The organism is Lysobacter sp. Soil_C_59, assembly GCF_057656415.1.
The window spans coordinates 54,346-110,242 of sequence record NZ_JBDGKK010000005.1; the positions used below are offsets into that span (position 1 = coordinate 54,346).

At 66.6% G+C, this 55,897-nt stretch carries 52 protein-coding genes and 1 pseudogene (2 of these 53 running past the window's edge); 29 read left to right on the top strand and 24 right to left on the bottom strand.

All coding sequences use genetic code 11. The annotated features are described in order from the left end of the window. The 10 genes from AC3A3Q_RS11520 to AC3A3Q_RS11565 form a co-directional block, all read right to left on the bottom strand. Positions 1-409: the 5' portion of a Fe2+-dependent dioxygenase gene (locus AC3A3Q_RS11520; protein ID WP_487586391.1), read on the bottom strand. Its footprint begins 278 nt before the window's first position; only the first 409 of its 687 coding nucleotides appear in the window; it begins with the start codon at positions 407-409; its stop codon lies beyond the left edge, outside the window. A gap of 74 nt (positions 410-483) precedes the next feature. Then, on the bottom strand, positions 484-2,838 hold the full coding sequence (locus AC3A3Q_RS11525; protein ID WP_487586392.1) for a TonB-dependent receptor: 2,355 nt from the start codon (positions 2,836-2,838) through the stop codon (positions 484-486). A gap of 200 nt (positions 2,839-3,038) precedes the next feature. Next, entirely contained in the window at positions 3,039-3,362 is a 324-nt protein-coding gene (locus tag AC3A3Q_RS11530) for a Rieske (2Fe-2S) protein (RefSeq protein WP_487586393.1), read from the bottom strand. Positions 3,363-3,365: 3 nt separating this feature from the next. Beyond that, positions 3,366-3,935: a GNAT family N-acetyltransferase gene (locus AC3A3Q_RS11535; protein ID WP_487586394.1), complete on the bottom strand. Its 570-nt coding sequence runs from the start codon at positions 3,933-3,935 to the stop codon at positions 3,366-3,368. Then, positions 3,932-5,167 (bottom strand): cysteine desulfurase, encoded by a 1,236-nt coding sequence (locus AC3A3Q_RS11540; RefSeq protein ID WP_487586395.1) that lies wholly within the window; start codon positions 5,165-5,167, stop codon positions 3,932-3,934. Before AC3A3Q_RS11540 ends, AC3A3Q_RS11535 begins: the two co-directional genes overlap by 4 nt. Next, positions 5,164-6,459 carry a Fe-S cluster assembly protein SufD gene (gene sufD, locus AC3A3Q_RS11545; RefSeq protein WP_487586396.1) on the bottom strand — a complete coding sequence of 432 codons (1,296 nt, stop codon included), beginning with the start codon at positions 6,457-6,459 and terminating at the stop codon, positions 5,164-5,166. Before sufD ends, AC3A3Q_RS11540 begins: the two co-directional genes overlap by 4 nt. Position 6,460: 1 nt before the next feature. Further along, positions 6,461-7,225 carry a Fe-S cluster assembly ATPase SufC gene (sufC, locus tag AC3A3Q_RS11550; RefSeq protein WP_487586397.1) on the bottom strand — a complete coding sequence of 255 codons (765 nt, stop codon included), beginning with the start codon at positions 7,223-7,225 and terminating at the stop codon, positions 6,461-6,463. Positions 7,226-7,258: 33 nt separating this feature from the next. Then, positions 7,259-8,707 (bottom strand): Fe-S cluster assembly protein SufB, encoded by a 1,449-nt coding sequence (gene sufB, locus AC3A3Q_RS11555; protein ID WP_487586398.1) that lies wholly within the window; start codon positions 8,705-8,707, stop codon positions 7,259-7,261. A 43-nt stretch (positions 8,708-8,750) separates the two neighbouring features. Next, on the bottom strand, positions 8,751-9,215 hold the full coding sequence (locus AC3A3Q_RS11560; RefSeq protein ID WP_487586399.1) for an SUF system Fe-S cluster assembly regulator: 465 nt from the start codon (positions 9,213-9,215) through the stop codon (positions 8,751-8,753). A 133-nt stretch (positions 9,216-9,348) separates the two neighbouring features. Beyond that, complete coding sequence (locus tag AC3A3Q_RS11565) at positions 9,349-9,897, bottom strand: cytochrome C (RefSeq protein WP_487586400.1); 549 nt, start codon at positions 9,895-9,897, stop codon at positions 9,349-9,351. A gap of 127 nt (positions 9,898-10,024) precedes the next feature. On the opposite strand from AC3A3Q_RS11565, the pseudogene AC3A3Q_RS11570 reads away from it, so the two are divergent. From AC3A3Q_RS11570 to AC3A3Q_RS11580, 3 genes and pseudogenes are all read left to right on the top strand, one after another. Continuing rightward, a pseudogene (locus AC3A3Q_RS11570) lies at positions 10,025-10,486 on the top strand (SET domain-containing protein); the annotation flags it as partial. A gap of 277 nt (positions 10,487-10,763) precedes the next feature. After that, the gene (locus AC3A3Q_RS11575) at positions 10,764-11,561 is read left to right on the top strand and encodes a 3-hydroxybutyrate dehydrogenase (RefSeq protein ID WP_487586401.1); all 798 of its coding nucleotides are present in this window, start codon (positions 10,764-10,766) and stop codon (positions 11,559-11,561) included. A 250-nt stretch (positions 11,562-11,811) separates the two neighbouring features. Then, positions 11,812-14,043 (top strand): DUF5916 domain-containing protein, encoded by a 2,232-nt coding sequence (locus tag AC3A3Q_RS11580; protein WP_487586402.1) that lies wholly within the window; start codon positions 11,812-11,814, stop codon positions 14,041-14,043. Between the two features lie 577 nt (positions 14,044-14,620). On the opposite strand, the gene AC3A3Q_RS11585 is transcribed toward AC3A3Q_RS11580, so the two are convergent. The 5 genes from AC3A3Q_RS11585 to fusA all read right to left on the bottom strand — a co-directional run bounded on the left by AC3A3Q_RS11585 (position 14,621) and on the right by fusA (position 19,934). Next, positions 14,621-15,061, bottom strand: a complete 441-nt coding sequence (locus AC3A3Q_RS11585) for a putative toxin-antitoxin system toxin component, PIN family (RefSeq protein ID WP_487586403.1) — start codon at positions 15,059-15,061, stop codon at positions 14,621-14,623. Positions 15,062-15,088: 27 nt separating this feature from the next. After that, positions 15,089-15,772: a hypothetical protein gene (locus AC3A3Q_RS11590; protein ID WP_487586404.1), complete on the bottom strand. Its 684-nt coding sequence runs from the start codon at positions 15,770-15,772 to the stop codon at positions 15,089-15,091. A 1-nt stretch (position 15,773) separates the two neighbouring features. After that, positions 15,774-16,364 (bottom strand): YceB family lipoprotein, encoded by a 591-nt coding sequence (locus AC3A3Q_RS11595; RefSeq protein WP_487586405.1) that lies wholly within the window; start codon positions 16,362-16,364, stop codon positions 15,774-15,776. Positions 16,365-16,439: 75 nt separating this feature from the next. Continuing rightward, positions 16,440-17,729: a DUF2272 domain-containing protein gene (locus tag AC3A3Q_RS11600; protein ID WP_487586406.1), complete on the bottom strand. Its 1,290-nt coding sequence runs from the start codon at positions 17,727-17,729 to the stop codon at positions 16,440-16,442. Positions 17,730-17,876: 147 nt separating this feature from the next. Then, positions 17,877-19,934: an elongation factor G gene (gene fusA, locus AC3A3Q_RS11605; protein ID WP_487586407.1), complete on the bottom strand. Its 2,058-nt coding sequence runs from the start codon at positions 19,932-19,934 to the stop codon at positions 17,877-17,879. A 358-nt stretch (positions 19,935-20,292) separates the two neighbouring features. Here fusA and AC3A3Q_RS11610 point away from each other — a divergent pair, with 358 nt between their 5' ends. The 3 genes from AC3A3Q_RS11610 (at position 20,293) to AC3A3Q_RS11620 (ending at position 21,712) form a co-directional block, all read left to right on the top strand. Next, positions 20,293-20,472, top strand: coding sequence for a hypothetical protein (locus AC3A3Q_RS11610; RefSeq protein WP_487586408.1), 180 nt, complete (start codon positions 20,293-20,295; stop codon positions 20,470-20,472). Positions 20,473-20,549: 77 nt separating this feature from the next. Further along, the gene (locus AC3A3Q_RS11615) at positions 20,550-20,984 is read left to right on the top strand and encodes an OsmC family protein (protein WP_200604339.1); all 435 of its coding nucleotides are present in this window, start codon (positions 20,550-20,552) and stop codon (positions 20,982-20,984) included. 8 nt (positions 20,985-20,992) lie between these two features. Beyond that, positions 20,993-21,712 (top strand): alpha/beta hydrolase, encoded by a 720-nt coding sequence (locus AC3A3Q_RS11620; RefSeq protein WP_487586409.1) that lies wholly within the window; start codon positions 20,993-20,995, stop codon positions 21,710-21,712. A 9-nt stretch (positions 21,713-21,721) separates the two neighbouring features. Here the strand turns inward: AC3A3Q_RS11620 and AC3A3Q_RS11625 are convergent, their stop codons facing one another. Further along, positions 21,722-22,618, bottom strand: coding sequence for a PhzF family phenazine biosynthesis protein (locus AC3A3Q_RS11625; RefSeq protein WP_487586410.1), 897 nt, complete (start codon positions 22,616-22,618; stop codon positions 21,722-21,724). 184 nt (positions 22,619-22,802) lie between these two features. Here AC3A3Q_RS11625 and AC3A3Q_RS11630 point away from each other — a divergent pair, with 184 nt between their 5' ends. The 4 genes from AC3A3Q_RS11630 (at position 22,803) to AC3A3Q_RS11645 (ending at position 29,090) form a co-directional block, all read left to right on the top strand. Continuing rightward, positions 22,803-25,400, top strand: a complete 2,598-nt coding sequence (locus AC3A3Q_RS11630; protein ID WP_487586411.1) for a bifunctional aspartate kinase/diaminopimelate decarboxylase — start codon at positions 22,803-22,805, stop codon at positions 25,398-25,400. Further along, entirely contained in the window at positions 25,397-26,785 is a 1,389-nt protein-coding gene (gene murL / locus AC3A3Q_RS11635) for a UDP-N-acetyl-alpha-D-muramoyl-L-alanyl-L-glutamate epimerase (RefSeq protein ID WP_487586412.1), read from the top strand. Before AC3A3Q_RS11630 ends, murL begins: the two co-directional genes overlap by 4 nt. Continuing rightward, positions 26,766-28,184: a UDP-N-acetylmuramoyl-L-alanine--D-glutamate ligase gene (gene murD / locus AC3A3Q_RS11640; RefSeq protein ID WP_487586413.1), complete on the top strand. Its 1,419-nt coding sequence runs from the start codon at positions 26,766-26,768 to the stop codon at positions 28,182-28,184. The genes murL and murD overlap by 20 nt, the downstream gene beginning before the upstream one ends. Before the next feature lie 117 nt (positions 28,185-28,301). Beyond that, entirely contained in the window at positions 28,302-29,090 is a 789-nt protein-coding gene (locus AC3A3Q_RS11645) for a dienelactone hydrolase family protein (RefSeq protein WP_487586414.1), read from the top strand. Between the two features lie 13 nt (positions 29,091-29,103). On the opposite strand, the gene AC3A3Q_RS11650 is transcribed toward AC3A3Q_RS11645, so the two are convergent. Beyond that, entirely contained in the window at positions 29,104-30,117 is a 1,014-nt protein-coding gene (locus tag AC3A3Q_RS11650; RefSeq protein WP_487586415.1) for a polyprenyl synthetase family protein, read from the bottom strand. A 220-nt stretch (positions 30,118-30,337) separates the two neighbouring features. Here AC3A3Q_RS11650 and AC3A3Q_RS11655 point away from each other — a divergent pair, with 220 nt between their 5' ends. The 8 genes from AC3A3Q_RS11655 (at position 30,338) to AC3A3Q_RS11690 (ending at position 37,393) form a co-directional block, all read left to right on the top strand. Beyond that, positions 30,338-30,715: a hypothetical protein gene (locus tag AC3A3Q_RS11655; RefSeq protein WP_487586416.1), complete on the top strand. Its 378-nt coding sequence runs from the start codon at positions 30,338-30,340 to the stop codon at positions 30,713-30,715. A gap of 69 nt (positions 30,716-30,784) precedes the next feature. Beyond that, a complete protein-coding gene (locus tag AC3A3Q_RS11660) occupies positions 30,785-31,114 on the top strand; it encodes a DUF5076 domain-containing protein (protein WP_487586417.1) in 330 nt (109 codons plus the stop codon). Positions 31,115-31,343: 229 nt separating this feature from the next. Next, the gene (gene ssb, locus AC3A3Q_RS11665) at positions 31,344-31,856 is read left to right on the top strand and encodes a single-stranded DNA-binding protein (RefSeq protein ID WP_200604348.1); all 513 of its coding nucleotides are present in this window, start codon (positions 31,344-31,346) and stop codon (positions 31,854-31,856) included. Positions 31,857-31,905: 49 nt separating this feature from the next. After that, positions 31,906-32,958 carry a dTDP-glucose 4,6-dehydratase gene (rfbB, locus tag AC3A3Q_RS11670; RefSeq protein WP_487586418.1) on the top strand — a complete coding sequence of 351 codons (1,053 nt, stop codon included), beginning with the start codon at positions 31,906-31,908 and terminating at the stop codon, positions 32,956-32,958. 10 nt (positions 32,959-32,968) lie between these two features. Beyond that, complete coding sequence (rfbA, locus tag AC3A3Q_RS11675; RefSeq protein ID WP_487586419.1) at positions 32,969-33,853, top strand: glucose-1-phosphate thymidylyltransferase RfbA; 885 nt, start codon at positions 32,969-32,971, stop codon at positions 33,851-33,853. After that, on the top strand, positions 33,850-34,407 hold the full coding sequence (gene rfbC / locus AC3A3Q_RS11680; RefSeq protein ID WP_487586420.1) for a dTDP-4-dehydrorhamnose 3,5-epimerase: 558 nt from the start codon (positions 33,850-33,852) through the stop codon (positions 34,405-34,407). The genes rfbA and rfbC overlap by 4 nt, the downstream gene beginning before the upstream one ends. Further along, a complete protein-coding gene (rfbD, locus tag AC3A3Q_RS11685) occupies positions 34,404-35,300 on the top strand; it encodes a dTDP-4-dehydrorhamnose reductase (protein ID WP_487586421.1) in 897 nt (298 codons plus the stop codon). The genes rfbC and rfbD overlap by 4 nt, the downstream gene beginning before the upstream one ends. Positions 35,301-35,398: 98 nt before the next feature. After that, a complete protein-coding gene (locus tag AC3A3Q_RS11690; RefSeq protein ID WP_487586422.1) occupies positions 35,399-37,393 on the top strand; it encodes an alpha/beta hydrolase family protein in 1,995 nt (664 codons plus the stop codon). 66 nt (positions 37,394-37,459) lie between these two features. On the opposite strand, the gene AC3A3Q_RS11695 is transcribed toward AC3A3Q_RS11690, so the two are convergent. Continuing rightward, the gene (locus tag AC3A3Q_RS11695; protein WP_487586423.1) at positions 37,460-39,247 is read right to left on the bottom strand and encodes a peptide MFS transporter; all 1,788 of its coding nucleotides are present in this window, start codon (positions 39,245-39,247) and stop codon (positions 37,460-37,462) included. A 139-nt stretch (positions 39,248-39,386) separates the two neighbouring features. On the opposite strand from AC3A3Q_RS11695, the gene AC3A3Q_RS11700 reads away from it, so the two are divergent. Together AC3A3Q_RS11700 and AC3A3Q_RS11705 are read left to right on the top strand one after the other, a co-directional pair. Further along, a complete protein-coding gene (locus tag AC3A3Q_RS11700) occupies positions 39,387-41,393 on the top strand; it encodes an OPT family oligopeptide transporter (protein ID WP_487586424.1) in 2,007 nt (668 codons plus the stop codon). Between the two features lie 138 nt (positions 41,394-41,531). Continuing rightward, a complete protein-coding gene (locus AC3A3Q_RS11705; protein ID WP_487586425.1) occupies positions 41,532-43,601 on the top strand; it encodes a S9 family peptidase in 2,070 nt (689 codons plus the stop codon). Between the two features lie 51 nt (positions 43,602-43,652). Here the strand turns inward: AC3A3Q_RS11705 and AC3A3Q_RS11710 are convergent, their stop codons facing one another. Beyond that, positions 43,653-44,720 (bottom strand): NAD(P)H-dependent flavin oxidoreductase, encoded by a 1,068-nt coding sequence (locus AC3A3Q_RS11710; protein ID WP_487586426.1) that lies wholly within the window; start codon positions 44,718-44,720, stop codon positions 43,653-43,655. A gap of 1,092 nt (positions 44,721-45,812) precedes the next feature. On the opposite strand from AC3A3Q_RS11710, the gene AC3A3Q_RS11715 reads away from it, so the two are divergent. From AC3A3Q_RS11715 to AC3A3Q_RS11755, 9 genes are all read left to right on the top strand, one after another. Beyond that, on the top strand, positions 45,813-45,998 hold the full coding sequence (locus AC3A3Q_RS11715) for a hypothetical protein (RefSeq protein ID WP_487586427.1): 186 nt from the start codon (positions 45,813-45,815) through the stop codon (positions 45,996-45,998). Positions 45,999-46,722: 724 nt separating this feature from the next. After that, the gene (locus AC3A3Q_RS11720) at positions 46,723-47,049 is read left to right on the top strand and encodes a nucleoside triphosphate pyrophosphohydrolase family protein (protein WP_487586428.1); all 327 of its coding nucleotides are present in this window, start codon (positions 46,723-46,725) and stop codon (positions 47,047-47,049) included. A gap of 194 nt (positions 47,050-47,243) precedes the next feature. Beyond that, on the top strand, positions 47,244-47,483 hold the full coding sequence (locus AC3A3Q_RS11725; RefSeq protein WP_487586570.1) for a DUF1272 domain-containing protein: 240 nt from the start codon (positions 47,244-47,246) through the stop codon (positions 47,481-47,483). A gap of 140 nt (positions 47,484-47,623) precedes the next feature. Beyond that, the gene (locus tag AC3A3Q_RS11730; protein ID WP_487586429.1) at positions 47,624-47,860 is read left to right on the top strand and encodes a hypothetical protein; all 237 of its coding nucleotides are present in this window, start codon (positions 47,624-47,626) and stop codon (positions 47,858-47,860) included. A gap of 26 nt (positions 47,861-47,886) precedes the next feature. Continuing rightward, on the top strand, positions 47,887-48,180 hold the full coding sequence (locus AC3A3Q_RS11735) for a cupin domain-containing protein (protein ID WP_487586430.1): 294 nt from the start codon (positions 47,887-47,889) through the stop codon (positions 48,178-48,180). A 144-nt stretch (positions 48,181-48,324) separates the two neighbouring features. Continuing rightward, on the top strand, positions 48,325-48,798 hold the full coding sequence (locus AC3A3Q_RS11740; RefSeq protein WP_487586431.1) for a DUF6985 domain-containing protein: 474 nt from the start codon (positions 48,325-48,327) through the stop codon (positions 48,796-48,798). Positions 48,799-48,936: 138 nt separating this feature from the next. Beyond that, complete coding sequence (locus tag AC3A3Q_RS11745) at positions 48,937-49,395, top strand: hypothetical protein (protein ID WP_487586432.1); 459 nt, start codon at positions 48,937-48,939, stop codon at positions 49,393-49,395. A gap of 11 nt (positions 49,396-49,406) precedes the next feature. Beyond that, on the top strand, positions 49,407-49,955 hold the full coding sequence (locus AC3A3Q_RS11750; RefSeq protein WP_487586433.1) for a cold shock domain-containing protein: 549 nt from the start codon (positions 49,407-49,409) through the stop codon (positions 49,953-49,955). A 160-nt stretch (positions 49,956-50,115) separates the two neighbouring features. Beyond that, on the top strand, positions 50,116-50,535 hold the full coding sequence (locus AC3A3Q_RS11755) for a hypothetical protein (protein WP_487586434.1): 420 nt from the start codon (positions 50,116-50,118) through the stop codon (positions 50,533-50,535). Between the two features lie 58 nt (positions 50,536-50,593). On the opposite strand, the gene AC3A3Q_RS11760 is transcribed toward AC3A3Q_RS11755, so the two are convergent. The 5 genes from AC3A3Q_RS11760 to AC3A3Q_RS11780 form a co-directional block, all read right to left on the bottom strand. After that, a complete protein-coding gene (locus AC3A3Q_RS11760) occupies positions 50,594-50,794 on the bottom strand; it encodes a YbdD/YjiX family protein (RefSeq protein WP_487586571.1) in 201 nt (66 codons plus the stop codon). Between the two features lie 7 nt (positions 50,795-50,801). Beyond that, on the bottom strand, positions 50,802-52,862 hold the full coding sequence (locus AC3A3Q_RS11765; protein WP_487586435.1) for a carbon starvation CstA family protein: 2,061 nt from the start codon (positions 52,860-52,862) through the stop codon (positions 50,802-50,804). Positions 52,863-52,975: 113 nt separating this feature from the next. Continuing rightward, positions 52,976-53,968: a magnesium/cobalt transporter CorA gene (corA, locus tag AC3A3Q_RS11770; RefSeq protein ID WP_487586436.1), complete on the bottom strand. Its 993-nt coding sequence runs from the start codon at positions 53,966-53,968 to the stop codon at positions 52,976-52,978. 61 nt (positions 53,969-54,029) lie between these two features. Continuing rightward, positions 54,030-55,244: a lipoprotein N-acyltransferase Lnb domain-containing protein gene (locus tag AC3A3Q_RS11775; protein ID WP_487586437.1), complete on the bottom strand. Its 1,215-nt coding sequence runs from the start codon at positions 55,242-55,244 to the stop codon at positions 54,030-54,032. After that, a protein-coding gene (locus tag AC3A3Q_RS11780; protein ID WP_487586438.1) for a CorC family transporter crosses the window boundary here: on the bottom strand, positions 55,219-55,897 show its 3' portion. 206 nt of this gene lie beyond the right edge of the window; only the last 679 of its 885 coding nucleotides appear in the window; its start codon lies beyond the right edge, outside the window; the stop codon is at positions 55,219-55,221. Before AC3A3Q_RS11780 ends, AC3A3Q_RS11775 begins: the two co-directional genes overlap by 26 nt.

Sequence of the window (55,897 nt, forward strand, 5' to 3'; positions counted from 1 at the left end):
CGATGATCAGTTCGCCGCCGTCGTAGTCTTCCGGTGCGCTGAGGAACAGCGTGGCCGACAGGTCCGTGCGGACCGGTTCGGCGCCGCCGCTGCTGCGGTCGTAGCGCACCGCGTTGTCGACGTGGAAGCCGAACGACTGGCCGCCGCTGTAGCGGTTGAACAACGGCGGGTAGATCCGCTGCGGCAGCGCCGCGGAGAAGAACGTCGAGTTGCGTGCCAGCGCTTCGAGCACCAGTGCGCCGAGTTCGCGCGCGACCGGATCGTTCTCGGGGAGCTGAGCGTTGTCCTTGGCCTGCGCAGACTGGTAGCCGGCGGTGATGCGGCCATCGGCCCAGCCGGCCTGCGCCAGGCGCGCGCGGCAATGCGCGACCTGCTCGGCGGTGAGGACTTGCGGGACTTGCAGCAGCATCGTCTCGTGCTCCTTCAATGCGACCGCCCGGCATGGGCCGGGCGGCGCGGGGACCGGTCAGGACTCAGTCCGGATTAGAACCTGTACGCGGCACTCAATACCACCGAGCGGGTATCGCCCGGCGTCGACCAGCCGTTGTTGCGGACGCGGGTGTAGTACTCCTTGTCGAACAGGTTGTTGGCGTTGAGCTGCAGGCTCAGGCGCTCGTTGATGTCGTAGCCGACCATCGCCCGGTGGGTGGTGTAGCCCTTGATGTCGCCGGCGTTGGCGCCGACGCCGGTGTAGTACTCGTAGCCGCTCTGGTAGGTGATGCCGTAACCGAAGGTCCACTGGCTGAGGTCGTAGGTGGTCCAAAGGCTGCCCGAACGCTCCGGCGTACCGCTGATCGGCCGGCCCTTGATCGGGTCGGGATTGGCCGCGGTGTTGCCGCAGGCGGTGCTCGGGTTGGCGATGCAGTTGTCGGACACGCCCTGCAGCACTTCGCTGTCGAGCCAGGTGACGTTGGCGAAGATCGACCAGTCATGGGTGATCTGGCCGGCGACGCCGAGGGTGACACCGTCCACGCGCGCTTCGCCGTCGAGCTGCTGCTCGCCGCTGGGGTTGAGCGGATTGCCCGGGTCGGCGACCTTGAACTCCTCGCGGTCGTTGCGGAACACCGACGCGGTCAACGCCAGGCGGTTGCCGATGTCCCACTTGGTGCCGATCTCGTAGTTGACCGCGGTTTCCGGGTCGACGTTGCAATTGGCGGTACCGGTGGTGCTGGTCAGCGTGCACGAGCCGTTGACGGAGGCCTTCGACGGCGTCTTGCTGTTGGAGTACGACACGTAGATGGTGCCGTTCTCGCGCGGCTTGTAGACCAGTCCGGCGCGGTAGGAGAACAGATCATCCTCGTTGGCGGCCACCGGCGCGCGGCCGAGGACCGCACCGATGTTGGTGTTGTCCGGACGCGGGTTGGCTGCCGTCGGCGCGGTGTAGGTCTTGATGTTCCAGATGGCGCTGTCGCCCTCGTTGTGCTCGTAGCGCGCGCCGAGGTTCAGCATCCACTGCTGGTTGAACTCGAGCGTGTCGAACACGTAGACGGCCTGGTTGTCCTGGGTGCCTTCGGTGCGGCCGACCAGGAACGGATTGATCGGGCCGGTCCACAGCGAGTCGGGGTTGGTCAGGCTCATGATCGGCGGCGTGACCGGCGTGCCGTCCGCAGTGCGCAGCAGGTTGACCGTGTCGAGGTCGAAGCTCTCGTGCGAGAACGAGACGCCGGCGACCAGCGAGTGCTGGACCGAACCGGTGGCGAAGCGCGAGGTCAGGTCGGTCTGGCTGATGGCGATGCCGTTGCGGGTGTCGCGCGAATGGCCGCGCGGACCGCTGGGCTGGTAGGTGTTGGGCGTGAGCGGGCGCGGGCAAGCCAGGCCGGTGGCGGCGTTGATGCCACCTTCCAGGCACCAGGTGCCCTGCGGCGCGTCAACGACGGAGAGCTGGTCGACCTGCTGGAAACGGGCCAGGCTGCGCAGCGTCATGCGGTCGCTGAAATCGTGTTCAAACACGCCGGTGAGCATGTCGACATCGATCTCCTGCTTGTCGATGTTGCGGTAGCCGTAGTAGTTGGACGGGTCGACACCCGGCAGCGGGCCGCCAAAGGCGCTGAAGTAGGGCACGCCGTACTGCGGGACGTTGTCGTCGCTCTGGTGGAAGTAACTGACGGTGAAGCGGGTATCGCTACCCAGGCCGAAGGCCAGCGACGGGGCGATGCCCCAACGTTCGAAGGTCTCGACATCGCGGCCCGGGGCGTCGTTCTGGTGGACCATCGCGTTGATGCGGAACGCGGTGCCGTTGTCGAAGTCAGTGTTGCTGTCGAGGGTGATGCGGCCGTAGCTGTCGGTACCCGCGCCACCCTGCAGCACGGTGAAATCACCCGCGCGCGCGGCCTTGCTGACCAGGTTGATGTTGCCGCCGACCGAACCGGCGCCGGAATACACCGAGTTGGAACCGTTGATCAGTTCGATCGCATCGAGGTTGAAGCTGTCGGTGCGGGTGTACTGGGCGCTGTCGCGGACGTTGTCGGTGGTGATGTCGCTGTTGGCGTTGAAGCCGCGCAGGATGATGCTGTCGCCATAACCGCCGCCGCCTTCGCCGGCACCGAAGGTGATGCCGGGCAGGGTGGACAGGACGTCGCGCAGGCCGATCAGGTTCTGCTGATCCATCACGTCCTTGGTGACCACCGTAATCGTCTGCGGCGTGTCGAGCAGCGGCTCGGTGTACTTCACCGACGAGGGCTTCTCGACGTACTGGCCATGCACTTCGATCTTGTCGAGGTCCTTTGCCTGCGGCTCGCCGGCCGGGTCAGCCAGCACGGGGGAGGAGACGACCAGGGCGGTGATGGCCATGGCGACTGCGCCGGCGAGCGGCGAAACGGCGAACTTCCTGTTGTACATGGGGGATCCTGAGAGTCGGAGTGCGGCGCGCTGCCGCTGCGATCGACAATGGTAATGAGAGCGATTCCCATTTGCAACGAAAACTGAACGCGGGATCGGCCAGACGGCCCGTCCGGGCAGGCAAACGTCGTCGTTGGCCCAGGGGCACGAGCCCCGGAGCCAGTCACGTCAGCCAGTCAAACAGGGGGTTGCAGCGATGCTCAGCCGCGATCGTCGCGGGTCCAGATCCCGCCGTCCTCGACCTTGACCGGGAACTTCGGCACCGGTTCGTAGGCCGGCGCGCACAGCGGGCGGCCATCGCGCACGTCGAACTTCGCGCCGTGCAGGACGCATTCGATCGTGGCTTCTTCGCCGTCGAAGGTGCCGGCGGACAGCTCGAAGTCCTCGTGCGAGCACTTGTCTTCGAGCGCGTAGTAATCGCCGTCGTAGTTGAGCACCAGGATCGGCGTGTCACCGTCCCAGGCCACGGTCGATTCGCCCGGAAGCAGTTGCGAGGTGGCGCAGACGAAGACCCAGTCGCTCATGCCCTACAGCGCCTTTTCGAGGATTTCGAAACGCAGGTCGTCGCGCTTGGGTTCGCCGAAGCGCGCGTCGCCGTACGGGAACGGCTTCTTGATGCCGGTGCGGTGGTAGCCGCGGCGCTCGTAGAAGGCGATGAGCTCCTCGCGCACGTCGATCACGGTCATGCGCATCGCGGCCATGCCCCAGTCCTCGCGGACCAGGCGCTCGGCCTCGTTGATGACGACCTTGCCGATGCCGCCGCCCTGCAGGGTCGGGTTGACCGAGAACATGCCGAAGTAGCCGGCACCGTGTTCGACCGCAACGTGGGCGCAGGCGAGCAGTTCGCGACGACCGTCGGCGGCAACGCGCTCGGCAATGAGGATCACGCTCTGCGGACGATCGATGCAGGCCTGGATGTCGTCGGCGCCGGTGCGGCGGCCGCCGAGCAGGTCGGCTTCGGTGGTCCAGCCCTGCTTGCTGGCGTCGCCGCGGTAGGCCGACTCGACCAGCGCGACCAGCGCGTCGATGTCGGCGTGGGTGGCGTGGCGGAACTCGATGGCGGGCGCGACGGGCGCGGAGGCGTGGTGAGCAGTCATGCGAGCAGTTTACGTACCTTGCGCAGCGCCGCAACGAAGGCCTCGATCTCGTCGTGGGTGTTGTAGAAGGCCAGCGAGGCGCGGCAGGTCGCGGCGACGCCGAAGTGGTGCATCAGCGGATGCGCGCAATGGTGGCCGGAGCGGATCGCCACGCCTTCCAGGTCGAGCAGGGTGGCCAGGTCGTGCGCGTGCGCGCCCTCGACCAGGAAGCTGATCACCGCCGCCTTCTCGCGGGCCTCGCCGAAGATGCGCACGCCCTCGACCTTCCCCAGCTCCTCGGTGGCGTGGGCCAGCAGGGCCTGCTCGCGCGCCTCGACGTTGTGCATGCCCAGCGACGACAGGTAGTCGACCGCCGCGCCCAGGCCGATGAAGCCGGCGATGTTCGGCGTGCCGGCCTCGAACTTGTGCGGCGGGTCGTTGAAGACCGTGCCTTCAAAGCGCACTTCCTTGATCATCTCGCCGCCGCCGATGAACGGTGGCATCGCCGCCAGGTGCTCACGACGCGCCCACAGCGCGCCGGTGCCGGTCGGGCCGGACATCTTGTGGCCGGTGATGGCGTAGAAGTCGCAGCCGACCGCGGCGATGTCGAGCACGCGATGCGGCGCCGCCTGGGAGCCGTCGACCACCGTGACGATTCCTCGCTTGCGGGCTTCGCGGCAGATCTCGCGCACCGGGTTGACGGTGCCGAGCACGTTGGACACGTGGGTCAGCGACAGCAGCTTCACTTCCGGCGTGAGCAGCGCGTACAGGCGCTCGAGGTCGAGCTCGCCGCGCTCATTGAGCTCGGCAACCTTGATCGTCGCGCCGGTGCGCTGCGCAACCAGCTGCCACGGCACGATGTTGGCGTGGTGCTCCATGCGCGTGAGCACGATCGCATCGCCGGGCTGCAGGCGCGGCAGCGCCCACGAATAGGCGACCAGGTTCAACGCGAAAGTCGTGCCGCTGCACAGCACCAGTTCGTCGCCGCGCACGTTGAAGAACTTCGCCAGCTTGTTGCGCGCGCCCTCGTAGGCGTCGGTCGCCTCGGTGCCCAGTGCGTGCACGGCGCGGCTGACGTTGGCGTTGTGGTGGCGGTAGAAGTCGTCGACCGCGGCGATGACCGTCTCCGGCTTCTGCCCGGTGTTGGCCGAGTCGAAGTAGATCAGCGGCTTGCCGTGGACCTGGCGGGTCAGCAGCGGGAAGTCGGCGCGGACCCGGGCCCAGTCGATGGTGCTGTCGAGGGAGGCGGTCATGCGGTCTCCAGCGTAGCCAGCGCGGCATCGAGGCGGGCGGTCAGGGTCTCGCGCAGAACGCGATCCGCGAACACGGCCAGGGTCTCGCGGCAGAACGCCGCGGTCAGCAGTGCCCGCGCCTGTTCGGCCGGCACGCCGCGGCTGCGCAGGTAGAACAGCGCGGTTGCATCAAGCTGGCCGACGGTGGCGCCGTGCGCGGCCTGCACTTCGTCGGCGTGGATCTCGAGCACCGGCTGGGTGTCGATCTCGGCACCTTCGCTCAGCAGCAGGTTCTTGTTGGACAGGTTGGCGGCGGTGCCGTCGGCGCCTTCGCGGATCAGGATGCCGCCGTGGAAGGCGGCCTTGGCACGACCGGAACCGAGACCGCGCCAGGTCAGGTCGCAGCTGCTGTCGCGGCCGACGTGGTCGATGCCCAGGCGGGTATCGAGGTGGCGCTTGCCGGTGGCGAGCAGGACGCCGTTGGCATGCAGCTTCGCGCCATCGCCGTGCAGGGCGACGTTGAGCTCATGGCGCGACAGGCCGGCGCCGAGTTCGAGGTCGAGGCGGCGATACTCGGCCGACTTCGCCATCACCGCATCGGTGCGCGAGATCAGCGTGGCGGTGGCGCCCTCGTCCTGTACGCGGGCATGGTTGAGCGTGGCGTTCGGGCCCAGGTGCACGTGCGTCACGGCATTGGCCAGGTGGCTGTGCGCGCTGGCACCGAGCTGGTGCTCGACGACGGTCAGGGTCGCGCCTTCGCGCAACTCGATCAGGTTGCGCAGGTGCCAGGCGCGGTCGCCATTGCTGGCGGCGCCGATGAACACCAGGTGCAGCGGCGCCGCAGCGTGCGCGCCAGCTTCGGCGCGCAGCACGATGCCATCGTCGGCCAGCGCCGAGTTGAGGCGGGCGAAAATCTCGTCGGCGCGATCGAAGCGGCGGGCGAGGAAGTTGGCCTCGCGCGGCTCGCCTTCGCGCAGCACCTGCGAGAGCGGCTGCAGCGTGATGCCGGCGCCGAGTCCGGCGATGTCGCAATGGGCGGTATCGAGGCGGCCGTTGACGAAGACGATCCGCGGCGCCGGGATGGCATCGAGCAGGGTGGCATCGTAGTCGGGCACGGAGTCGTCGCTGGCGACGAAGCTGCGGCGTTCCAGCGAACGCAGCGGCGTGTACTTCCACGCTTCGACGCGGGCATGCGGGATGCCGTCGCGGATTGCCGCCTCGAGCGCTGCCTTGCGGCTGTCGCCCAGGCCGGCGGCGTCGCGCGCGGCCAGCGAATCGAAGGCAGTGGCGAAGGAGTCGAGCAGGGCGCTCATGTCAGACCGCCGCCTGCGGCGCGATGCGATCCTTGACCCAGGCGTAGCCGTGCTCTTCCAGCTGCAGGGCCAGTTCCGGTCCGCCGCTCTCGACCACGCGACCGTCGGCAAGCACGTGCACCACGTCGGGCTTGATGTAGTCGAGCAGGCGCTGGTAGTGGGTGATGACCAGGAACGCGCGGCCGGCATCGCGCAGCGCGTTGACGCCGTCGGCGACGGCCTTGAGCGCGTCGATGTCCAGGCCCGAGTCGGTCTCGTCGAGGATCGCCAGGCGCGGTTCGAGCAGCGCCAGCTGGAAGATCTCGTTGCGCTTCTTCTCGCCGCCGCTGAAGCCTTCATTGACGCCGCGATGCAGCAGTTCGTCCTTCAAGTGAAGCACGGCCAGCTTCTGCCGCACCAGCTTGAGGAACTGCATCGAATCCAGTTCAGCCTCTCCGCGTGCCTTGCGCTGGGCGTTGAGGGCGGTGCGCAGGAAGTAGGTGTTGTTCACGCCCGGGATTTCGACCGGGTACTGGAAGGCCAGGAAGACGCCCGCGGCAGCGCGCTCTTCCGGCTCCAGTTCAAGCAGGTCGCGGCCGTCGAAGGTGACGGTGCCAGCGGTGACTTCATAGCCTTCGCGACCGGCCAGGATGTTGCCCAGGGTCGACTTGCCGGCGCCGTTGGGGCCCATGATCGCGTGCACCTGGCCGGCCTGGACGTCGAGCGACAGTCCCTTCAGGATTTCCTTGCCGGCGACGGATACGTGGAGGTTTTCGATCTTGAGCATGGTTGGTTCCGGGTTGTTCTTGCTAATCAAAGGTCAGCCGACCGAGCCTTCCAGGCTCACTTCCAGCAGCTTCTTGGCTTCCACCGCGAACTCCATCGGCAGTTCGCGGAACACCGACTTGCAGAAGCCATCGACGATCATCGACACCGCGTCTTCCGCGCCGATGCCGCGGCTGCGGCAATAGAACAGCTGGTCGTCGCTGATCTTCGACGTGGTCGCCTCGTGCTCGACGGTCGCGGTCGGGTGCCTGACTTCGATGTACGGGAAGGTGTGGGCGCCGCACTTCTTGCCGATCAGCAGGCTGTCGCACTGGGTGTGGTTGCGCGCGCCCTCGGCGCCGCCAAGCACCTTGACCAGGCCGCGGTAGGTGTTCTGACCGCGGCCGGCGCTGATGCCCTTGCTGATGATCTTGCTCTTGGTGCGCTTGCCGACGTGGATCATCTTCGTGCCGGTGTCGGCCTGCTGGCGATGGTGGGTCAGCGCGACCGAGTAGAACTCGCCGGTGGAGTCGTCGCCGAGCAGCACGCACGACGGATATTTCCAGGTGATCGCCGAGCCGGTCTCGACCTGGGTCCAGGAAATCTTCGAGCGCGCACCGCGGCATTCGCCACGCTTGGTGACGAAGTTGTAGATGCCGCCGACGCCGTTCTCGTCACCCGGGTACCAGTTCTGCACCGTCGAGTACTTGATCTCGGCGTCATCCAGCGCGACCAGTTCGACCACCGCCGCATGCAGCTGGTTCTCGTCGCGCATCGGCGCGGTGCAGCCTTCCAGGTACGAGACGTAGCTGCCTTCCTCGGCAATGATCAGGGTGCGCTCGAACTGGCCGGTGTTCATGGCGTTGATGCGGAAGTAGGTGCTCAGCTCCATCGGGCAGCGCACGCCCTTGGGGATGAACACGAAGCTGCCGTCGGAGAACACCGCCGAGTTGAGCGCGGCGAAATAGTTGTCGCCGGTCGGCACGACGCTGCCTAGGTACTGCTTCACCAGCTCCGGGTGGTCGTGGATGGCTTCCGACAGCGAGCAGAAGATCACGCCCTTTTCGGCAAGTTCCTTGCGGAAGGTCGTGCCGACGGAAACCGAGTCGAACACCGCATCGACCGCGACGCCGGCCAGCTTGGCGCGCTCGTGCAGCGGCACGCCGAGCTTCTCGTAGGTGTCGAGCAGCTCCTGCGGTACTTCGTCGAGCGAGGCGTACTTGGCCTTGGGCGCGGAGTAGTAGCTCAGCGCCTGCAGGTCGATCGGGGCGATGTTGAGCTTGGCCCAGTGCGGCATCGGCATGGTCAGGAAATGCCGGTACGCGGCCAGGCGCCACTCGGTCATCCACTCCGGCTCGTCCTTCTTGGCCGAGAGCGCACGGATGATGTCCTCGTTCAGGCCCGGCGGCAGACTGTCGGATTCGATGTCCGTGACGAAGCCGGCCTCGTACTTGCGGCCAAGCTGCTCATGGATCTCTTTGTTTTCTAGTACTTCGGTGGCCATTGGCTGCCTACAGGATTCGTTGTTGCATGGCGGGCGCGGCCCGCTACGCGTTGGCCAGGCGCAGGTCGATGCGCTTGGCCGTGGGATCGGGTGTCGTCGGTGGCGGTGGCGGCGCCAGCATCTGCGCCAGCGTCACGCCACGCAGGGCGTCGATCACCACATCGTTGATGCGGCGCCAGTTGGCGCGCACGCCACACGACTGCTCGATGCCGCAGTTGCCGGCATGGACGCTGCACTCGGTCATGCCGAGCGGCCCTTCCATGGCGATCACGATTTCCAGCAGGCCGATGTCCTCGGCGCGGCGGGCGAGGCGGTAGCCGCCGTTGGCGCCGCGGAAGCCTTCGACCAGGCCGGCCTGGGCGAGCGGCTTGAGCACCTTGGAAACGGTGGTGGCTTCGAGACCGGCGCGCTCGGCCAGTTCCGAGGCGCTGAGGACAGCGTCGGAACGGTGTGCGAGCACGGTCATGACGACCGTCGCGTAATCAGTGAGCTTGGTGACGCGGAGCATGGGGGCAGGCCGGTCGGGTTAATCCGTACCGGAATTGTACGGTTTCGGCCCCGCGCAGCCAAGAACCGGGGCGGAACGCTCCGGTTCCACCCTTGGAACGCCCTGTTCAGGCGGTCCTGCCCCGCCGGCCCGTTCAGGATCCGCCGGCTGTGGCGCTCGCTGCCACCGGCGGCGCCGCCGGCAGCACGAGGTCGAAGTAGGGCGGCTGCGGGTTCTGTCCCGGCGGGATGAAGGCCGGCGCCGGCTGCCCGGCGGGGCCGAGCGAGCGGACGAACTGGTAGATCGCGCGGCGGTCTTCGAGGGTCATGTCGCGGATCGCGAAATCGGGCATCAGCGGGCGCGTGCGCAGCGTCGCGCTGTAGTCCAGCCACTGCGTCTCGGTCATGGTCGACAGCCTCAGGCGCAAGTTTGTCGGATAGGTCGTGCCCCACGGCCCGCGGAAGCCCACCGGCGAACCGACAAGCCACTGGGCCTTGTCGACCTTGCCTTGGCTTTCTGCATAGCCGGGGGTATGGCAGTCATTGCAGCCGGTCGTCCTGGCCAGGTACTCGCCGCGTGCGAGCAGGTCGTTCTGTGCCGGCGCCTTGTGGTCGCTGCTGGAATGGCGTGCGTGCTCGCCTTGCTGGCAGCCGGCCAGGCAGAACAGGACAGTGACTGCGAGGGCTGATCGGATCGTCTTCATCGTTCGTGCACATCGGGAGGTGACCCACGCCAACGCAGTGATCGCCACGAACCGGCCAGACGCGATGGCGCGATGCGGCCGATCCGGGCCAGAATGTCCGCCTCCCGCAATGACTACCGGATTCCGCATGCCGCGCAAGATCGCCGCCCGTCGCTCCGCCATCCATGGCAACGGCGTATTCGCCGTCCAACCGATCGCCAAGGGCGAGCGCCTCATCGAGTACAAGGGCCAGCGCCGCACCCACGAGGAAGTCGACGCCGGCGAGAGCGGCGACATCGACACCGGCCACACGTTCCTGTTCACGCTCAACGACGAGTACGTCATCGACGCCAACTTCAAGGGCAACGACGCGCGCTGGATCAACCACAGCTGCATGCCGAACTGCGAAGCGGTGCTGGAAGAGGACGAGGGCAAGGATCGCCGCCTCGACAAGGTATTCATCGAGGCGATCCGCGACATCGCCCCGGGCGAGGAGCTGTCGTACAACTACGGCATCACCCTGGCCGAGAAGCACACCAAAGAGCTGAAGAAGATCTGGGAGTGCCGCTGCGGGTCGCCCGGCTGCACCGGCACGATGCTGCAGCCCAAGTCGGACAAGAAGAAAAAGAAGCAGGAAAAGAAGAAAGAGAAGCTGGCTGGCGAGGCCAAGCGGGCCAAGCTGGCCTGATTGGTCGCCGTCATCCCGGCGAACGCCGGGATCCATCGTGCCGGCGCCGGCGAGACCTGAAGTCGCCGGGTTCCCGCCTTCGCGGGAATGACGGGCAAGGCGTACCTTCGGGCAATGGTGTATCGCCCTCCAGCGCGGCCACACTTGAGGTAACGCGCGCGCCAGACACTGGCGCCCCACCCGCATCCAAGGAGTCACCATGAGCCTCGCAGGCAAGGTCGCCATCGTCACCGGAGCCGCCAGCGGCATCGGCAAGGAAATCGCGTTCGAGCTGGCGCGCGCCGGCGCGGCGATCGCCATCGCCGATCTCAACGCCGACGGCGCACAGGCGGTCGCCGCTGAAATCGCGGGCCAGGGCGGGCGCGCGTTGGGCCTTGCGATGGACGTCACCGATGAGGCCGCGGTCAATGCCGGCGTCGCCCGCGTGGTCGCCGAGCTGGGTGGAGTCGACATCCTGGTGTCCAACGCCGGCATCCAGATCGTCAATCCGATCGAGCAGTTCGCCTATGCCGACTGGAAGAAGATGCTGGCGATCCACCTCGATGGCGCGTTCCTGACCACCAAGGCCGTGCTTCCGCACATGTACGGCACAGGTCCCGACGGCAAGTCCCGCGGCGGCACCGTGATCTACATGGGCTCGGTCCACTCGCACCTGGCCTCGCCACTGAAGTCGGCCTACGTCACCGCCAAGCACGGCCTGCTGGGCCTGTCGCGCACGCTGGCCAAGGAAGGGGCGAAGCACTCGGTGCGCAGCCACGTCGTCTGCCCGGGCTTCGTGCGCACGCCGCTGGTCGACAAGCAGATTCCCGAGCAGGCCAGGGAACTGGGGATCAGCGAAGCCGAAGTGGTGAGCCGGGTCATGCTCGGCAACACCGTCGATGGCATCTTCACCACCGTCGAGGACGTCGCCCAGACCGTGCGCTTCCTGGCCGAGTTCCCCAGCGCGGCGCTGACGGGCCAGAGCTTCGTGGTCAGCCACGGCTGGCACATGCAGTAGCCCGGGCGGCCGGCCGGCCCGCGCGACAGCGGGCCACATAGGCGTGATGCGTGTCGGGGAAATTTGGTTGCAATGACTTCCGCCAGTCTGGCGCAGGGTGCGACTGCGTATAGGCTGTGCTCCGCTCGGGTACCACGGTGCCCTTGAAACGAGCCCAGCACGGAAGCTCTGGTCGGATGGCCGCCTGCGATGGCGGTGGTTGCGACGGGGATACCGGACTGGCAACCCCGACCACCGAGATTCCCCCTGAATGCACGGCACGCGCGCAACGTTGACCCTGGCCATCCTGGCCGCTCTGTCCACCCCGGCAATGGGCGTGGAAATCGATGGCCGCATCGATCCAGCCGAATGGCAGGGCGCGCGTGAGATCACCGACTTCCGCAAGGTGCAGCCCCTGAGCCGCGAGCCGGCCACGCTGCAGACCAAGGTGTGGGTGATGGCAACGCCCGAAGGCCTGGCGGTGGCCTTCCGCAACAACCAGCCGGTCGAGACACGGACCCGGCAGAAGGTGCAGCGCGACTTCGAGGCCCAGGTCGACCGCGTCAACCTGATGATCGATTACGACGGTGATGGCCGCACTGGCTACAACTTCACGGTCTCCTCGACCGACGGCATCGCCGATGCGGTGATCAGCAATGAAACCCAGTTCAACGACGACTGGGACGGCAACTGGCAGCACGCGGTCAGCGAGGACGACACCGGCTGGAACGTGGAGATGCTGATCCCCTGGTACATCGCGCCGATGCGCAATGGCAGCGATGGCATGCGCACGGTCAAGGTCTACTTCGATCGCGTCATCGGTTCCACCGGCGAGCGCTCGGCGTGGCCGGCGGCCAGCTTCGAGCGCCCGCGCTTCCTGTCCGATTTCGAGCCGATGCAGATTGCGCAGTACAGCCAGTCGCTCCTGGCGATCACGCCCTACGTGTCGGGGCTGTACGACAACGTCGGCGGTGACAGCGATCTCGACGGCGGCGCCGACATCTTCTGGAAGCCCAACGGCCAGTTCCAGTTGTCGGCGACGATCAACCCGGACTTCGGCCAGGTCGAGAGCGACGACCTGGTGGTGAACTTCAGCGCCACCGAAACCTTCATCAGCGACAAGCGCCCGTTCTTCACCGAGAACCAGGGCATCTTCGAGTTCACTACACCGTCGGACTTCAGCCAGCTGCTTTACACCCGTCGTGTCGGCGGCCCGGCCGATGACGGCAATGGCGCCGGCGACATCACCGCGGCGGTCAAGCTCAACGGCAGCGTCGGCGCGACCAAGTACGGCGTGTTCGCAGCCGACGAAGCCGACGAAGTCGGCCGCACCTTCGGCGCCCTGCGCGTGGTGCGCGACTTCGCCAGCCAGAACCTCGGCGTGATGCTGACCCAGGTCGATCGACCGTTCCTCGACCGCGAGGCATCGGTGATGGGCGTGGATCACAACTGGCGCCCCAACCAGCACGTCAGCGTCGAGACGCGCGTCATCGGCAGCCAGATCGACCAGGACGGTCGCACCACCGACGACACCGGCGCGACCATGTGGGTCAATTACGAAATGGAAGACGGCTGGCGCCAGCAGTGGCTGGCGATGCATTTCGGCGAAGAGCTGCAGATCAACGACTTCGGCTATCTCTCGCGCGCCAACCTCAACTACCTCAACTGGCAGGTGATGCGCCGCTTCACCGACCAGCCGGCCGAATCGCGCTATGCCTCCAAGGACTGGCGTGGCCGCATCAGCGGAACCGACAACGATCATGGCCAGCGCCTGCAGCGGCAGCTGCGCATCAGCCGCCAGGGCAACCTGCGCAACGGCAGCTTCGAGTACGCGCAGATCAACATCAACAGCGCCTTCGTCGACGACCTGCTCACGCGCGGCAACGGCAACGTCAACCTGCCGCCGAACTTCAATGCGTACCTGGAGTACGAACGACCGCGCAAGGGCAACTGGGGGTGGGAGCTGGAGGCCGACGCATTCAGCGGTGGCCTGGCCGGCAACGACCGGATCGGCTTCGACATCCGCCTGCAGCCGACGTACTTCTTCAGTGACGCCTTCAGCGTCTACCTGGGCGCGTACTACGAACAGATCCCGAGCTGGCTGGTCTGGCAGAACGACAACCTGATCGGCGAGTTCGACGAAAAGATGATGCAGATCAGCGCCGGCATGGACTGGAACATCGGCAGCAAGCAGGAGCTGCGCGTCAAGCTGCAGGCGCTGGGACTGGATGCGCCGTTGCGCCAGGCGTACCGGGTGGATGCCGGCGGCAACTCGATCGCCAGTGCCGATGCGGTCGACGACTTCAACGTGCAGAACCTGGGGTTCCAGATCCGCTATCGCTACGAGCTGGCGCCGCTGTCGTACCTGTACGTGGTCTATGGGCGCGGTGGGTACCAGCAGGAGCCGTTCTCGGAAGACACTGGCGAGGCCGTGCGCGACAGCCTGGAGCTGCGTGACGACGAGCAGCTGCTGGTAAAGCTGAGCTACCGCTTCGAGATCTGAGCCGTCATCCCGGCGAACGCCGGGATCCATCTTGACCTTGCTGTTGCTCATGGCCCTAGCCGAAGCAACGTCAACAGCTTCCGCCACTGAAGCGGCGGGTCACTTCTTCTTTGCTGGCCCAAAGAAGAAGTAACCAAGAAGAAACGGCCTCCCTGACAACCCAGTCCTACGACCGGAGTGCTCGAGGGGATTTTTCTAAGGGACATCCATGTCCCTTAGAAAAACGCCGCACGTCCTGTGCGGCGCCCTCCGGGTCTGCAAGCGCTGCTGGCTGCGAAGTTCACCTCGAAGGCACGAGGCAAAACCAACGTCCTTGGATCCCCGCCTTCGCGGGGATGACGGTGAGGTATACCCGTCATTCCCGCGAAGGCGGAAGCCTGAAGCGGCCAACAGCAACGTCAAGATGGATCCCGGCGTTCGCCGGGATGACGGTGATGGGGCGGACGGCGTGTCGGCCTGGGTCCCGGCGTTCGCCGGGACGACGGTGACAGAGCGGACGGCGTGTCGGCCTGGATCCCGGGGTTCGCCGGATGACGGTGAGAGGCGTTCGCCGGGATGACCGTGTCAAGGCGGGAGGTTACGGCCGCCACGCATCCGGTAGCAGGATCTCGAACAAGCCATCACGCCGTGTGCGGCGCGCCAGCACCAGAAGCGCGTCGTCACGGCTTAGCAGCCAGCGGGCGCCGCAGGCATGGGCGAGGTGCAGGAACTTCTGGTCATCGGGGTCGGCGCAGCGCGGCAGCACACCCTCCGGCACTACGGCCTTGGGCAGCAACTGGACCCGTGCATCGAATGCAGCAATGGCCGTCGCGCGTGCCGCCTCGTCCAGCCGCAGCTGCGGGTACTCCAGCACGCGCAGCCATTCCTCTCGACACTCCGTGTCGGTCACCGCAACCACGTCACCCGATTCCAGTGCGGCACGCAGCGTCGCCACGCGCGGATCACCGAACACGAACAGGTCCAGGCAGACGTTCGTGTCGAGGACCACCCTGGGCCGGACGTTATCCAACGTAGACATGATCCAACGAAGATGCGGCCCAACCGGTCAGGGCGTCGTGACTTCGCGGATGTCGGCCGAACCGATCCGCCACGCGCGCTGTTCGGCGGTGGCGCCGTCCACGACGGCGCGGCGCAGGGTATACGCGCCGACGAACTTGCGCTGGCTGCCATCGGCGGCGGTGGCGGTCATCGCCACCGGTACTTCGATGAAGCGCGAACCCGCCGCGGCATCGACCGCGCCCGGCGCAAGGATCTCGACCGAAACGCCGCTGGTGTCCTTGAATCCGTCGGCGAACTGCTGCGGGGTCTGGCCGCTGGCGCGCCCGCCGTCGGACCACAGCGCGTAGGCGCGGTCGAAATCGAGGCCATTGATCGCGGCGTAGTAGTCGCGGACGACAGCCATCGCGTCCTGCGCCGTCGGCTCGTTCGTCGCCGCGCCATCCGGCGCTACATCGATACCGGGAATCGGCTGGCCGGCCTCGTCTGCCGGCACGATCGGATTGCCCTGGTCGTCCAGCACGACCTCCTCGATGGCCTGCGGCGGCGGTCCGATCTGGCCCGGACCGGGCTGGTCGGGCATGCCGGTCACGCTGCCTGCGGCCTTGCCGGCGGGTGCGGGCAGCGCTTCGGCGCTGTCGCCACCACGCTGCCCTTGTGGCTTGTCATCACTGCAGGCGGCCAGCGACGCCGCCAGGGCGAGGCAGGCGATCAGGTTTCGCAACGTGGACATGTCACTGGTCCAGATGCACGACGACGGTGCCGCTCTCGATAGCCGTGGTGCCGATCCGGCGCGAGCCCAGCTTGTCGAGCAGGCTGTTGTCGAAACGGTAGATGGGTTCCTCGCGCGAGTACTCGCCCAGCCAGGAATTGAGCAGGGCGCGCGAGCTGCCAGTCATCGCACCACCCAGGGTCGGCACGTCGACCTGTTCGATGCGCGGATCCTGCAGGTGCAGGCCGCGCGTGCCCGGGTCGTAGCGCAGCGCGCTGGTCAGCGCGAAGTGGCCGGCCGGTCGGCTGCTGTCGCTGCCCAGCGCGCCCAGGCCCAGGTCGAAGTCGACGCGCAGTCGGTTCGACCCTTGCGGGATCGTCAGGCGCGGGTTCAACAGCGTCAGCGACACCAGGCCGCCGAGCTTGTCGTAATGCTTGGGAAAGTTGCGGTCGAGCGAGGCCTGCAGCTGCATCGGCGTGAACCGGACTTCGTTGCCCAGCAGTGCGCCCAGGCCGTTGAGGGTCGAACAGGCGGCAAGCACGAGGGCGAAGGCGACCACGGCGAGGCCGCGCCAAACATTGCGAGAATCGATGAGCGAGCGGCGCGAGGACATCCGGAACTCCACGAGTAATGCCCGCGACGATACGCGTGCGGCATGAATGAGAAAAGTCTCATGCCGGCGCCCGGTTCACGGCGTCTTGTGGGGTTCCTTGACGGGAGGGGCCTTGGATGGCCCCTTGGGCGGCGGAGTGACGGCCGGGGGCGTCGTTGAACCTGAGGGCTTGCCACGCGCCACCAGCGGCAGCGGCGGCGGAGCCCGCGTGCTGGAGGAGTAGCGGGCGTAGTCGCGGTACAACTGCAGCACCGTCGGCGTGCCGTCCAGGTCGTGCTTCGGCGCCGAACCCTGGCGCGGCTTGAGCACGGCGAACCAGCGGTGGGCGCCGATGATGTCGCGGTCGGTCAGCGGTTGACCCTTGCCGTCGATCGCGATCACCGACAGCGTCACCGCATGGTTGACGTTGCCGCCGATGGCAAACAGGCGGCGACGCTCGAGGTCGGTCTTGACCACCAGATCGCAGTGCAGCGACAGCGAGTCGCTGATGCCGCCGCGCACGTCGCCGATGGAGGCGAACGTGGCATTGCCGCGCGAAGTGCACAACAGGTCGCCGGCCGCGGGCGCGGTTTCCGTCAGGTCGTAGGCGACGTAGACGTGCGAGGCATCCTGGCCGTCTCGTGCACGCACCGCGGCGCGCACGTAATCGAAATGCGCGCCGCTGCGGCGGAACTGCTCGGTCGACAGCCCGGCCTCGCACGCCAGCCAGGAAATGAAAGCCGCCGACCATGGCATTGCCCAGCCCGCCTCGTGCCAGCCGTAGTTGACGATGCTCTGCACGCGCAGGGCTTCCTCGCTGCCGGTGGCGGCCCAGTAGCCGGCGATGGTGCCTTGCACTTGTGAGTCGTCTTCCATCAGGCCCAGGCGCGGAGCCTGGCGCAGCACGCGATTACCGACCGAAGCATTGCGGCCGGGGGCGATGATGTCGACCACGCCGGCCGCCTGCGGCATGCGCGGCACGATCGCCTGCGGCTCCACCGCCATGTCCAGCACCGGCAGGCCGAAATACGCCCATTCGGCGGTGGCCAGGTCGATCATGCGCGTGATTGCACTGCCGCCGCGGTCGGGGATCGACGGACACGACGACATCGCGATGTGGTAGCCGGAGGCGCGCGCCGGCGTGTAGCCATTGCCGTCACGCCGGTACAACGGTTCGAACGAATTGGGTCCGGTGCGCACCATCATCGGCGGTGCATCACTGCCGCGCGCGTACTCCACGCGGTATGCCGGATCCGGGAAGCCGGCCGGGCGCGCGAAGTTGGGGATGGCACGGCTGTTGCCTGCCTGCGCCCAGGTCGGGCCGGCGGCGATGAGCATGACGATGGCCAGCACAGCGTGCAGCACAACTCCGGACCCGTGGCGCATGTGTGCTTCCTGTGCAGGGGAAGTCACAGCTTGGGTCAGGGCATGTGAAGCCTGCATCTGTGAGTAGGAGCGAGCTTGCTCGCGAAAGGCGCATCCGTTGTCGGAACTCCTGTTCGCGAGCAAGCTCGCTCCTACCAAGCTGGACGATCAGTCCTCGTCCTGTCGGGGCTTGTAGGCCTCCACCAGCTTCTGCTGCACGTTGGCCGGCACCGGTTCGTAGTGGCTGAAGTCGAGCGAGTAGCGCCCGCGCCCGGCAGTCACCGACTTGAGTTCGGCCGCATAGCCCTCCAGCTCCGACAGCGGCACCTGCGCCTTCACCACGATCTCGTTGCCACGAACGCTGTCGGTGCCGCTGATGCGTGCGCGCTTGCTGGCCAGGCCACCGCTGACATCGCCCATGTGCTGCTCGGGCGCGTTGACCTCCAGTTCCACGATCGGCTCGAGCACCTGCGGCCGCGCCTTGCCGATCGCATCGAGGAACGCCTTCTTGCCCGCGGCGACGAAGGCGACTTCCTTGCTGTCGACCGGATGGTGCTTGCCGTCATAGACGATCACGCGCACGTCCTGGATCGGATAGCCGGCGACCGCGCCGCTGCCAAGTACCTGGCGCACGCCTTTCTCCACCGCCGGCATGAACTGGCCCGGGATGGTGCCGCCCTTGACCTCGTCGACGAACTCGAAGCCGCCACCGCGCGGCAATGGCTCGATGCGCAGGAACACTTCGCCGAACTGGCCGGCGCCACCGGTCTGCTTTTTGTGGCGATGATGGCCTTCGGCCTTGCCGCTGACCGTTTCCCGGTAGGCGATGCGCGGCGGACGCGATTTCACCTCAACACCGTAACGATCCTTCAGGCGCTCCAGGTTGATGCGCAGGTGCAGGTCGGACAAACCGCGGATCACTGTCTCGTTGGTCTCGGTCTCGTGCTCGACGACGAAGCACGGATCCTCCTCGGCCAGCTTGTGCAGGGCGGTGGCGAGCTTCTGCTCCTGGCCCTTGCTGGCCGCATCCACTGCCAGGCCGAACATCGGCTTCGGGAAATCCAGCGGCGCCAGGCGTATCTGGTCCTCGTCGTGGCTGTCGTGCAGCACTGCGTCGAAATGCAGTTCGTCGACCTTGGCCACCGCCGCGATGTCGCCCGGCAGCGCCTGTTCGATCTCGACGTGGTCCTTGCCCTTGAGCTTGAACAGGTGCCCGACCTTGAACGGTTTCTTGCCATCATCGATGAACAGCTGCGTGTCCTTCTTCACCAGTCCCTGGTACACCCGGAAGATGCCGAGCTTGCCGACGAAGGGGTCGTTGATGATCTTGAACACGTCGGCGACGACGTGCGCCTTCTGGTCCGGCACCGCCTGGAAACGCTGGCGATCGGTGCCGCGCTCGAACGGCGGCGGATTGGCTTCGGCCGGGTTCGGGAACCATTGCTCGGCGATGTCCAGCAACTTCCTCACTCCCACGTTGTTGCGCGCCGAGCAGAACAGCACCGGCACCAGGTGGCCTTCGCGCATGCACTGCTCGAACGCGTCGTGAAGTTCCTCGCCCGACAGACCGCCTTCGCCAAGATCGAGGTAATGCTCCATCACCGACTCGTTGATCTCGACGATCTGGTCGATGATCTTCTGGTGCCAGTCGGCGACCGGGCCAAGGTCGCTGTCACCGGTGGTGTTGCCGAGGCAATCGATGACCTTCTTGCCGCCGTCGGCCGGAAGGTTGAGCGGCAGGCATTCCGGGCCGAAGGTGTCGCGCAGCTGCGCCAGCACGCGCTCGACCGATGCGGCTTCGTGGTCGATCTTGTTGATCACCAGTGCGCGGCACAGGTTGCGCCCCTTGGCGTACTCCATCATCCGGCGCGTGCCGTATTCGACGCCGCTGTCGGCATCAACCACGATCACCACCGTTTCCACCGCGCCGAAGGCCGACAACGCCGGGCCGCGGAAATCCGGATACCCGGGGGTGTCGATCAGGTTGAGGTGGATGGTCTGGCCGTTGGCCGCGGCGTGGTCGATGCTGGCGATGGCCGAATCGATCGAGTGGCCGCGCTGTTTCTCGATGGCATCGAAATCGGACACCGTGCTGCCGCGTTCGATGCTGCCTGCCGTCTGGATTGCGCCGCCGGCCTGCAGCAGGGCTTCGAACAGTGTGGTTTTGCCGGCGCCGGGGTGGCCTGCCAAGGCCACGTTGCGGATGGATTGTGTGCTGTAGGACATGAGCGGACTTCTCCCGGTGTTGAGGAGGGAAGGCCGTCATGGCTGTCCGCGCTTCGCGCCGAAGCGTTGGGCGCTCGGCGGGCGGTCATGGCGGGTGCCGGCGGGAAGCCGGGAGGGCAAGCCTCGCGCAAGGGGCTGGGTGGGTCAAGCCTGCCGAACGCCAAACGGGTCAACTTTCGGAATCGTCCTATTCAAACCTTCACGAAGGTCATGCAAGCTGCCGCTCCCCGGGCGCACCACTGTGATGTCGTTGTGCCGCAGAGGTGTCGATCCTGCGTGAAGCTGCCTCCTGGCCGCGGGATCCAAACCGGTTACAGCCGCTCCGGGCCGGGTCGGTCACCGTTCGACGAGAATCCCCATGAAGATGTCCACCAAGCTGACAGTCATTGCCGCCTACGTCCTGATCGTTGCCGGGGTCGTATTCAAGGTGGGCTTCGACAGCCGCAATTACCTGCTGGTGATCCTGGGCCTGACATCCCTGGCGGTGCAGGTGATCCTCTTTCGCGTGAGGCGTCGGATCCGTCGGGTCAGGCGCTAGTTGCGTCCCGCCCGCGATGCCGCGCTAACGTTTCCGACTGTAGGCTGTGCGCTCTTGTACGCAGACGGAGCACGAGCATGGCCTTCAAGCGTTTCGCCGAAGCGGTCTGGCAGGGCGACCTGCAGTCCGGCAAGGGCGCGATGAGCACGCCGCAAAGCGGTCTGTTCGCCGACCAGAACTATTCCTTCAAGACCCGCTTCGGCGACGAGAAGGGCACCAACCCCGAGGAACTGCTGGCCGCGGCGCATGCCGGCTGCTTCTCGATGGCGCTTTCGGCGGTGCTGGGCAAATCCGGATTCACGCCCGAGCGGATCCAGACCCGAGCCGAAGTGACGATGGACCCGGGCATGGATCCGGGGCCGACGATCACCGGAGTGCAGCTGATCCTCACCGCCAAGGTGCCAGGCCTCAGCGCCGAGCAGTTCCAGCAGATCGCCGAGGCGGCCAAGGCCGGCTGCGTGATCTCGCGTGCACTGTCGGTGCCGGTGACCCTGTCGGCAACGCTGGGCTGACAGCGCCGATGCCGCCCGCGCAGGTGCGCCACGCCGTGCTGGTGCACGGCGCCGGTGGCGGCGGCTGGGAATGGGACATCTGGCGAGGCGTGCTCGAGTCGCGCGGCATCGAGTGTGTGTGCATGGACCTGGAGCCGGTGGCTGCGGGGCTGGCCGCCACCACCTTCGACGACTACCGGGCCCAGGTGCAGAAGGCGCTCGAAGCACTGCCGCGACCGCGCGTGCTGATCGGTGCAAGCCTGGGCGGGCTGCTGGCGGCAAGCTGTGCCGTATCCGCCGATGCGCTGGTACTGGTCAATCCGCTGCCGCCGGAGCCCTGGTCGGCGCGGTTGCCGCAACGCGACTGGCCGGATGTCGTGCCCTGGCGCCGAGACGCACGGTTGGCCTCGACGCGGCGCGCGCTTGCCGACGCCGACGATGCGACCGCGCTGTTTGCTTTCCGGCGCTGGCGCGATGAGTCCGGGGCGGTGCTGCGCCAGGCGCAATCAGGCGTGGCGGTGGCCGTGCCGCAGTGCCCGGTGCTCGTGATCGCCTCGGAGCTGGATGAGGACGTGCCGGCGGATGCCACCGCGACGGTGGCGGAGGCCTGGAGCGCCAGACTGGTTCGGCTGCCGGGTTCAACCCATGTCGGTCCGCTTTTGGGGCGGGACGCGGCGGACGTGGCGGGGCGCGCGGCGGCGTGGCTGGCCGACCACAACGTCCATGGATCCCCGCCTCCGCGGGGATGACGGCGCCGCTCAGGCCCAGTCGATCGTGCCGCGGACCACGTTGCAGATCTGGCCGCCCGACCAGACCTCGCCATCCCAGTCCACGCGCAGTTCCAGTCGCGCATCGAAGCCGACTTCGCGGCCCTGGCTGACGGTGTAGCGGTGGCCGCCGTCGTCCTGCGGACGACCGGGCAGGGCGTGGTTGTGGTTGAGCCAGGCCGCCAGCGTGGCGTTGGCGGCGCCCGAAGCGGCATCCTCGAAGCTCGCCGGAGCGCCTACGAACGCACGAACGACCAGGTCGTAGTCGCGCCCGGCATCGGCACGGGCAAAGGCGCACAGGCCCATCGACGCCGTGCCTTCGGCCAGCGCCGCGATCGCGTCCCAGTCCGGGTTGGCCCCGCGCAGGGCCGATTCGCTGGCCAGTTCGGCCAGCCACCAGCGCCGTCCGCCGTCCATCAGTGCCGGTGGCAGCACGCCCAGGTTCAGGCCGGACAGCGCCGGCTGCAGGCGCGGGTCGCTGCCATCGGCGACCTCGACCACCCGTGCTTTCGGCGTGCGCACGGCAATCGTGCGCGACGCGCCATTGCCGTTGACGGCCAGGGGCAACAGGCCGGCCACGCCCTCCTGGATCAACTGGCCGCCGCTGGCTTCGGCCAGCCCGGCCTCGAGCACCACGTGCGCGGTGCCGACGCTCGGATGCCCGGCAAACGGCACTTCGCGGCGCGGACTGAACATCCGGATGCGGTAGCTGGCTCCGGCCTGGGTCGGGGCGAAGACGAACGTGGTCTCCGGCAGCCGGGTCCAGCGGGCGATGGCCTGCATCCGGTCATCGTCGAGGCCATCGGTGTCCAGCACCACGGCCAGGGGATTGCCGGCGCCTGGGCGGTCGGCGAACACATCCAGTTGCAGGTAGCGGCGAAGCGTCATTCGGCGGGGGTCCGAGGTAATTAATTCGACTAGAATCGTCGTTCTTTGTGGCCACGCCGCAGCATCAGCCCGCAGCTGGCGCGCCATTCTAGGTTCTGTAGGGGCGCCTTGCCCGTACGGTTGCAGTCGAAATTACTTGTCAATCCTGAACATCACTCACATCCATCCTCAGAGGGCAGTTGCGGTGGCGGAAGCGAATCGCTGGGTAGTACTCAAGTTCGGCGGCACATCAGTGTCTCGCCGCAACCGTTGGGACACCATCGGACGCCTCGCCGGAAAACGCATGGCCGAGGACGGTGTGCGCGTGCTGGTCGTGGTCTCGGCGCTGTCGGGCGTGACCAACGAGCTGCAGGCGATAGCCAATGGCGATGGCATCGACGCGCGCATTGCCGCGCTGGTCGAGCGTCATCGCGCATTCTGCGCCGAACTCGACCTGGATGCCGACACGGTGCTGGGCGAACGCCTGGCGCTGCTGCAAGGCCTGGCGACCGATGCCCGTGCCGGCGAGCGCACGCTCGACTGGCAGGCCGAAGTGCTGGCGCAGGGCGAGCTGCTTTCTTCCACGCTCGGCGTCGCCTACCTGCGCACGCAGGGCCATGACTTTGGCTGGTGCGACGCACGCCAGTGGCTCGATGCGGTGTCGCTGCCCAATGCCAATGCCTGGTCGCAGCGCCTGTCCGTGAACTGCAGGCTCGACGTCGACAGCGCGCCCGGTGAAGCGACGTTCGGTACGCGTTTCTCGGCGCAGGCGGCGCCGATGCTGATCACCCAGGGTTTCATCTCGCGCCACGGCGATGGCGGCACGGCGATCCTCGGCCGTGGGGGCTCCGATACGTCGGCGGCGTATTTCGGCGCGTTGCTCAAGGCGCAGCGCGTGGAAATCTGGACCGACGTGCCAGGCATGTTCAGCGCCAACCCGCGCGACGTGCCCGAGGCGCGCCTGCTGACCCGCCTGCACTATGCCGAAGCGCAGGAAATCGCCACCACCGGCGCCAAGGTGCTGCACCCGCGTTCGATCGCGCCGTGCCGCGATGCCGGCGTGCCGATGGCGATCCTCGACACCGAGCGTCCGGACCTGCCGGGCACGCGCATCGACGCGACCGCAGCGACCGTGCCGGGCGTCAAGGCGATCAGCCGTCGCAACGGCATCGTGCTGGTGTCGATGGAAAGCATCGGCATGTGGCAGCAGGTCGGCTTCCTGGCCGACGTGTTCGAGCGCTTCAAGCGCCATGGCCTGTCGATCGACCTGATCGGTTCGTCGGAAACCAACGTCACCGTCTCGCTCGATCCGAGCGAGAACCTGGTCACCACCAACGTGCTCGAGGCGCTCAGTGCCGACCTGGCCGAGGTGTGCCGGGTCAAGGTGATCGCGCCGTGCGCGGCCATCACCCTGGTCGGTCGCGGCATGCGTTCGCTGCTGCACCGCTTGTCCGACATCTGGGCGACGTTCGGGCGCGAGCGCGTGCACCTGATCTCGCAGTCGTCCAACGACCTCAACCTGACCTTCGTCATCGACGAGGCCGACGCCGATGGCCTGCTGCCGCACCTGCATGCCGAGCTGATCCGCTCGCGAGCGATGCCGGTGCGCGATGCCAGCGTGTTCGGCCCGAGCTGGCGCGAGATCGCGCACGGCAAGCCGCAGCGTGCGCCGGCGTGGTGGCGTGGCCGCCGCGAGCAGCTGCTGGCGCTGGCCGCACAGGGCACGCCGCGCTATGTCTACGACCTGGCGACGGTGCGCGAGCGCGCCCGTTCGCTGACCGCCACGGTCGCGGTCGACCGCTGCTTCTACGCGATCAAGGCCAACCCGCACCCGGCGATCCTCAAGGCGATCACTGGCGAAGGTTTCGGCCTGGAGTGCGTGTCGCAGGGCGAGTTCGAGCATGTGTTCGCCGCGCTGCCGGAGCTGGCGCCGCAGCGCGTACTGTTCACGCCGAGCTTCGCACCGCGGCGCGAGTACGAGGCCGCGTTCGCACGCGGGATCATCGTTACCCTCGACAACATCGAGGCGTTGCAGCGCTGGCCGGAGGTGTTCCGCGGCCGTACGATCTGGCTGCGCATCGACCTGGGCCATGGCGAAGGCCACCACGAAAAGGTCCGTACCGGCGGCGTGGCGGCGAAGTTCGGCCTGCCGATGACGCGTTTCGATGCCTTCATCGAGGAGGCACGCAAGCTGGGCGTTCGCATCAGCGGCCTGCACGCGCACCTGGGCAGCGGCATCGAGGATCCTCAGCACTGGCGCGGTGTCTATGCACACCTGGCCGGGCTGGCCGACAGCGTCGGCACGATCGAGACGATCGACATCGGCGGCGGCCTGCCGATCCCGTACACGCCGGAGTCGCCCGATTTCGATCTCGCGCTGTGGCGCAGCGGCCTGGAGGAGATCAAGTCGGCGTACCCGCGCTACGGCCTGGTGATCGAGCCGGGTCGCTACCTGGTCGCCGAGAGCGGCGCGTTGCTGCTGGCGGTCACCCAGGTGATCGAGAAGGACGGCGTGCTGCGCATCGGCTGCGATGCCGGCATGAACGCGCTGATGCGCCCGGCCATGTACGAGGCCTACCACGGCATCTTCAACCTGAGCCGCCTCGACGATGGCGAGACCGCGGCGTTCGACGTCGTCGGCCCGGTCTGCGAGAGCAGCGACGTGCTCGGCCGCGGCCGCACGCTGCCGGTCGACACCGTCGAAGACGACGTGATGCTGGTCGCCGATGCCGGTGCCTACGGCATGGCGATGGCCAATACCTACAACCTGCGGGCCCTGCCGGCAGAGGACGTAATCGAATGAGTGAGTGGAAATTCAAACGTGACGCCATCCGTGCGTTCCGCTTCGTGCGCTGCGAGTTCGACGCGCAGACCGGCGTGGCGCAATTGGTGTATGCCTTCGACGATGGCCCGGAACTGATCGAGACGGTCACGGTTCCCGGCGCCCCGTTCGTGCTCGAGGGCGAGCGCGCGGCGGCGGTCGAACGCGCGCTGCGCCTGCTCCACCTGTTCACCGGCGTGAGCTACTACAAGGCGGCGGTGCCCGAACAGATCCTGATCGACAGCTACGACATCGATGCCGACACGGCGGCGCTGCTGGAGCTGTTGTACGTCAATGGCTTGGGCGAGTTCGCTTATCGCAACGGCCTGAACCTGCACGGCAAGATCAAGTTCCCGGTAAAGCCCTCCGCTTCAAGCGGAGGGTTGGGAGGGGATGGGTCAGACGCGGCCCCAACGCTGGGCCTGCGCCACCACGCCCTCGTCGCCATCGGCGGCGGCAAGGACTCGCTGGTCAGCATCGAAGCGCTGCGCGCGCTGGGCGTCGAGCAGACCGTGACCTGGATCGGCGGTTCGCAGCTGATCCGCGCCTGCGCCGAGCGTACCGGCCTGCCGACGTTCAACATCGGCCGGTCGCTGGCGCCGCAACTGTTCGACTACAACCGCGAAGGCGCCTGGAACGGCCACATCCCGGTGACGGCGATCAACTCGATGATCATGCTGTTCGCCGCGCTCCTGCTCGGCGTCGACCAGGTGGTGTTCTCCAACGAGCGTTCGGCCAGCTATGGCAGCCTCATCGAAGGTACCGGCGAAGTGAACCACCAGTGGTCGAAGGGCTGGGCGTGCGAGTCGGCGATCGGCGACCATGTGCAGCGCCACATCGCCGCCGACCTGCATTACTACTCGCTGCTGCGGCCGCTCAGCGAGCTCGCCGTGGCGCGCCAGTTCACCCGCACCGATCGCTACGACGCGCACTTCAGCAGCTGCAACCGCAACTTCCACATCCTCGGCGAACGCCCGGCCAACCGCTGGTGCGGCGTCTGCCCGAAGTGCCATTTCGTCTTCCTGGCGCTGGCGCCATTCATGCCCAAGCCGCGCCTGATGGGCATCTTCGGCCGCAACCTGCTCGACGATCCGGCGCAGACGGCCGGCTACGATGCATTGCTGGAGTACCAAGACCACAAGCCGTTCGAATGCGTCGGCGAAGGCCGCGAATCGCGCGCCGCCATGGCCGCACTGACGGTTCGCCCGGAGTGGCGCGAGGACGCCCTGGTCGAGCGCTTCGCCACGGAGATCCGCCCGCAGCTCGATGCGGAAGACCTGCGCATCGAACCGCTGCTGGTGATCGACGATGAGCAGCGCATTCCGCCCGCATTGTGGGAACGCCTGCGTGCGCATCTCGCAGCTTGAAGCTCGCAAGGTCGCGCTGTGGGGCTGGGGTCGTGAAGGCCGCGCAGCCTACCAGGCGATCCGTTCGCGCCTGCCGCAACTGGCGCTGACGCTGTTTTGTTCGCGAGATGAGGCCGCCGAGGTTGCCGCGCTGGCCGACCCGGCCCTCACCACCGAAACCGACGCCAGCGCCGAGCGCCTGTCGGCGTTCGACGTGGTGGTGAAGTCGCCGGGCATCAGTCCCTACGGCGACGAAGCCAGCGCTGCCGCCGCGCGCGGCACGCGCTTCATTGGCGGCACCGCGCTATGGTTCGGCGAGCATGCCGGCAGCAACGGCGTCGTCGCCGGCTCAATCTGCGTGACCGGCACCAAGGGCAAAAGCACCACCACTGCGCTGCTGGCGCACCTGCTGCGCTGCGGTGGTCATGTCACCGCGCTGGCCGGGAACATCGGCATGCCGCTGCTGGAGGTGCTCGATCCGCAGCAGGCGCCCGAGTTCTGGGCGATCGAGTTGTCGAGCTACCAGACCGGCGATGTCGCCGCGAGCGGCGCGCACCCGCAAGTCGCGGTGGTGCTGAACGTGTTCCCCGAGCACCTGGACTGGCACGGCTCGCACGAGCGTTACGTCGAGGACAAGCTGCGCCTGCTGACCCATGCCGCGCCGGCGATCGCCGTGCTCAACAGCAATGATGCGCGGCTGGTCGATGCCGGCAACGAAGCCAGCCGCGATGCCGGCACCGACCTGCGCTGGTTCGGCGATCGCAACGGCTGGCACCTGCGCGAAGACGCGCTGTACCGCGGCGACACCTGGGTGATGGACACGCGCAGCCTGCCGCTGCCGGGGCGCCACAACCGCGGCAACCTCTGCGCCGTGCTGACCGCGATCGAAGCGCTGGGCCTGGATGCGGTGGCGCTCGCGCCGCATGCCGCCGATTTCCAGCCGCTGCCACATCGCCTGCAGACGCTTGGCACGCGTGACGGCATCACCTACGTCAACGATTCGATCAGCACCACGCCACACGCCAGCCTGGCCGCGCTCGACTGCTTCGGCGATCGCCGCGTGGCATTGCTGGTGGGCGGGCACGATCGCGGTTTGCCGTGGGAGGAGTTCGCCGAGGCGATGCGCACGCAGGCGCCGGCAGCGGTGATCACGATGGGCCAGAACGGACCGCGCATCCATGCGCTGCTGGCCGCCATTGCCAGCGAGTCTGGCTTCCATCTCAGTGCCGCGGTCGACCTGGCAGATGCGATGGCCCAGGCGCGCGCGGTGCTGGGCGAGGACGGAGTCGTCCTGCTATCGCCGGGAGCGCCGAGCTTCGGCCCCTATCGCGACTACGTCGCGCGCGGTCGCCATTTCGCCGGGTTGGCCGGCTTCGACTCGGACATGATCAGCGCCATTGCCGGGATCGGTATTTCCTGAGCCTGCATTTCCTGAACCTTCATCCCCTGGGCTTCACGCGTTGAGGACAGGCGCGGGGTAGGCTCGCGCGGCAGTCTCCGCTGACCCGGTGACGCCCAACGCAAGGGGAGAGTCCAGATGCAACGCCTGATGCTCGCTGCTGTCCTGTCGCTTTGCTCGCTGCCTGCGATGGCGGCCATGGTCGAGAAGCCGGTCGACTGGACGATCGGCAAGGACCAGTTCACCGGCGTCCTTGTCTACGACGGCACCAACGCGATCAAGCGTCCAGGCCTGGTGATGGTGCCGAACTGGAAGGGCATCAATCCGGCCGCGATAGAGAAAGCCAGGCAGATCGCCGGCGACGATTACGTCGTGCTGGTGGCCGACGTCTACGGCAGCAGGATCCGGCCGACGACCGATGAAGAGGCGGGCAAGGTCGCCGGTCCTCTGCGGGAGGATCGGGCGATGCTGCGCGCACGGGCCGAGAAGTCGGTCGCCGTGTTGAAGGAGCAGGCCGGGAAGGTTCCGCTCGACGCGACGCGGATCGGTGCGCTCGGCTTCTGCTTCGGCGGCACGACCGCGCTGGAGCTGGTGCGCGGCGGCGATCAGCTGGCTGGCGTGGTCAGTCTGCACGGCGCGCTTGCCACGCCTGTTCCGACAAAGGATGACGGTGCGCGCACGCCGGTGCTGGTGCTCAACGGCGCCGACGACCGCAGCGTCACCGACGAGGACATCGCCGCATTCGAGAAGGAAATGGATGCAGCCGGTGCCGACTGGCAGTTCGTCAACTTCAGCGGCGCGGTGCATTGTTTCGCCGAGCCCGAGGCCAACAATCCGCCGGGCTGCGCCTACAACGAGCGCGCGGCCAAGCGTGCCTACGAGATGATGTTCGACTTCTTCCGCGAGCGCTTCGCCGCGAAGAAATGACGCTGATGCGCGGTCAGTGATCCCGGCTGACCGCGTACCGGGCAAGCCCGCGCAGCGCCGCCGTGTAGTCGTTGTCTTCCATGCCGTCGAGGGCGCGCTCGGCGGCCTGCGCGTACTCGCTGGCGCGGCGGCGGCTGTAGTCGAGGCCGCCGGTGGCGTGGATCGCTGCCAGCACCTGCGGCAAGGCACCGGTATCGCCCTGTTCGATGGCGGCGCGCAGCAATGCCCGCGTCGCATCGTCGCTGTGGGCGATGGCGTGGATCAGCGGCAGCGTCGCCTTGCCCTCGGCCAGGTCGTCACCGAGGTTCTTGCCCAGGGTCTGCGCGTCGGACGCGTAGTCGAGCACGTCGTCGGCAATCTGGAAGGCATAGCCCAGGTTGAGGCCGTAGTCGTGCATGGCGTCGCACGTCGCCTCGTCGGCGTCGCAAAGCAGGGCGCCCAGTCGCGTCGCCGCGGCGAACAGCACCGCGGTCTTGCGCTCGATCACGCGCAGGTAGGCGGCCTCGTCGGTGTCCGGGTTGCGCACGTGCAGCAGCTGCAGCACCTCGCCTTCGGCGATGCGGTTGGTGGTGTCGGCGAGGATCTGCATGACCGGCATGCGCTCGAGCTCGACCATCAGCTGGAAGCTGCGCGAATACAGGAAGTCGCCGACCAGCACGCTGGCGGCATTGCCCCACACCGCATTGGCGGTGCGACGACCGCGGCGCAGGTCCGACTCGTCGACGACGTCGTCGTGCAGCAGGGTCGCGGTATGGATGAACTCGACCACGGCCGCCAGCTGGTGCGCGTCGGCGCCAATGCCCTGGCCGTTGCGCCCGCCCAGGGCCCCGGTGGCCAGCAACAGCAGCATCGGCCGCAGGCGCTTGCCGCCGGCGCCAACGATGTATTCGGCCACCTGGTTGATCAGGACCACGTCCGAGGCGAGCCGGCGCCGGATCAACGCATCGACGGCCGCCATGTCCTCGCGGGCCAGGGCCTGGATGGCGACCAGGTCGGGGACGGCCAGGAGCGTGGGGCTGGGTTGCATGGGCGGACCGCGTCAGTTGGGCCTGGGATTATAAGGGGCGGGTCGCAAATTCCGTGGTCACGCGGGCGTGTTGGGCGGGTACACCGCCTCCCGTCGGGCATTGGATCGATGCCGATATTCAGACGATTCTGATGTCCGGCCCCGTTCGGCGTGCCCAAGCTTGGCCCCTTCTGTGATGTGACAGCTGTCGCTTCGACGGCCAGACCGAAGGGGTTTCGCGATGCAGGAACTCAATTGCGACGAGGCGATGGGCGTGCCCGGGCCAGTCCCCGGATCGCCAGGGGCGGGAAGTGTGCCGCCTGTCGCGCTGCCGGTCTGGCCGGGGCGGCGATTCGTTGACCTCGTCAGCGACAGCCTGCGCGACGTCGCCGGGCGCGATGGCGATGCGCTGTATCAGTTGATGGCCAATGCGATCGTGCAGCACCTTGCGGCCGAAGTGCAGGGCGGCGATGCCAGGCGCCTGGCCGAAGTGGCGATGAATCGCGTGCTGAGCCTGGTATCGAAAGACCTGCAGCGCCAGATCGCTGCTGCGAGGTGCGGGCAGGCTGCGGACCCCGGTCGGTTGGTGCGCGATGCCTCGGCCTGGGCGGGGCGGTAATGCAATGGCGGGCCGGTTCTTGCTCCGGCCTGAAGAAAGATCGCTGTTTTCTCGACGCTTGAGGCAACCATGGAAGAGGTCAGGACGATCACGACAACCCGCCAGGACAGTCTCGTCGAGGCGCTCGACATGCCCAACGGGGTCGAGGCCGACCCGGCTTCGTTCGAGATTCTGCGGTTGTGGGTGGCCAATGGGCGCCTGTCCATGAACCTGCGCCGCGATATCGAGGGTGAAGCGGAGGACTTCGGGATCCTGCTGGCCGACCTTTTCAGTCATGCCTGCTGCAAGTACTCCCAGCGCAGCGGGCGGTCACTGATGGAATGCCGCGAAGGGATGTTGCTGGGGTTCCTCCAGCATACCCATGCCCGCATCCGCTGTGGCGGCCTGACCGAGCACTGATGCCGCGGGCACGGCTCCCGGGCGACGCGGATCCACGCGGCGGCCGGCGCGGGGTGGCCAACCTCCTGCCCGGGCCCCGGTTGGCCGCGGCGAGGGCGCTGCGGAGCTCAGGCCCCCTCGGGCAGACTGCTATGATGGACAACGTTCCGGTGGCGCCCGACCCTCGTGGGTGGCGACAGCCGGCGCAACCAATTGACTGAACAATCCATACGAGAGGGCACGCATACCCATGGCACGTGGCATCAACAAGGTGATCCTGGTCGGCAATCTCGGTGACGATCCGGAAACCAAGTACACCCAGGGCGGCATGGCCGTGACCAAGGCCCGCCTGGCCACCACCAGCGTGCGCAAGGACCGCGAAGGCAATACCCAGGAGCGCACCGAATGGCACCGGGTGACCTTCTTCGGAAAGCTTGGCGAGATCGCCGGCGAGTACCTGCGCAAGGGTAGCCAGGTCTACGTCGAAGGCTCGATCCGCTACGACAAGTACACCGGCCAGGACGGTGTCGAGCGTTACTCCACCGACATCATCGCCGACGAGATGCAGATGCTCGGTGGCCGTGGCGAAGGCGGCGGTGGCGGCGGTGGTGCCGGTCGTGGCGAGTTCCGCGGTGGCGGCGATCGCAGCGAGCGTCCGGCCCGTGCGCCGGCGCGCCAGGAATCGGCACCGCGTCGCGAGGCGCCGGCCGCAAAGTCGAACGATTTCGCCGACGATTTCGCCGACGACGACATTCCATTCTGAGCCGATGGCTCGGCAACTGGCACAGTGGTTTGACATGGAGTTCCAGTAAGTGCCCACCTGGCTTGTTACCGGCGGCGCCGGTTTCATCGGCGGTAATTTCGTTCTCGAGGCAGTGAGGCAGGGCATCCGGATTCTCAACCTGGATGCGCTTACCTACGCCGGTAACCTGGATACACTGAAGTCGATCCAGGACGACCCGAATCACGTCTTCGTGCGCGGCGACATCGGCGACGCTGGACTGGTGGAGGGCCTGCTTCGCCAGCACCGTCCCGACGCGGTCATCAACTTTGCCGCCGAGAGCCACGTTGACCGGTCCATCGATGGGCCGGCTGCGTTCGTGCAGACGAATGTCGTCGGCACGCTGAGCCTGCTCGAGAAGACGCGCGACTACTGGAAGTCGCTGGACGAAGCCGCCAAATCAGCGTTCCGCTTCCTGCACGTCTCTACCGACGAGGTCTACGGGACGCTCGGAGAGACGGGCAAGTTCACCGAGCTCACGCCGTTCGCACCGAACTCGCCGTACTCCGCGTCGAAGGCTGCCTCTGACCACCTGGTCCGCGCCTTCCACCATACCTACGGGCTCCCGGTCCTGACGACCAACTGTTCGAACAACTACGGTCCGTACCAGTTCCCCGAAAAGCTCATTCCGCTGGTGATCGCCAAGGCGCTCGCCGGCGAGGCCCTGCCGGTCTACGGCGACGGACGCAACGTGCGCGACTGGTTGTTCGTGGCCGATCACTGCGCGGCCATTCGCCGCGTGCTGGAGGCCGGGCGCGTCGGTGAGACCTACAACGTCGGCGGCGACGCCGAGCGCGAGAACCTCGTCGTGGTCAAGACGATCTGCAAACTGCTCGATGAGCGTCGTCCGCTGGCCGATGGCAGTGCCCGCGAGTCGATGATCAAGTTCGTCGCTGATCGTCCGGGCCACGATCGTCGCTATGCGATCGATGCGTCCAAGTTGCAGACGGAACTGGGCTGGGCTCCGACCGTCACGTTCGAACAGGGCATGGCGAAAACCGTGGAGTGGTATCTGCAGAACCAGCCGTGGGTCAGTCGCGTGCTGGACGGCAGCTACCGCCTCGAACGCATCGGCCAGGCCTGAGGGCACGCGCATGAACCGCAAGGGCATCATCCTCGCCGGAGGTTCCGGAACCCGGCTGTATCCGATCACCCAGGGCATCAGCAAGCAATTGTTGCCGGTGTACGACAAGCCGATGATCTATTACCCGCTCAGCGTGCTGATGCTGGCTGGTATCCGCGACGTGTTGATCATCAACACGCCGCACGAGCAGGCGCTGTTCCGCACCCTGCTCGGCGACGGTTCGCAATGGGGCATGAACATCGAGTACGCCGTGCAGCCGAGCCCGGACGGCCTGGCGCAGGCGTACCTGATCGGGCGCGATTTCGTCGCCGGCCAGCCCAGCTGCCTGGTCCTGGGCGACAACATCTTCCACGGCCCTGGTCTGACGGCCATGCTCCAGCGCGCGGATGCGCGAGATCACGGCGCCACCGTGTTCGGCTACTGGGTTCGTGATCCCGAGCGTTACGGTGTGGCCGAATTCGACCCGGCCGGCAAGGTGATCGGTCTGGAGGAAAAACCCTCGAAGCCGCGTTCCAACTACGCCGTGACCGGCCTGTACTTCTACGACGGTCGCGCCAGCGATTTCGCGGCCGAGCTGAAGCCCTCGGCGCGCGGCGAGTTGGAGATCACCGATCTCAATCGCCGTTACCTCGAAGAAGGCTCGCTGCACATGGAGCAGCTTGGTCGCGGTTACGCCTGGCTCGACACCGGTACGCACCAGTCGTTGCTGGAGGCCTCGAACTACATCGAGACCATCGAGGCTCGGCAGGGACTGCGCGTGTGCTGCCCGGAGGAGATCGCCTGGAACAATGGCTGGATCGACGCCGAGCATCTCAATGAACTGGCCCGTCCGCTGGCCAAGAGCGGCTACGGCCAATACCTGCTGAGCCTGGCCGAGCGGGGCTACGTTCCGTGAAGGTGATCGAGACCGACCTGCCGGGCTGCGTGGTCATCGAGCCTCGCGTGTTCGGCGACGATCGTGGTTTCTTCTTCGAATCGTTCAACCACGACAAGCTGGCCGCGCATGGCCTGCTGCCGCGGTTCGTGCAGGGCAACGTGTCTTCGTCCGGTCGCGGCGTGCTGCGCGGCCTGCACTACCAGTGGCCCAATCCGCAAGGCAAGTACGTCTCGGTGGTCGAAGGCGAGGTGTGGGACGTCGCGGTGGACATCCGCCGCGGATCGCCGCACTTCGGGCGCTGGACGGCGGTGTTGTTGAGCGCGGAAAACAAGCGCAACTTCTGGATTCCCGAAGGCTTCGCGCACGGTTTCGTGACGCTGAGCGAGCGCGCCGTGTTCACCTACCTTTGCACCGCGACCTACGACGCCCAGGCCGACGCCGCCATCCGCTGGAATGACGCCCGCCTTGCCATCGACTGGCCGGTGTCGGACGCGTCGCTCTCCGACAAGGATGCGCGTGCACCGTTCCTGGATGAGATTGCCGAGGATCGCCTGCCGGTCTACGTGCCATGAGGTTCTTGCTCATCGGCGCCAATGGACAGGTAGGCCACGAGTTGCTGCGCAGCCTGGCACCGCTAGGCGAGGTCGTCGCGACCACGCGCAGCGGGCAGCTCGACGATGGCAGCGCCTGCGAACGTTTCGATCTGTCCGACTTCGACGCCATCGCGCCATTGCTGGACCGCACGCGGCCCGATGTCGTCGTCAACGCCGCGGCCTACACCGCGGTCGATCGCGCCGAGGACGACGTCGAAGCCGCTTTCCGCGCCAATGCCGAAGGACCTGGCCGGCTCGCTGGCGAATGCGCCGCCCGTAGCGTCGCTCTGGTGCACTACTCGACCGACTACGTCTTCGACGGGCAGGGAAGCCGCCCTTACCGGGAAGACGATGCCACCGCTCCTGTCGGCGTCTATGGCCACAGCAAGCTGGCCGGCGAGCAGGCGATCGCCGACAGCGGCGCGCGTTACCTAATCCTGCGCACGGCGTGGGTGTATGGCCTGCACGGTGCCAACTTCCTGCGCACCATGCTGCGTGTCGGTGCCGATCGCGACGAACTGCGCGTTGTCGCCGACCAGCGTGGCACGCCGACGCCGTCCTGGCTGATCGCCGACGCAACCGCCGACATCCTGCGCAAGGATTTCGCCGAATCGGGCATCGTCAATCTCGTCGCCGCTGGGGAAACCACGTGGCATGGCTTTGCCGATGCAATCTTCGACGAGGCGATGTCGGCCGGCCTGATTTCGCGACGCCCGGTTGTGACGGCCATCACGACCGCCGACTATCCCACGCGCGCCAGTCGCCCGGCCTATTCCGTGCTTGATACCAACCGGCTGCGACAGCTGCTAGGCGTCGAACCGCCCTCGTGGCGCCAAGCACTGCAAAAAACGCTCGCTGCCGCAAGGTCATAATTTCCCGGTGGAGCCGTGAACCCGGGATCGGGTAGGCTCCTTTTGCGCGCTTGGGGACCAGCCGGTCGGGGCGCGCCAACGACCTCGGGGAAGGAAAAATGAAGCGAGTTGCATTGCTGGCGGCGCTGGTTGCGCTGATACCGGTCGCACCTGTCATGGCCGCCGATGGCGGGATCAACGTTGGCGACTACGTCAAGAAGGACGAGTTCACCGACGTGAAGCTCTCGCCCGGTGGCGAGTACTACGCGGCAACCGTGCCGTTGGCTGACCGCACCGCACTGGCGGTCATCGAGCGCGGCACCAACAAGATCACCGGTTCGTTGAAGCTCGGGCGCAACGCGCACGTCGCCGACTTCGACTGGATCAGTCGCGATCGCCTGCTGATCAGCCTCTCCGACCGGTTCGGTGAGCTGGAGCAGCCGCTGATGACGGGCGAGCTGATCGCGATGAACGCCGACGGCAGCAAGACCGAGATGCTCGCCGGCTTCCGTGTCGACGATGGCGGCCTGGGCACGACGATCAAGCCCAAGAAGGGCAGCGACAGCATCGGTGCATTCCCGATCGCTGCGCCGTTCAAGGAAAGTCGCTCCGCGCTGGTCCAGGTCGTGCCGTTCAGTGCCGATCCGTATCCGGCGATCGAAAGCATCGATGTCTTCACCGGCCGGCGCGCACGCGTTGCCGTTTCGCCGGTGCGGCGCGCCACCTTCTTCACCGACAACCGTGGCGAAGTGCGCTTCGTCGCCGGGTCCGAGTCCGACAACGTCCGCAAGCTTTACTACCGTTCCGGCGAAGGCGACGGCTGGACGATGTTCGGCATGGAGGACAGCAAGGGTCGCTTCGAGTATCCGATCGGATTCTCCGCCGACGACAAGGTGGTCTACCTGATCGCCGAGCAGGCCAAGGGGCCCGACAAGATCGTCGCGCTCGACCTTGCCAGTCGTGAACGCAAGGTCGTGCTTGGCGACGACAACGTCGATCCGGAGCAGATCATCTACCGCAATGGCACGCGCATTCCGCTCGGCGCGTTCTTCATGGACGGCAAGCCGCGCACGGCCTTCTTCGACGAGACGGTGCCGGAAGCCAAGCTATACCACAGCCTGGAATCGGCGTTCGCAGGCAACAGCGTCGAGATCACCTCGCAGACCTCCGATGGCAGCCTGGCGCTGATCCGTGTCTCCAGCGACCTCAATCCTGGCGACTTCTACCTGTTCGATACCGTCAACAAGAAGGCAGCGCATGTGCTTGCGCGCCGGCAGTGGTTCGATCCCGACCAGATGTCGCCGATGCAGGCGGTCAAGCTGGCCGCACGCGATGGCCTGGAACTGCAGGGCTACCTGACCACGCCGCGGGGCAGCAGCGGGAAGGGGCTGCCGCTGGTCGTGATGCCGCACGGCGGTCCGTTTGGCATCCAGGATGCTTGGGGCTTCAACGACGAGGCGCAGATGCTCGCCGCCGCCGGCTACGCCGTGCTGCAGGTCAACTACCGTGGTTCCGGCGGCTACGGCCTGGCCTTCAGGCAGGCCGGCGCGCAGGAGTGGGGCGGCACGATGCAGGACGATCTGACCGACGCCACGAAGTGGGCGATCGCGCAGGGCGTGGCCAACAAGGATCGCATCTGCCTGTATGGCGCCAGCTATGGTGGCTATGCCGCATTGATGGGCGTGGCCAAGGAGCCGACGCTGTACCGCTGCGCGGCGGGCTACGTGGGCGTGTACGACCTTCCGAAGATGGTGGCCGACGACAAGCGCACCCTTACCCGCTGGGGCAACTGGTCGATGGATTGGGTAGGCAAGCCGGCGGACCTGGGTGCGGTATCGCCCAACCGCATGGCGGACCGGATCAAGGTGCCGGTGTTCCTGGCCGCCGGTGGCGAGGACAAGACCGCCCCGATCGAGCACAGCAAGATGATGGAACAAGCGCTGCGCAAGGCCGGTACGCCCGTCGAGTCGCTGTACTTCGACACCGAAGGCCACGGTTTCTATCTGCCCGAACACAAGAGCGAGTACTACACCCGCCTGCTGGCCTTCCTGTCGCGCAGCCTCGGCGGCGCGGTGGCGGCGACCGGTGCCGGCGACGCCAAGTCGGCGAAGTAATCGCGGAAACGAAAGAGGGGCTGCCTGGCAGCCCCTCTTTTTTTTGGACGTGTTGCAGGCGCGGTGTTACTTCACGCCGTGCATCATCCGTCGCAGCACCGGCGACGCGATCAGCGCGACCACCGCCCAGCCGATGCCGATCCACATCATCAGCCAGAACAGGCTGGCGTACTTGCTGCCGGCGACGGCGAAATCGAGCGTGGTGCCTTCGGGGATGTCGATCGCGGCGAGCTTGCCGAACAATGCGGCCAGCGTTTCCGAGAACGCAGTGGCGAGGAACCAGGTGCCCATCATCAGGCTGACCACGCTCTTCACCGACAACTGCGTCACCGCCGCCAGGCCGACCGGCGCCAGGCACATCTCGCCGATCTCCAGCACCAGGTAGGCCAGTACCAGCCACCACACGCTGGCCACTTCGCCGGTGGCGCCGGCATGCTGCGCCGCGAGTGCCAGCGGGATGAAGCTCAGCCCGGCGAACAGCAGGCCGAAGGCCGACTTCACCGGCTTGGACGGGTCCATGCCGCGGCGATCGAGCACATCCCACAAGCGGCCGAACAGCGGCGCCAGCAGCACCAGGAACAACGCGCCCAGGTAAGTGAGCGAGCCGGCGGTCTGCGGCAGCACCAGGCAGTCGCGCAGCAGGAACACCAGCATCACCAGCACGGCCGAGGCGAACAGCACCTTGGGCATGCGCGATTGCGGATGGCGGTCCGACAGCGCCGCCGAGACCATGAACGCCAGCGGCGCCAGCAGCAGCGAAATCGTCGACCACGGCCACGGCGTGCCTTCGCGGATCACCAGCGACGGCGCCACGTCCTTGGTCAGCATGCGATCGGTGAAGGTGACCCACGAGCCGTAGGTCTGCTCGTACAGGGTGAAGAACACCAGGCACATGAAGATCATCGCCAGCAGCGAGATCATCTGCTGCCGTTGCACTTGCGTGCACCGCACAGTGACGAACCAGGCGAACCACGCCAGCACCGCCAGCATCACCAGCAGCATCAGCAGCAGCGCCAGCGAAACCTCGCCACCGAGGGCGAAGCGGCCGTTGGCCACGGCCCACATCAGCGCCGCGACCGGCACCAGGCCCAGCATCGTGCCCAGGTAGATCGCCCATTCGCGCGGCAGGCCGAACACGCGCTCGCGCAGGCGTGCCGGGTCCGGCGGTTCGGCGTGGCCGTGCAGGTATTTCTGGCCCCACAGGAACTGCCCCAGCCCCAGCAGCATGCCGATGCCGGCCGCGCCGAAGCCCCAGCTCCAGCCCAGCGTCTGGCCGAGGTAGCCGCACACCAGCGAGGCGAACAGCGCGCCCAGGTTGATGCCGGCATAGAACAGCGAGAAGCCCGAATCGCGACGCGGATCGTTGTCGGGATAGAGCCGCCCGACGATCGTGGAGATGTTGGGCTTGAGGAAGCCCACGCCGAGGATGATCAGCGACAGCGACAGGTAGAACACGCGGAGCGAGGCTTCGTCGCGCACCACCACGCCGTTGGTGATCGTCGCGGCATGGCCTTCCACCGCCATGCCCAGGTGGCCGGCGACCAGTAGCAGGCCCCCGAACACCACCGCCTTGCGCATGCCCAGGAAGCGGTCGGCCAGCAACCCGCCGACCACCGGCAGGCAGTAGACCAGGCCGCCGTAGGCGCCGAGCACGTCCAGGCCCGAGCGGTCGCCGAATTTGTGGTGCTGCAGCAAATACAGCAGCAGCAGCGCCTTCATGCCGTAGAAGGAGAAGCGCTCCCACATCTCGGTGAAGAAACAGACGTAGACGCCCTTGGGGTGACCGAAGAGCTCATCGCGGGCGTCGCGGATGACGACGTCGCCGGGGACGGCCGGGGCTGCGATGGTGGACATGGGCGATCCGTGACTGACGTCGCCGAATTCTAGGGCCTGCGAGGGGCCCGCGCGCATCGCCGGCAACACCCCGGGGCCGATGTACGGCGCGCCGGCCGGTCTGCAATACTCGCCCGAACTTCAGCAGGGGCCCGATCCAGTGACCAGCACCAGCCTGTCCGACACCGCGCCGCGTACCGAACTGACCGTACGCAGCCTCATCCTCGGCGTCGTCATCACGCTGCTGTTCACGGCGGCCAACGTGTTCTTCGGCCTCAAGGCCGGCCTGACCTTCGCCACCTCGATCCCGGCGGCGGTGATCTCGATGGCGCTGCTGCGCAACTTCAAGGATTCAACCATCCAGGAAAACAACATCGTGCAGACCGTCGCCTCGTCGGCGGGCACGCTGTCGTCGATCATCTTCGTCCTGCCGGGCCTGGTGATGATCGGCTGGTGGACGGGCTTCCCGTACTGGGAGTCGTTCGCGATCTGCGCCCTGGGCGGCATCCTCGGCGTGATGTATTCGATCCCGCTGCGGCGCGCGCTGGTGACCAATTCCGACCTGCCGTACCCGGAAGGCGTGGCCTGCGCCGAGGTACTGAAGGTCGGCAGCGGCGGCGATACGTCCACCAAGGCGGGTATCGAGGAAAGCCGCTACGGCCTGCTGGCGGTGGTCTGGGGTTCGATCGCGGCCGCAGCGTTCTCGCTGATCGTCGCCACGCGCATCTTCGGCTCGAATGTGGGCGCCTACTTCCGCCTCGGCGGCGACCGCGGTGGCGTCACCGGTTTCGACTTCACCCTGTCGATGGCGCTGCTAGCGGTCGGCCACCTGGTCGGCCTGTGGGTCGGCGTGGCGATGGGCCTGGGCGCGCTGATCGCCTGGGGCTGGGCGGTGCCGCATTACTCGGCGCTGGCTGCCACGGCAGGCCCCGCGGCCGACCTGGGCCAGGCGACATGGGCGACCTACGTGCGCTTCATCGGTGCCGGCACGATTGGCGTCGCCGCGATCTGGACGCTGGCCAAGCTGGTCAAGCCGGTCGTCAGCGGCCTGTCCTCGGCGATGGCCGCCTCGCGCATCCGCAAGGCCGGCCAGGCCGGTTCGCTGCCGCGCCAGGAACAGGACATCCCGATCGGAATGGTCGGGCTGATCTCCATCGCCTGCTTCATTCCGATCGCCTTCCTGCTGGGGCACTTCGCCCTCGGCAGCGGACTGGGCGAGCACATGTGGAAGCTGGTCATCGGCGGCCTGCTGTACGTGATCGTGATGAGCTTCCTGGTGTCGGCGGTGTGCGGCTACATGGCCGGCCTGATCGGTTCGTCCAACAGCCCGCTGTCGGGCATCGGCATCCTGGTGGTGATCGGCGCGGCGCTGCTGCTGGTCTTCGGCATCAAGCCGCTGCTGGCGCCGGGCAATGAAAAAGGCCTGGTCGCATTCGCGCTGTTCGTCACCGCGGTGGTGTTTGCCGTGGCGACCATCGCCAACAACAACCTGCAGGACCTCAAGACCGGGCAGTTGGTGGACGCGACGCCGTCCAAGCAGCAGTGGGCGCTGGTCGTGGGCGTGCTGGCCGGCGCGGCGATCATTCCGCCGATCCTCGACCTGCTCAACCAGGCCTACGGCTTCACCGGTGCGCCGGGTGCGGTGCCGGGCCGCGCGCTGGCCGCGCCGCAGGCGGGCCTGATTTCGGCGCTGGCGCAGGGCGTGATCCTGGGCAACATCGACTGGAGCCTGATCCGCATCGGTGCCTACATCGGCGCCGGCCTGATCGTCGTCGATATGATCCTGCGCCGCACGACCAAGTCGGCGCACCTGTCGCCGCTGGCCGTCGGCCTGGGCATCTACCTGCCGACCTCGGCGACGCTGATGGTGGTGGTGGGCGCGGTCATCGGCTGGCTCTACGACCGCCGTGCCGAGCGCAGCGCCAAGCCCGAATCGACCAAGCAGATGGGCGTGCTGCTGGCCTCGGGCATGATCGTCGGCGAAGGACTGATCGGCGTGGCGATCGCCGCGATCGTGGCGTTCTCCGGCGAGGACTTCCCGCTGGGCCTGGTCGGTGACGGCTTCGCGGGTCCGGCCGTGTGGATCGGCGGCGCGGCGTTCGTCGCGGTCGTGTTCGTCCTGTACCGCTGGGCCGAGCGCGTCAGCGCGAAGGCTGCGGCGGCCTGACCTGGCGAACTGAATGGGGCATGCCGGTCAACCGGCAAACCCGGCAATGACGGCGGGCGCATTGGCCTTTGCGGCCGCCGTCACGGACGCCTAACATCGACGGTCTTTGCATCCGGGTCTTGTCCCGCTGGAGCCGTCATGACGTTTCGCTGCGCCCTTCTGCCGCTGATGCTGGCGGCCGCGCTGTCCCCACTTGCCGCCTCGGCCGCCCCGCGTGGCTTCGAGGTCCGCGACATGGCCACCCTCGACCGCGTCTCGTCGCCGACCCTGTCGCCGGACGGCCGCCGCGTCGTGTTCGCCAAGCGCGTCGTCGATTTCGCCGCCAACAAGGGCGCCTCGTCGCTGTGGATCGAGGACCTGTTCGCGCGCGATGCCGCACCGCCGGTTCGACTGACGCCGGAAGGCTGGAACGTCAATTCGCCGAGCTTCTCTGCCGACGGCAAGACGGTGTACTTCCTCAGCGCCAAGTCGGGCAGCTCGCAGCTGTACGCGATCCCGGCCAGTGGCGGCACGCCGAAGCAGCTGACTGCGTTCTCCACCGACGTGGGCGGCTACAAGCTCTCGCCCGACGGCAAGCGCATCGCCTTCAACGCCGAAGTCTTCGCCGACTGCAAGGGCGACTTCGCCTGTTCGCAGAAGCGCCTGGACGACAAGGGCAAGCAGAAGACCAGCGGCATGCTGTTCGACCGCATCTTCATCCGCCACTGGGATGCCTGGAACGACGGCCGCCTCAACCGTCTGTTCGTGACCAGCCTGGCCGACAAGCCGGCGACCACGGCGACGCTGGTCAGCGGTGAAGTGATCGGCGACGTGCCGTCGCGCCCGTTCGGTGACAGCAGCGAGTACACCTGGGCGCCGGACGGCAAGAGCCTGGTGTTCAGCGCACGCATCGCCGACGCCAAGGAACCGACCTCGACCAATTTCGACCTCTACCAGGCCAGTGCCGACGGCACCGGCGCGGCGAAGAACCTCACCGCCGCCAATCCCGCCTGGGACACGGGCGCCACCTTCAGCGCCGACGGCAAGACCCTGTACTACCGCGCGATGAAGCGTCCGGGCTTCGAGGCTGACCGCTTTGCGCTGATCGCGCTCGAACTGGCCAGCGGCCAGCGTCGCGAGATCGCGCCGCAGTGGGACCGCTCGGCGGACGGCATCACGCTGTCGGCCGACGGCAAGAGCATCTACACGACCGCGACCGACATGGGTGAGCACCCGCTGTTCGCCGTCGACATCGCCAGCGGCAAGGTCAGCAAGCTGGTCGGCGACGGCAGTGTGTCGGCTATCGACCTGGCCGGCCCGACGCTGGCACTGACGCGCAACTCGCTCAAGAGCGGCGACGTGCTTTACACCACCAGCAGCGATGCCACCGCGCCGCTGCGCGCGATCACGGCGACCACCGGTGAAACGCTGAAGGACGTCGCGTTCGGCGACTTCGAGCAGTTCAACTTCAAGGGCTGGAACGGCGACACCGTGCACGGCTACGTGGTCAAGCCGTGGAACTACGTCGAAGGCAAGAAGTACCCGGTCGCGTTCCTGATCCACGGCGGCCCGCAGGGCAGCTTCGGCAACGGCTGGAGCTACCGCTGGAACCCGCAGACGTACGCGGGCCAGGGCTACGCGGTGGTCATGATCGACTTCCACGGCTCGACCGGTTACGGCCAGGCCTTCACCGACGCGATCAGCCAGCACTGGGGCGACCGCCCGCTGGAAGACCTGCAGAAGGGCTGGGCCGCGGCGCAGCAGAAGTACGGCTTCCTCAACGGCGACAAGGCCTGCGCGCTGGGCGCCAGCTACGGCGGCTTCATGGTCAACTGGATCGCCGGCAACTGGAACCAGCCGTGGAAGTGCCTGGTCAACCACGACGGCGTGTTCGACCAGCGCATGATGGGCTTCGCCACCGAAGAGCTGTGGTTCACCGAGTGGGAGCAGGGCGGCACCGCGATCGACAAGGCTGCCAACTACGAGAAGTTCAACCCGGTCAATCACGTCAAGGATTGGCGCGTGCCGATGCTGGTCGTGCACGGCCAGCTCGACTTCCGCATCCCGGTCGAGCAGGGCATCGGCGCGTTCACCACGCTGCAGCTCAAGGGCATCGAGTCGAAGTTCCTGTACTTCCCGGACGAGAACCACTGGGTGCTCAAGCCGCAGAACTCCGTGCAGTGGCATGACACGGTCAATGCCTGGTTGAAGCAGCACATCGGCGAGTAAACCTTTGAAAGCCCCTCTCCCGTTCTCGGGAGTGGGGTGTGCGGCGCGACGTTAGCGCAACAACGCTCCCGTCTCCGCGACCAGCGCATCAAACAGTGCCTGCGCGTGCCGATGCTTCAGCAACGGCGCGCCCTGTCCGGCCCACAGCGAAATCATCTCGCCGCGCCCCTGCGCTGCGGCCGTCGCCTTGAACGTCCCGGTGAACCAGTTCTGGATCGGGTAGGGCAGTGGCGCCACGCCTTCCCAGTCTTCGACGAAGCGATTGCGGATGCCGCGAGCAAGCCGCCCGCTGAAGGCGCGCGTCAGTGCGGTGTACTTCGCGTCGTCAGTGAACAGCATCCTGCGATGCAGTTCGTTCGTGCCGGACTCCTCGCAGGCCAGGAACGCCGTGCCGATCTGCACGCCCTGCGCACCGAGTGTCAGTGCGGCAGCGACGCCACGACCGTCGGCAATGCCGCCGGCGGCGATGACCGGTTTGGATACGCGATCGGCTACCTGCGGGATCAACGCCAGGGTCCCGGTCAGAGACTCTTCGGCCGAGCGCAGGAACGACACGCGATGCCCGCCGGCCTCGAAGCCGGTAGCGACGATGACATCCACGCCGGCCTGGTCCATCGCGATCGCCTCGTCGATCGTGGTGATGGTGCCCATCGTGGCGATGCCGCGACTCCTGCAATCCGAAAGGATTGCAGGGGAGGGGATCCCGAATACGAAACTCATCACCGGTGGCGCTGCATCGAGCATGGCCTGCACCTGATCCTCGAAATGCTGGCCGTAGCGCTCGGGCATCGGCGGCAGCGACATGCCGAGCGCGTCGTAGTACGGACGGAAGCGCTCGATGGCGGCAGCGAACTGCTCGGTCGTGAGGCGATCGCCGCCGGGATCCTGGTTGGACACCCACAGGTTCAGCGCGAACGGTTGCTGCGTGCGGGCGCGGATCTGCCGAGTGAGATCCCCGAGCTTCTCCGGCGCAAGATGGTGCGCGCCAAACGAGCCGAGGCCACCGGCCTCGGATACGGCGACCATCAAATCGATCGAAGACAGCCCGCCACCGAACGGTCCCTGCACGATTGGATAGCGCAGGCCCAAGCGCCGGGTGAAGTCGTTGTCATGCCACATGGCATCACTCCGTTGCGGGAAAGGGCGCCCGGGCCGGAGGGACCGGAACGTGGCGCCAACTCTAGGTGTGATCGCGCAGCGGGCGGATGAAGGCGGGCGTCCCATCGGGCGCGTCAGGTCGCGTGGAGGACACCTCGCCGGGCAGGCTCCGCGAACTGGTACATTCCCGCCGGGGAAGGCCCGGCGCAAGGCAACACATGAACGATGCCATCTTGTCACGCTGGGAGAAGCAGGCCCCCCGGAAGTGACGTCCAACTTATTCGAGCGTCAGGCGCGACCTTGAGAACGATACCTGCGTCATTCTGGATTGCGGGCCTTGCGACACTGGCGGCGTTCGGCGCTGCCGGCTACATGTTCCTTTCGGCCATTGCCACGGCATCTTTGCGTTTCTGGTACTGCGGTCCGAGCTCTTTGGAACATGAAAAAGCCGCCTGTCAGATCGCCACGAAACTACTCCTGGCCTCGTATGGCACTGCCGCATTGGGTGTGGCCTTGGCCATCCTGACTTTGTGGCTGCACGTCCGCAGGCTCAAGGGTCAGACAGTTCATCGAAGCCGAAGCCGCTTCGTGGCTCGGCTGAATTCAGGCGATAGGCACAATGCAGAATCCACCGTTAGCGAACGCGATCGCAATCCTTGAGGTTGTTGTAATTGCGGCCATAGCCTGGCGTCTTGGGAGGCTGAGATGGTTCTTTCGAGTTCCATTGGCTGCGCTGCTGGGTTGGCCCGTGGTGATATTTTGCACAGCGATGCTGTGGGAGATCTTGGCTGCTTCGGCCCAGACACGCGCAGAATCGGATTGGGTGGCGGCTCATGATTCCGGCCCCTTGGCCATGACCTTGGTCTTCGGCTGGGCCTATGCTCTGATTATCGTGCTTGTTGTTGAGATGTTTCGTGCGTTGGTTTCGGCAGTACGGCGCTTCACTGCTTCGAGGCAAGGCGTCTAACAATTCATCCACGCTGCGTGACGCTTACGAGGCTCCGGCCGGGATCATGCAGTACACCGTATTCGGGGCGGCGTGCCTGGGCCTCCTGCTACTCTTCGCAGGAGGGGTGGCGGCGTTTGTTCTGGGGCTCCGGTCCGGTTCACGCCGTGCCTGACAATTCATTCAAGCCGAACACCAATCGCTATGCGTCTGGTGTCTCTGGCTCCAGGCGTTCGTTCGGCACCTTCTTGTCGGTGTCGCTGGCGACGCTGGCCAACTTGCTTTGGCTGGCGTGGTTCTTCCGTGATGGTATGGGCCCAGATGCCATCACCACTTCCGGCTTGGGTGCTTGACAGAATTTCTGGGCACTCGCTGCAGTACCGGTCGTCGCGTGGGTGGCGCTGTCACTCGCGGCGGGCCTTAGGTACTGGCACGCGGTCCGCGCGGCGCCCCATGACACCTAGCGATCCACTCAAGCCGACATCGCTCCATGGTGCGGCTCACTTCAGGCGTCAGGTGCCTTGGATAGGGTGTGGCGATGGATATGCCAAACTCGCAGAGCGTGTCGGTCAAAGCTCAACGGCCGGCACCTGCCAATTCATTCAATCCGGAGCCACTTGGTGGCTTGCCCTGGTTAGTCGATAGGTCTCTCTCAAGTTTGTGGATGCGCACCTGCCAGAGCTAGTCGCTGCCTTGGATCACCACGATGAGCTGGTGCGGCAGTGTGCTGCCGGGCGCTTGCCGTTCTGGGACTTCTGCGACGCATACGACAACTTCTATTGGACGTATGCGCTGGACGGCCACGAGTCTGACGATGCCGGTCTAGCTGTCCTGCACAAGCTCGCGAGTCGCATAGTCCCACACCGGGAACTAGCGGAGACCGTCCTGGCCCATGTTTGCTCTGACACGCACGCTGAAACGGGTAGCTACGGCAGGTCCGGTCGTTTTGGTCCTGAGGAGGCCATGGTTCGGCTTAAACTTATCGTCGCTGGCCTTCCGCGCGGAGAGGCCTGACAAGCCATTTCAAGTCGACGCCGCTTCGCGGCGCGGTTCAGTTGGGGAGCAAGGTGGCACGGCATGAAACTCAGTGATCTCGAAAAGTCAGCATTGCAGCTGAACGACCTCTACGAGCAACTTGAGATCAAGAGGTATGGGCGCATCTGGACCACGGAGGAGCTCGCGCTTGGTTTCATGGGGGACGTGGGCGATCTGGCAAAACTGATCCAGGCACATGCTGGCGTCCGAACCATTGACGACTGCAAGGCGAAACTTGGTCACGAGTTGTCGGATTGTTTATGGTCGATCATCGTGATTGCGAACAAGTGCGGAATTGATCTGGAGGCGGAGTTCGTCAAGAACACTCGGGAGCTTGCCGAGTATGTTGCTGGCGAGCTTGACGCATAGCGACTCTTTCGAGCCGGCACCGCTCCTATGTGTGCTTTGAGATCGTGGCCCTTGTTGTTTTCCTGGTTGGTGGACTTCGCCGCTTCTCGCGCTGATGTTTAATTTTAGTCGGCGCCATTTTTCGGCTCGGCACACATCAGACGTCCAGGCTGCGCAATAATGGCGCCCGATGACAGGAGGCCGACATGCTTCAGATGCGTCCAGGTTGTGAGTGCTGCAATGTTGATCTGGCGCCGGATTCGCAAGACGCCTGGATCTGTTCGTTTGAGTGCACGTTCTGCACGTCTTGCGTTGAGTCAAAGCTCGGTGGTCGCTGTCCCAACTGCGGTGGGGCGTTCTCCAGACGTCCCACTCGCGTCGGTGGCGCGCTGGAAAGGAACCCGGCATCGACAGTGCGCGTTTTCAAACCAGGTGGCTGTGCGCCAGCGGCCTGAGAATGGCGATGGGTAACCAGGTTCCGTCGCCGTATTGAGTGCCTCGTCGGGGATTCTGGCCGGTACGTCGCATGCGGGTTGCTGATGGTCCTTGCGGCCGGCAACGTTCCCCCTTCTGTCAGTCACAGGGAGACTGGGGTATGAAGGCGCTCATTGCCGTTGTCGCATGGTGCATCCTGTTCGTTCTTTGCTGGCCAGTGGCCCTGCTGGCGTTGGTGCTCTGGCCGATTGCCTGGCTGGTTTCGCTTCCGTTTCGTCTCGTCGGCATCACGTTCTCTGCGCTGTGCGCACTGCTGGCGGCTATCCTTTTCCTGCCCGCCAGGATCCTGGGGTGGCGTTCCGGATCAACGCAGCCGCACGGCGCGGCCGTGGCCTGAAAGTTCGTTCGAACCCGAAGACTCCAATGAATCTGATCAACCTCGAATCCGCAGTTGCAGAGCTGGACACCTGGAAGTCCATCGTCCTGGCCCGCGTCGCGGGAGCAAACATCAAGGTAATGCGCATGGACGGCGCACCGTACCCTGACGAATCGCATGACTATCCGGAGGGTTTGCTGGTTGTCGACGGCCAGCTCAACCTCACGGTGGGCTCCGATGCCGTCACGGTGCGGGCCGGCGAGCTGTACGTGGTTCCTGTCGGCGTCGCACATGCCGTGGCGCCGGGAAGCACGGGCACCCTGGTGATTTTCGATGCATGAGGCGCAGCAGTGACCTCAGACCCAGTTCGTTGAACCAGAGTGTTGCCGAAACGCACATGGGTGGCCGGGGGCTTGAGTCTTTGATCGCGGGCGGTCAGGATCCGCGAGGGGTAACGCCGCGCGAAAGCGTCAATCGGGGATTGCATGTTCGGACTGTTCCAGTCAGCTCCATTTTCCGATCCGATGATGGGTGAGCTGGTTCGCTGGCGCGGCTTCTGGCGCGGCAGCATCCAGCTCGAATCCGGTCCGGCGCCGCTGGTCCTGGCCGGAACCCGCGCCGAGCCCGACGCCATGGCGCTTGCCGTCGCAAACGAGGTGCAGGTCAGGCTTGCCGGTTGGCGCGGCACGATCGAGAACGCGATGTTCGACCACTACCAACCCTATGCCGAATCGGTGGCGGTGGGAGAAGAGGAGGCGTGTGACGGATTTCCGGTCATCGCTGTGCCGGCTGACGTCTGGCGGCACGTGTCGCTGCAGTACATTGCCGTGCTTCCGCTGAGCGGCCATCTCACTACCGAACTCGGCTACACCACCGCGTGGGACGAGGAGCACACGCTGGGTGTGCGCTTCAAGGGCAATGCGTTCGTCGAGCTGTGCGGGAGTGTGCTGGCGCCCTGAGACTGGCGTCTGGAAGTTCCCCACTGCCGTCCGGTTGTCGATCGCCAGATCAGGTGATAGCGTCTTCCCCGGGGGATTGGGGCTAAAAGGGGGCTCCTTGAATCGGAACGTCTTCGGCGTCCTTCGGGCGGCGCGGCCATGAGTCGCGTCTCTGGCTATCCCACTTCGACATTCGCATCGACCGCGCTGCTGTTCTTCGGCAGCGGCCTCGCCGCGACCCTGCTGTTCTCGGCGAAGCCACTGGAATCACTGATAGGCGTCGCGGTCGCCTGCGCCGGTCTTTCGATCATGTGCTGGCGATGGCGACAGCGCAGCATCGCCAGCCACCTGCTGCAGCACGGCAGGGCGGTGGAGGCCAGGATCACCGGCGTCGTTGCCGGCGGGATGTTCCAGCTCAATGGTGGCTCGCCCTACCGCATCGAAGCGCAGTGCGTGGATCCGGCCACGGGAGAAGTCCGGGTGTTCCGGAGCTGGACCCTCTGGCAGGATCCGGCGGTGTTCATCAAGCACGAGCACGTCATGGTCCACGTCGATCCGCAGCGTCGCGACCGCTACTACATGGACGTCTCGTTCCTGCCCGAATTCCAGCAGGACTGACGGACGACTGCATGGGCGCGCGAACGCACGGCACACTTTCGAAGTGGAATGACGACCGCGGCTTCGGCTTCATATCGCCGGCGCAGGGAACCGGCGAGATCTTCGTCCATGTCTCTTCGTTTCCGTCGGGCGGCCCGCGTCCCACGGTGGGCGAGCTGATTTCCTTCGAGACGCATGCCGGCCCTGACGGCAAGGTGCGCGCCATCCGGGTCATGCGGCCCGGTAGCGCCACCAGGCGCGCGCCGCGTCATCGCCCCGCGCCTGCACGACTTCGCAGGATCAGCCTGACGGGTGTGCTCACGGCCGCCGCCATCGCCGCCATTGCGATGTACGGCTATCGTGAGTTCATCAGCTCGTCGCCCGTCGAAAGCGTCGTCGCCAAGCCTGCCGCTCGCGTCGCCGCGTCGCCGGCAGTCGCGCAGTTCAAGTGCGACGGTCGCACCATGTGCTCGCAGATGACTTCGTGCGCGGAAGCGACGTACTTCCTGCAGCACTGCCCGAACACGCAGATGGACGGGAACGGCGACGGCCAGCCCTGCGAGCGGCAATGGTGTAACTGACGAACCGCGGCGGTCACGGCGCCCTCTGGCGGCGGGCCGTCGGCCGCGCCTATCCTGCGAGCGGTGTCCTGGGGAGGGCACCGCGGCGCTGGCTCAACCGGCGCCATCCATTACGCCGGCCGCGAGGTCGGCACCATCCGTCAAACCAGGGGGAAACCAAATGCAGAATCCGTATCAGGCGCCGGCGGCGACGCTGGCCGAGCTGTCGTCGATGGCCGGCAACACGTCCGGCATGGGCAAGGACGCGACGATTCCGCCGGGCGTGGCGGGCTGGAGCTGGGGTGCGTTCCTGCTCAACTGGATCTGGGCGGTGAGCAACCGCACCTGGATCGGCCTGCTTTGCTTCATTCCCTATGTCGGCTTCGCGATGTCGATCGTCCTGGGCATCAAGGGCCGCGAGTGGGCCTGGCGCAACAAGCGCTGGGACAGCGTCGAGCACTTCCAGCGCGTTCAGCGCAAGTGGTCGATCTGGTCGCTGGTGGTCATCGTGGGCGTGATGGGGCTGGCCATCCTTGCGGCGATCGCGATCCCGGCGTACCAGGATTACGTGGTGCGGGCGCAGGCGGCAGCGGCAGGCTGATCCCGCAGGTCTTCGCACCAACCCCTCTTCCGCTTGCGGAAGAGGGGCTTTGCACGCCTCAGCAGCAGCGCGAACTACCCTTGCCGTAGCGCGCCATCATCCGCTCGTGGAAGAACTCGTCGCGGCTCATTGGCAGCCGGTCCGGGTGGTTGCGCTGGATGTGCTCGACATAGTTGTCGTAGTCGGGAATGCCGATGGCCAGGCGCGCGGTCTGGGCTGCCGCACGCCACCAGCGTGCGAACAGCTCCAGGCCCAGCATGCCGGCCTCAGCGAGCGACCGCATCGAACGCGACATACTCACTCTCCTTGGCCGTCGGGGTGTTGTTGCGGCGCGCCGCCAATGCTGCCTTGAAGCCGAAGTAGACCGTGGCCAGCACCACGAACACGAACAGTGCGCACAGGCCGGCGTCGAGGTAGTTGTTGAAGATCACCCGCGACATGTCGTCCATCGACTTCGCCGGTGCCAGCACCTCGCCGCGCGCGGCGGCGTCGGCGAACTTGCGGGCGTTGGCAATGAAGCCGATCTTCGGATCCGGGTGGAAGAGCTTCTGCCAGCCGGCGGTCAGCGTGCAGATCAGCAGCCACGCGGTCGGAATCAGCGGGATCCACAGGAACTTCTCGCGCTTCATCTTCACCATCACCACGCTGCAGAACACCAGCGCCAGGCCGGCGAGCATCTGGTTGGCGATGCCGAACAGTGGCCACAGCGTGTTGATGCCGCCCAGCGGATCGACCACGCCCTGGTAGAGGAAGTAGCCCCACAGCGCGACCGCCAATGCCGTGCAGGCCACGTTCGCCGCCCAGCTTTCGGTCTGCTTGAACGGCGCGTAGGCCAGACCGATCAGCTCCTGGATCATGAAGCGCGCCACGCGCGTGCCCGCATCGACCGTGGTCAGGATGAAGAGGGCTTCGAACAGGATCGCGTAGTGGTACCAGAACGCCATCATGCCTTCGCCGCCGACCAGGCCGTGCAGGATCTGCGCCATGCCAACCGCGAGCGTCGGCGCGCCGCCGGTGCGCGAGAGGATGGTGGTCTCGCCGATTTCCTTGGCGGTAGCGGTGAGGATTTCAGGCGTGAGCACGAAGCCCCAGCTGGAGATCGCCGCGGCCGCGGACTCGGCGGTGGTGCCGATCAGCGCGGCCGGTGCGTTCATCGCGAAGTAGACGCCCGGCTGCAGCACGCAGGCGGCGATCAGCGCCATGATCGCGACGAACGCTTCCATCAGCATGCCGCCATAGCCAATCAGCGGGATCTGCGATTCGTTCGAGATCATCTTCGGCGTGGTGCCGGAGCTGATCAGCGAGTGGAAGCCGGAGACTGCGCCGCAGGCGATGGTGATGAACAGGAACGGGAAGAGCTTGCCGCTGAACACCGGGCCGGTGCCGTCGACGAACTTGGTCATCGCCGGCATCTGCAGGTCGGGCATGGCGATCAGGATGGCCAATGCCAGCACCAGCACCGTGCCGATCTTGAGGAAGGTCGACAGGTAGTCGCGCGGGGCCAGCAGCAGCCACACCGGCAACACCGCGGCGATGAAGCCGTAGCCGATCATCAGCCACGCCAGGGTGGTTCCGGTGAGGTGGAACATCGGCGCCCAGTCCGGGTTGGCCGCAACCTTGCCGCCGCTCCAGATCGCCAGGATCAGCAGGACGAAGCCAATGACCGAAACCTCCATGATCCGGCCCGGTCGGAAGTAGCGCAGGTACAGGCCCATCAGGATCGCGATGGGGATGGTCATCGCCACGGTGAAGGTGCCCCACGGGCTGTCGGCGAGCGCCTTGACCACGACCAGTGCCAGCACCGCCAGCAGGATCACCATGATCATCAGGATGCCGATCATCGAGATCACGCCGGCGGCCGGCCCCATCTCGGCGCGGATCATCTCGCCCAGCGAGCGGCCGTCACGGCGCGTGGAGAAGAACAGCACCAGCATGTCCTGGACCGCACCGGCCAGGACCACGCCGAACAGGATCCACATCGTGCCGGGCAGGTAGCCCATCTGCGCGGCCAGCACCGGGCCCACCAGCGGGCCGGCGCCGGCGATCGCGGCGAAGTGGTGGCCGAACAGCACGCTGCGCGGGGTGGGGACGTAGTCGAGGCCGTCGTTGCGACGCCATGCCGGCGTCGCGCGGGTGGGGTCGACCATCAGCGCATTGCGCGCGATGTACAGACCGTAGAAGCGGTACGCGATGGTGAACACCGACACCGAGGCCACCACCAGCCACATCGCGCTGATGGTCTCGCCACGGTGCAGGGCGATCGTGCCGATGCAGAACACGGCAAGGACCGCGAGCGCGACCCAGCCAAGCCAGGACAATGCTTTCATGACACGCCTCCGTAAGGATCACCGAAGGGTCGCGCCGGCGATGGCACCGGGTCAATGCGCAGTGCGCAATGAAACCTGAGACTTTGGTCTAAGCAGGAGGCAATTCCCTGCGTTTACAGCCACTTGGCCCGGCGCAGGAAGCCGAAGAGCACCAGGCACACCAGAACCGTGACGCCGATCAGGATCGCGTAGCTGTAGCGGCCGTGCAGTTCGGGCATGGCCTCGAAGTTCATGCCGTACCAGCTGGCGATCAGCGTGGGCGCGGCCAGCAGCGCGGCCCAGCCGGCCAGGCGCTTGACCACTTCGCCCTGGTAGATGGTGACCAGGGACAGGTTCACGCTCATCGCCGCGGTGAGCATTTCGCGCAGGGTGTCGGTGGACTCGTTGATGCGCACGACATGGTCGAGCACGTCGCGGAAGTACAGCGCGCTCTCTTCGTCGACCATCGCGCCACGTGCGCGCGCGAGCTGGCCGAGGATGTCCTGCAGCGGCGCCACCGCCATCCGCATGCGGGTCAGTTCGCGCTTGAGTTCGTAGAGCTTCTTGACGGTGTCCTTGCGGAACTCGTCGGCGAAGATGTCCTGCTCGAGCTCGTTGAGGTCCTGGCTGAACTCCTGGACGATCGGCAGGAAGTTGTCGACGATCTGGTCCAGCACCACGTACAGCGCCGCGGCGGGGCCGTGGGCCATGTCCTCGGGGTCGCGCTCGAAGCGGGCGCGCGCGGGTGCGTAGCTGGTCGACGCGCCATGGCGCACGGTGACGAGGTAGCGCTCACCGACGAACATGTGGCTTTCGCCGAAGCGGATATGGCTGTCAACACTCTGCGCGGTGTGTACGACGATGAACAGCGAGTTGCCGTAGGTCTCGATCTTCGGGCGCTGGTGAGCGTTGCGCGCGTCCTCGATGGCCAGGTCGTGGAGGCAGAATTCCTCCTGCAGCTTCTCGAGGATGTCGTCGCCCGGCTCGTACAGGCCGACCCAGACGAACGTGCCGTCATCGACGGCGAGCACGTCGCTGATCTGGTCCAGGGTGATGTCGCGGCGCTTGCCGTCGCGGGTGTAGGCGGCGCAGTTGACCACGCACTGGGGGAGGGTGGGATCTTTCATGGCGCGATCGTGCCCGCCTCAGGCCGGCACGGCAACCCGGCCTGCTCTCACCGGCGTCCTCTTACCGGGGGCGCCTGAAGGCCAGCCACAGCCCCAGCTGGATCGGCAGCAACAGCGCGACCCAGTGCGCGTTGCGTTGCGGGTACACCGGCAGCCAATACAGGAACAGCGCCGCCACCGCGGCGACGGCAAACACGGCCAGCCAGCGCCGGAACCACGGCCCCGGATCGCGACCGCGCAGCACCCGCCATCCGCCCGGCAGCAACAGCCAGGCCAGCGGGCTCAGCAGCAGCAGGTTGTTGTTGGCCCAGCCGTAGCGGTGCTGCGTGCCGAGCCAGATGAACAGCATCAGCGCGCCGAGCACGCCCGACAGCGTCCAGAGCGGCAAGGCGACCGCAGCCAGTACCCGCGGCTGCCGGCGACCGGCCCACGCCGCGGCGATACCGAGGGCGAGGCCGAGCGGGCACCACGGCCACCAGCGCGGCGGTGGCTCCTGCGGCTCCGGCGGCAGGCGGTGCGGAAGGATCGGCTGCTCGGATTTCACCAGCGGCCGTCCTTCGCTGTTCTTCACTTCGCGCAGGGCCGCGGCCAGGCGCATCGGCACGTACGACTCGTTCCACACCGGCAGCGGCTTGTCCGAGGACGGGCCCAGGCCGACGTCGAAGCCGAGCCACATCCACCACGCCGGCGAGGCCAGGCGCACGGCCTCGCTGCGGTAGGTGCTGCCATGCGAGCGGCCTTCGATCTGGCGGCGCAGGCCGCCGTCGAGCACGCGGTCGAGCGAATCGCGCACACGCGTTGAGCAGTTGTCGTCAAAGTACTGATAGGCGTAGTGCGCGTTCTCGGGCTTGGCGTTCTCTGCCAGGGCCGCGGCCAGTTCGTTCGCCTGCGCGTCGCTCAGGTCGAGCCACTGCACGTCGACGCCACGGCCTTCGGCGCGGTACTGCAGCAGGTCCTGCTCGAACGGCAGTGCCGCCAGCTGGTAGCGCATGTGGCCGCGGACGAAACGGCTGATGAAGTCCGGCTCGCCCGGGTCGAAGAAGCCGAAGTTGTAGGACGTCGCGGCGCCGGTGTCGGGGTCGACAACCACTATCGCGTTGTGGCCGAAACGCTCGAAGAAGATTTCGCCCGGCTGCATCGTCGCCACGCCGATGCGGGGCGTGGCGGCGAAGGCCTGGCTGGCGAACAGGGCCAGCAACGCCAGCAGCAGGTTGAGGCTGAGTCGCTTTGCCCGCCCCCACACCCGCCCGTCACGCATCCGACAGGACGCCGACATGGAAGGCGTGGACGCGGCGCGCGTCGGCGCCGGAGACACGGAACACGAAGCGGCCAAGGGTCAGTTCCTCGCCGGCTTCGGGCAGGTGGCCGATCGCGGCCGTGACCAGGCCGCCGATGGTGTCGTATTCGTCGTCGTCGAAGTCGGCACTGAAGCGCTCGTTGAAGTCGGAGATGGGCGTCAGCGCGTCGACCACGAACTGGCCGTCGGCCTGCGCGGCGATGAGGGCGCTGGGGTCCTCGGCGTCGTCGTGCTCGTCGTCGATCTCGCCGACGATCTGCTCCAGCACGTCCTCGATGGTGACCAGGCCGGCGACACCGCCGTGCTCGTCGATCACGATCGCCATGTGGTTGCGCGACTGGCGGAACTCGCGCAGCAGCACGTTCAGGCGCTTGGACTCGGGGATCAGCACGGCCGGGCGCAGCAGCTCATGGACGTTGCCGGGACCGTAATCGGCGACGACGCCACGCAGCAGGTCCTTGGCCAGCAGCACGCCCAGGATCTCGTCCTTGTCGTCGCCGTGGACCGGGAAGCGGGAATGGCCGGACTCGACCACCTGGCGCATCAGGTCGAGGAACTTGCCGTCGGCCGGCAACGAGACCATCTGCGAGCGCGGGATCATCACGTCGCCCACGGTCAGGTCGGACACCGCG

What these genes read in the sequence shown, in the direction of transcription:
- AC3A3Q_RS11705 (WP_487586425.1), top strand. Translation starts at nt 41,532, where the DNA reads ATGACGTTTCGCTGCGCCCTTCTGCCGCTGATGCTGGCGGCCGCGCTG.
- AC3A3Q_RS11690 (WP_487586422.1), top strand. Translation starts at nt 35,399, where the DNA reads ATGAAGCGAGTTGCATTGCTGGCGGCGCTGGTTGCGCTGATACCGGTC.
- AC3A3Q_RS11740 (WP_487586431.1), top strand. Translation starts at nt 48,325, where the DNA reads ATGTTCGGACTGTTCCAGTCAGCTCCATTTTCCGATCCGATGATGGGT.
- AC3A3Q_RS11755 (WP_487586434.1), top strand. Translation starts at nt 50,116, where the DNA reads ATGCAGAATCCGTATCAGGCGCCGGCGGCGACGCTGGCCGAGCTGTCG.
- AC3A3Q_RS11620 (WP_487586409.1), top strand. Translation starts at nt 20,993, where the DNA reads ATGCCGCCCGCGCAGGTGCGCCACGCCGTGCTGGTGCACGGCGCCGGT.
- AC3A3Q_RS11600 (WP_487586406.1), bottom strand. Translation starts at nt 17,729, where the DNA reads ATGCGCCACGGGTCCGGAGTTGTGCTGCACGCTGTGCTGGCCATCGTC.
- ssb (WP_200604348.1), top strand. Translation starts at nt 31,344, where the DNA reads ATGGCACGTGGCATCAACAAGGTGATCCTGGTCGGCAATCTCGGTGAC.
- murL (WP_487586412.1), top strand. Translation starts at nt 25,397, where the DNA reads ATGAGTGAGTGGAAATTCAAACGTGACGCCATCCGTGCGTTCCGCTTC.
- AC3A3Q_RS11585 (WP_487586403.1), bottom strand. Translation starts at nt 15,061, where the DNA reads ATGTCTACGTTGGATAACGTCCGGCCCAGGGTGGTCCTCGACACGAAC.
- AC3A3Q_RS11650 (WP_487586415.1), bottom strand. Translation starts at nt 30,117, where the DNA reads ATGCAACCCAGCCCCACGCTCCTGGCCGTCCCCGACCTGGTCGCCATC.
- AC3A3Q_RS11750 (WP_487586433.1), top strand. Translation starts at nt 49,407, where the DNA reads ATGGGCGCGCGAACGCACGGCACACTTTCGAAGTGGAATGACGACCGC.
- AC3A3Q_RS11660 (WP_487586417.1), top strand. Translation starts at nt 30,785, where the DNA reads ATGGAAGAGGTCAGGACGATCACGACAACCCGCCAGGACAGTCTCGTC.
- corA (WP_487586436.1), bottom strand. Translation starts at nt 53,968, where the DNA reads ATGAAAGATCCCACCCTCCCCCAGTGCGTGGTCAACTGCGCCGCCTAC.
- rfbA (WP_487586419.1), top strand. Translation starts at nt 32,969, where the DNA reads ATGAACCGCAAGGGCATCATCCTCGCCGGAGGTTCCGGAACCCGGCTG.
- AC3A3Q_RS11530 (WP_487586393.1), bottom strand. Translation starts at nt 3,362, where the DNA reads ATGAGCGACTGGGTCTTCGTCTGCGCCACCTCGCAACTGCTTCCGGGC.
- sufC (WP_487586397.1), bottom strand. Translation starts at nt 7,225, where the DNA reads ATGCTCAAGATCGAAAACCTCCACGTATCCGTCGCCGGCAAGGAAATC.
- AC3A3Q_RS11655 (WP_487586416.1), top strand. Translation starts at nt 30,338, where the DNA reads ATGCAGGAACTCAATTGCGACGAGGCGATGGGCGTGCCCGGGCCAGTC.
- AC3A3Q_RS11615 (WP_200604339.1), top strand. Translation starts at nt 20,550, where the DNA reads ATGGCCTTCAAGCGTTTCGCCGAAGCGGTCTGGCAGGGCGACCTGCAG.
- fusA (WP_487586407.1), bottom strand. Translation starts at nt 19,934, where the DNA reads ATGTCCTACAGCACACAATCCATCCGCAACGTGGCCTTGGCAGGCCAC.
- AC3A3Q_RS11710 (WP_487586426.1), bottom strand. Translation starts at nt 44,720, where the DNA reads ATGTGGCATGACAACGACTTCACCCGGCGCTTGGGCCTGCGCTATCCA.
- AC3A3Q_RS11590 (WP_487586404.1), bottom strand. Translation starts at nt 15,772, where the DNA reads ATGTCCACGTTGCGAAACCTGATCGCCTGCCTCGCCCTGGCGGCGTCG.
- AC3A3Q_RS11560 (WP_487586399.1), bottom strand. Translation starts at nt 9,215, where the DNA reads ATGCTCCGCGTCACCAAGCTCACTGATTACGCGACGGTCGTCATGACC.
- AC3A3Q_RS11745 (WP_487586432.1), top strand. Translation starts at nt 48,937, where the DNA reads ATGAGTCGCGTCTCTGGCTATCCCACTTCGACATTCGCATCGACCGCG.
- AC3A3Q_RS11525 (WP_487586392.1), bottom strand. Translation starts at nt 2,838, where the DNA reads ATGTACAACAGGAAGTTCGCCGTTTCGCCGCTCGCCGGCGCAGTCGCC.
- AC3A3Q_RS11580 (WP_487586402.1), top strand. Translation starts at nt 11,812, where the DNA reads ATGCACGGCACGCGCGCAACGTTGACCCTGGCCATCCTGGCCGCTCTG.
- AC3A3Q_RS11720 (WP_487586428.1), top strand. Translation starts at nt 46,723, where the DNA reads ATGAAACTCAGTGATCTCGAAAAGTCAGCATTGCAGCTGAACGACCTC.
- AC3A3Q_RS11765 (WP_487586435.1), bottom strand. Translation starts at nt 52,862, where the DNA reads ATGAAAGCATTGTCCTGGCTTGGCTGGGTCGCGCTCGCGGTCCTTGCC.
- AC3A3Q_RS11610 (WP_487586408.1), top strand. Translation starts at nt 20,293, where the DNA reads ATGAAGATGTCCACCAAGCTGACAGTCATTGCCGCCTACGTCCTGATC.
- AC3A3Q_RS11645 (WP_487586414.1), top strand. Translation starts at nt 28,302, where the DNA reads ATGCAACGCCTGATGCTCGCTGCTGTCCTGTCGCTTTGCTCGCTGCCT.
- AC3A3Q_RS11565 (WP_487586400.1), bottom strand. Translation starts at nt 9,897, where the DNA reads ATGAAGACGATCCGATCAGCCCTCGCAGTCACTGTCCTGTTCTGCCTG.
- rfbD (WP_487586421.1), top strand. Translation starts at nt 34,404, where the DNA reads ATGAGGTTCTTGCTCATCGGCGCCAATGGACAGGTAGGCCACGAGTTG.
- AC3A3Q_RS11735 (WP_487586430.1), top strand. Translation starts at nt 47,887, where the DNA reads ATGAATCTGATCAACCTCGAATCCGCAGTTGCAGAGCTGGACACCTGG.
- AC3A3Q_RS11540 (WP_487586395.1), bottom strand. Translation starts at nt 5,167, where the DNA reads ATGACCGCCTCCCTCGACAGCACCATCGACTGGGCCCGGGTCCGCGCC.
- AC3A3Q_RS11760 (WP_487586571.1), bottom strand. Translation starts at nt 50,794, where the DNA reads ATGCTGGGCCTGGAGCTGTTCGCACGCTGGTGGCGTGCGGCAGCCCAG.
- sufB (WP_487586398.1), bottom strand. Translation starts at nt 8,707, where the DNA reads ATGGCCACCGAAGTACTAGAAAACAAAGAGATCCATGAGCAGCTTGGC.
- AC3A3Q_RS11575 (WP_487586401.1), top strand. Translation starts at nt 10,764, where the DNA reads ATGAGCCTCGCAGGCAAGGTCGCCATCGTCACCGGAGCCGCCAGCGGC.
- AC3A3Q_RS11695 (WP_487586423.1), bottom strand. Translation starts at nt 39,247, where the DNA reads ATGTCCACCATCGCAGCCCCGGCCGTCCCCGGCGACGTCGTCATCCGC.
- AC3A3Q_RS11625 (WP_487586410.1), bottom strand. Translation starts at nt 22,618, where the DNA reads ATGACGCTTCGCCGCTACCTGCAACTGGATGTGTTCGCCGACCGCCCA.
- AC3A3Q_RS11775 (WP_487586437.1), bottom strand. Translation starts at nt 55,244, where the DNA reads ATGTCGGCGTCCTGTCGGATGCGTGACGGGCGGGTGTGGGGGCGGGCA.
- AC3A3Q_RS11535 (WP_487586394.1), bottom strand. Translation starts at nt 3,935, where the DNA reads ATGACTGCTCACCACGCCTCCGCGCCCGTCGCGCCCGCCATCGAGTTC.
- AC3A3Q_RS11730 (WP_487586429.1), top strand. Translation starts at nt 47,624, where the DNA reads ATGAAGGCGCTCATTGCCGTTGTCGCATGGTGCATCCTGTTCGTTCTT.
- AC3A3Q_RS11595 (WP_487586405.1), bottom strand. Translation starts at nt 16,364, where the DNA reads ATGTCCTCGCGCCGCTCGCTCATCGATTCTCGCAATGTTTGGCGCGGC.
- AC3A3Q_RS11725 (WP_487586570.1), top strand. Translation starts at nt 47,244, where the DNA reads ATGCGTCCAGGTTGTGAGTGCTGCAATGTTGATCTGGCGCCGGATTCG.
- sufD (WP_487586396.1), bottom strand. Translation starts at nt 6,459, where the DNA reads ATGAGCGCCCTGCTCGACTCCTTCGCCACTGCCTTCGATTCGCTGGCC.